We start from the raw sequence: 56,774 nt of genomic DNA on the forward strand, positions 1-56,774 counted from the left end.
GGTGTCGTCTTCGATGAATGAGTCCAGTGGACGTCTGGATCGCACGTACACGCGGTCTTCATCTACCGCCCGGTGGTCTGGGGCGGTATCGACCCTTCCCATCCGCGCTCGCACGGGATGGTGCATCAATTTGTTCGGATTCATTCGTCCGGGCCTATCCCACTTAAGGGAAACGATCCGAGACAATGAACCCGCGAACAGAGACCCACCTGGGATCCGAACCCAGGGCACCCTCCATCTAAAGGAGGTGCTCTACCACTGAGCTATGGGTCTACCCTCCGTCACAGGAGGAGTGTAGCCTTGATAGTTCAAAGGTGCCCAACCGAACGAGAGCGAGCGATAGCCGATCACGGACCATGCATAGCTGCCTGCTATGAAAGCAGGACTTAGGTGCCCGCTCGAAGAACGGGACTTGGGATTCTCGTCCAGTGACGGACGAGTCCTACGAGTGGGCCAGGCGCGTCGGCCTGGTCCCGGTCTGTAGGAGGTGATCCAGCCGCAGATTCCCCTACGGCTACCTTGTTACGACTTAAGCCCCCTTGCGGAGCCCAGATTCGACTCGGGAACCGAGCCTCATCCGGACCCCACTCGGGTGCTTTGACGGGCGGTGTGTGCAAGGAGCAGGGACGTATTCACCGCCACCTTCTGAGTGGCGATTACTACCGAATCCAGCTTCATGAGGGCGAGTTTCAGCCCTCAATCCGAACTACGACCGAGTTTCGGAGATTAGCGTCCCCTCTCGGGGTTGCGTCCCACTGTCTCGGCCATTGTAGCCCGCGTGTCGCCCAGCACATTCGGGGCATACTGACCTACCGTTGCCCGTTCCTTCCTCCGTGTTGGCCACGGCAGTCTCCCTAATGTACCCACCTGGCTCGCGCCAGTGCTGGCAATTAAGGATGCGGGTCTCGCTCGTTGCCTGACTTAACAGGATGCCTCACGGTACGAGCTGACGGCGGCCATGCACCTCCTCTCAATGGCTCTAGTAAGCTCATCACACTGACTGTCACTGCACATTGTCGATGCTGGTGAGATGTCCGGCGTTGAGTCCAATTAAACCGCAGGCTCCTCCGGTTGTAGTGCTCCCCCGCCAATTCCTTTAAGTTTCATCCTTGCGGACGTACTTCCCAGGCGGTCCGTTTAGCGTCTTCACTGCGGCACAGCGCAGGCTCGTAGCCTACGCCGCACCTAACGGACATCGTTTACGGCCAAGACTACCCGGGTATCTAATCCGGTTCGTGACCTTGGCTTTCGTCCCTCACCGTCGGATCCATCCTCCCAGAGCGCTTTCGCCACCGGTGGTCCGGCCGGGATTACAGGATTTCACTCCTACCCCGGCCGTACCCTCTGGGTCGTCTGGTCCCAAGCCACGCAGGTTTCGCCGGACGCCCACGCGTTGAGCGCGTGGATTTCCCGACGAACTTGCGTGGCCGGCTACGGACGCTTTAGGCCCAATAAGAACGGCCATCACTCGAGCTGCCGGTATTACCGCGGCGGCTGGCACCGGTCTTGCCCAGCTCTTGTTCCACCACCATCGTACGGTGGTGAAAAGCGAGGACTGTATGCCCTCGCACTGGGGATCCCCTTATCGCACTGTCGTGCAGTGTAAAGGTTTCGCGCCTGCTGCGCCCCGTAGGGCCCGGTATCTTGTCTCAGATACCGTCTCCGGGCTCTTGCTCTCACAACCCGTACCGATTACTGGCACGGTGGGCCGTTACCCCACCGTCTACCTAATCGGCCGCAGCCACAGCCTCTGGCGCCGGAGCGTTTGACTCTCCATCCATTCCAGGAGTGAAGTGATATCAGGTATTGGCCTCAGTTTCCCGAGGATATTCCCGTCCAGAGGGTAGTTTGGCCACGTGTTACTGAGCTATCTGCCACGAGTCTAAACTCGTGCGACTAGCATGGCTAAATCGGATCCCCATAGCAATGGCCTCCGGCAGGATCAACCGGAATGTGCCTCCCTGGTGGGAGGCGGTGGGCGGGATGCTCCCCAAAGGGGAGCAACACCATAATGTGTGGTCCCCGTCAGGGACCACGATTGTCTATTGCATGGGTCCGTAGATCGGTGATCACCAAACCATCAGTCGGTTGGGTATCACCGAACTACCAAGGCTAACATCAGATCCCATCTGTACGGCGGACCACAGGGGTGGAATCCTCATCTCTTGTCTCCGCCCTCGTGTGGGCGGCGACGCGTTCACATCAACATCGGAAGCACCACCCATATAAAAGGCCATTGAATTAGATGCTGTTCGGGAGTGCTACTCAAGAGTACTAATCACACATGTATGATAAGTGCCATTATATTTCTCCTCAGCAGTTCTTGTCGTAGTTCCCCCATCCCGTCGTGGATGATCTTATAGAGCCGATCCTCACCGAAACCCAACTCATTCGCTACTGCGACTCGCTCGTTCAGCGATAAGTTCTCGCAGGTGCTTGATCTGATCGCCCAGTTATCTCCTATTTTCACCGTCGAACATCTCCGGGAAAAGGTGCCGGCGATCTCTCCCCGCTTGACGATCTGCGCGAGTTCGTCGTCGTAATCGTGCAGCAGCATCCCCTCGCCGTGTGAGCGCCGCCGATCACGTCCCTCTCGTCGTCAGAGAGATGCGCAAAGTTCAGGATGTGCTTGCAGATCACGTCGTGGCTATGGAGTTCCTCCAGTAGTTCGCGGTTGCGCGTGTCTTGGTCAATGCGCTCGCGAAGGTCAGACGGGACGGCCGCAAGGATGTCAAATGGGAAGTGTTAGCGGGCGTAGTCACCAGACGACGCTGTCAAAGACAGTCTTAGTATCAGTACATAATATCTGACAATATCACCACCAATTAGTTCGGTTCTATTCCCACGAAAAGGAAGGTACGCATCAATTCTATCCTCGGAGATTGTGCGATATAGAATCGGAGCTGTCGGATCGCGCTACGCTCGATCGGCCGTGGTCGCACGACAGCCATCTCTCACTGCTTTGCGGGCGATGGGCGGCGGAGCAGCCGTCGCGAGGATCCCCGACGATCCCAACTGCTGATCAGAGCCACTCCCATCGCCCACCGATTCAGAAGCATGGACGACCCGAACGCGAACCGATGGTCGCTCACCGCGCGGGCGTATATTGTACACTCGGATAGCACAGCACGTCGACCACATCATCCGAGGGAACACAGCAGGCTGATCGACCCGGGTGAACTCATTCACGTTCAGCCTCGTCACCGACCCGCTCGTCGCGCTCGGTGTCGTGCCATCGCGGACCGGTCGAGCGGGCGTTCGATACTGGACAGCAGTACGGTCGATCGTGAGTGCGATGCTGGTCTCGTCTACACGAGGCGTGGGCTACCGAGCCGTCCATAGACGTGATCTGCACGTACGCCGATCCGATAGGGGGACGCCGCGTTCGCGCTCCTGATCGGGCTCATCTCCGCTGCACTGCTCGGGACGGGCTACTCGACGAGACGGCGGTACCGCGGAGTACAGTAATCAGTCCCCACGGTTTCCGGAGTAGTGCCCAGTCGGTCGAAGCGAACCTGCGGGCACCGCTCCGGCGTCGCGCTCAGGCGGCACGTGGTTGTGGCCGTAGGAAGATTTCGTATAGCACTATACGATAGATAATTAGTCGGCACCGGTTCGCGTCGATTCGATGGACGCAGCCGAAACCGTTCGAAAAAGGAGCCGAGACGCCGCTACTCGCCGAGATAGCGTTCGAGCAATGATCGAGAACGAGTTGTAGCAGCCGAAACGCGCACTACGGACGGACCGCGCGGGAATCAGGCTTCGTCGTCGTCCGCCTCGCCGCGGCGTCGCGCCGCGAGCGCACCGCCGGCTGCACCGAGAAGGCCGACGCCGATGCCGAATCCGGGGAGGCCGCTGTCCTCGTCGGAACTGCTCCCGTCGTCGGAACCGCTGTCGTCCGAACTCCCGCCGTCGGAGCTATCACCGTCGGAGCCGCCATCGTCGGAACTCCCATCATCGGAGCTTCCGTCGTCCGAGCTCCCATCGTCTGAGCTGCCATCGTCGGAACTCCCGTCATCGGAGCTCCCATCGTCGGAACTTCCGTCATCGGAGCTTCCGTCGTCCGAACTACCTCCGTCAGAACTACCGCCGCCCGAACTATCGCCGCTGACCGAGAGGTACGGAATCGTCGCCACGGAGTCGCTGGAGTACGCGAGCGCGTCGCTCTGGCTCGTCCCGTCGGGCGTGATCAGATCGATCACGTTTGACGCGTTCTCGTTCTCCTCGCCGCCGAACTTGTGCTGGGAGGCTTCCGATTCGACCGTCCGAACCTGGCCGGGGCCGAAGCCGTCGAAACCGAGCATGAGCGGTGCGACGTGCATCGACTCGATGTCGCCGATCGTGTCTTGAGACACCGAGAACACGATCGTCGAATCACCCTCGACGCTGGGTGTGCCGGTCGCGAGTTCGCTGCCCTCGGCGTCCTGCACGCGGACGCCGTTCTGGCCGTCGACGAGAATCCGGATCTGGTAGTTCGCCGCGAGGTTCGCGTTCACGCCCTCGCGCGCCGCGCTGGCGCCGCTGCTCGCGCTGGGATCCCGCAGGTACACCTGAATGTGCTGGTGCGAAAAGCCGTTCTCCAGGGGGAAGTTGTTCGAAATCGTCCCGTCGACCGTCAGCTTGAACTGGTAGTTGCCGTCCGCAGAGTGGATGCTGAACGACGAGATGTCCCAGGTCGCGTCCGAGTAGTTGTCGCCGGTCGGGCGCGTGTAGCTTCCGGGACCGTTCGCGTCGCCCGTGGCGTCGTCCCACGAAGCGATCGCGTCCGACTGCGCGGACGCGGTCGAGACGCCGGTGACCGCGAGTGCGCTCGCCGCTGCCAGGCCGCTGAGGTACTGTCTTCGATCCATGATACCACACTTCGAATATGTCCATAAAAACATTATGAATTATTTCGACATACTTGTCAGTATTTTGTCTTATGGTAGCGAGTGTGAAAAAATCCGGGCGCCTTACTCCGAGTCGCTCGCGTCGGCGTCGTCACCGGTGACCGCAGCGAGCCCGTCTTCGGCGTCGAAGTCCCGTGCAGTACGGTCCGCGGGCGTCGGGCCGGCGCCGGGGGTCGGCTCGTCGGCCTCGACGACGACCACGCGATCGACCTCGAACTCCAGCGAACCGTCGTGGGTCGTCGGTGAGAGCGACTCGCCGGTGCGCAGGTCGGTCGTCTCGACGTAGTCGCCGACGCGAACCGAGCGGGGACCGTCCGCGAAGTTGAGCAGGACGACCGCGCGCTGGTCGTCGGCGACCCGCGAGAACGCGAGCACGTGATCGGAGTCGGAGTGGTAGGGGATGCGTTCGATTCCGGCGTCGCTGCCCAGCGCGGGGATCGACTTGCGGGCGTCGACGAGCGAGCGGTAGAACTCGTTGAGCTCCTCGTCGAACTCGCCCCAGTTCATCGCGTCGCGGTACCCCTCGAGGCCGGTCTCCTGTCCGTAGTACAGCATCGGATTTCCGGGGAGCGTGAACGTCGCGGCGCCGGCGGCCATCTGGGCTTCGCGGCCGTACTCGGCGAGGAAGCGATCGAGGTCGTGGTTCTCGACGTACTGGAGGAACGGCCGGTAGGCGGGGACGCCGACGTTCGCCCGGCGCTCGACGGCGTCGAGGACGGCCTCGGCGTCGCCGTCGGCGGCCATCCCGAGCGCCTCGTGGAGCCGGTCGTCGTGGTGGATGTGGAACTCGCCCTCCGAGAAGTCGGCGAAGTACGGCACCGACTCGTCGAGCAGGAGGAATTCGTCGTCATCGGCCGTGGTGCGGTCGTACACCTCCTTCCAGAAGGAGTGCTGGACGCCCCAAGCGACGTCACAGCGGAACCCGTCGATCTTGTCCGCCCAGAAGTCGACGATCGAGAGCACGAACTCCCGGACCTCGGGGTTCTCGTAGTTCAGGTTCGGGATCGTGCTCCAGTTGAAGTACGTGTCCGGTTCGAGGTCGTCCTCGTCCTCCCAGCGGTACCAGTCCCTGTAGCGCTCGTGGTCCTCGTGGTCGGGATCCGAGGCGGCCTGGAAGTGCGGGTGGAGGATCGACGTGTGGTTGACCACCAGGTCGAACACGACCTTGATGCCGTGGTCGTGACAGACGTCGACGAACGCCTCGAACTCCTCCATCGTCCCGAGCGCGGGGTCGACCGAGAAGTAATCCAGCGCGTCGTAGCCGTGGGGGCCGCCGCGTTCGGCGTCGGTGCCGAAGCTGCTCTCGGCCTCGACGAAGGGGGTCATCCAGAGCGCGTCGACGCCGAGCTCGGCGAGGTAGGGGACGCGCTCTGCCATCGTCTCGAACGTCGGGTCGTCCTGGTCGGGGAACCGGCGGGTGAAGATCTCGTAGAAGACGGCGTCGTCGAGCCACTCCGGCGGGTCGTGGGGGCGTTCGATCGACACCGAGTCCCCCTCGGGGACGAGCCGGATCGCGTCGGCGACGCTGTACCGGCGTCCGGCGGCGACGGCGTAGATCCGCACCGGTTCGTCGATCTCCGAGGCGACGATCGGACCGCCGGCGTCGACCAGCGCGTCTTTGTCACGGTCGTCGACGTACAGCTCCACGTCGACGTCGGGGTCGATCGAGTCGTCGGCCGGCGGCGTCGTCGCGGCGGCGGTCAGCACCACGCGATCGCCGATCGTCTCGGCGTCGATCTCCACGCGGGGGCGCGGGTCGTCCGGGTTCTCCGGGTCGTCCGGGTTCTCCTCGGGGAACGCGCGGACGGTCAGCTCGTGGCGGCCGTCGGGAGCCACCAGTTCGAGCGTGTACTCGCCCGGGACGTCGGGGTCGAACGAGACGACGGGGTCGGCCCCGACGGTGGCGTCGCTGCCCTCGGGTGACTCGGCGACCGACCACGAGTACTCGGCGTCCGGATCGGGGTTGCGCGGCGCCAGCGCGTCCCGGTCCGTCTGGTCGTTGCCGTTGGGATCCTCGATCGTCTCGCTGACCGCCACGAACCGCGGCGGCCCCGGGTGCGAGGAGCCGTCGCCGCTCTCGGAGTCGTCGGTCGCCGACCGTTTCGCGCCGCCGTCGGCGAGCGGCGCGTCGACCAGCGATCCGAGAGTGGCGATATGCGTGCTACGTCTCATGTCCTCATACCACCTGTCATAGCATAAAACATTCACGAAGTATTATTTCATCACTCGTTTTCGTGACCGAACTGTGCCCTGTAGGGGGACGCACCGCGAGAGTAAAAATGCGGTGGCCGGGCCGAACGGGCCCGAGGAGAGGGCGAGCGGCGTCGAACGGCTTCGCCGCGGGGGCTCCGTATGGAGCCGTCGGACGACCGGGACGACTACGGGGCCGCGGCGCGAACGCGAACGTATGACCGACGATGCGGCGGGCGACGGCGGCGAGGACGAAGCGGCGAGCGGCGACGGAACGGTACAGTGCTGGCTCGTCGAGCGATCGTTCGACCAGCGCAACCTCGTCACGCTCGTGTACGCGACGCCCGGCGGCGAGCGCTACCAGCAGCGCGAGCTATCGGGCAACGCCCTCTCCCAGATCGACGTGACCGCGGCGCGGGAGATCCCCGCCGACGAACTGGAGGACGTGCGCGACGCCGACACCCGGGCGCGCTACGCTGACGAGGTCGCGTCCGTGCGCGAGCAGTACGACCCGGACGAGGAGCTCTGAGCCGGCGAGCTGCGGACAATTGGGGGTTCGGAACGTCGACTCATCACAGCACATAAGCGGCGGTGCGCTGAACCGTCCGACATGGCAGCCATCGAACTGGACGGCGTGACGAAGCGCTACGGCGGCGTCACGGCGCTGTCGGATCTCGACCTCGCCGTCGAGGCGGGCGAGATCTACGGCTTCCTCGGCCCGAACGGCGCCGGGAAGTCGACGACGATCAACGTGTTGCTCGACTTCGCGCGGCCGACCGCGGGCGCCGCTCGGGTGTTCGGGCTCGACTGCCAGGCCGAGTCGGTGGCCGTCCGCGAGCGCGTCGGCGTGCTGCCCGACGGCTTCAGCCCGTGGGATCGGCTCACGGGACGCCAGCACGTCGAGTTCGCCTGCGAGTCCCGCGAGGTCGACGCCGATCCCGAGGCGATTTTAGAACGGGTCGGCATCGCGGACGCCGCCGACCGGAAGGCCGGCGACTACTCGAAAGGGATGACCCAGCGCCTCGCGCTCGGGATGGCGCTGGTCGGCGATCCCGATCTTCTCATTCTGGACGAGCCGACGACCGGGCTCGACCCCAACGGCGCCCGGGCGATGCGCGAACTGATCCTCGAAGAGCGCGACCGCGGCGCGACGGTGTTTTTCTCCAGTCACATCCTCGATCAGGTCGAGGGGGTCTGCGACCGCGTCGGCATTTTGCGCGGCGGCGAGCTCGTCGCCGAGGACAGCGTCGAGGGGCTGCGCGAGGCCGCCGGATCGGGCGCTCGCCTGCGGGTGTCGGTCGACCGCGCGGACCCGGCGGCGGTCGACGCCGTCCGCGAGTTGGACGGCGTGACGGGCGCCGAGATCCGCGGCGACGAGATCGTCGTCCGCTGCGCCGACGGAACGAAGTCGGCGGTGGTGTCGACGCTCGAAGACGAGGGCGTCGCAGTATCGGACTTCTCGACCGAGGAAGCGTCGCTGGAGGAGCTATTCAGAGCGTACACGGAGGGATCGGCGTGAGCTGGAACGTCGTCGCCCGGAAAGAGGTCAAGGACGCGGCGCGCTCGCGCGTGCTGCACGCGCTGACCGGCGCGATGGTGCTGATCGCGCTGGCGCTGATGGGCGTCTACGTCGCTGCACCGCGGCTGTTCGGCACCCCGGCGGCCAACCTGACGTTCCAGAACTTCGTCGCCTCACTCGGCCCGGCGTCGGCGTTCGTGCCGATCCTCGGCGCGATGCTGGGCTACAAGGCGATCGTCGGCGAGCGCCAGAGCGGGAGCCTCGCGCTGTTGCTCTCCCAGCCCCACAGCCGGGACGACGTCGTGATCGGGAAGTTCGTCGGGCGCGCGGTCGTGCTGGCGATCCCGATCGGGCTGGCGTTCGCGGCGGGCTTCGGCGTCGTCGCGGTCGCGTTCGACGCCTACTCGATCGTCGGCTACGTCGGCTTCCTCGGGGCGCTGCTACTGGTCGGTGTCGCCTACGTTGCCGTCGCGATCGCGATCTCGGCGTCGACCGGGTCGACGACGAAAGCCGCCGCCGGGGTGCTGGCGTACTACATGGTGTTCAAGTGGCTCTGGGGCGCGGTCGTGCTCGCGACCAACGCCGTCAGGGCGCGCCTCGCGACCGGCGAGTGGGTCGTCCAGATCGGCGGGTTCCCCGAGTGGGTGTCGGTCATGTTCATGCTCAGCCCGCACAACGCCTACCAGATCGTGCTCCGGGACGTCGTGCTGACGGAGTACCCGCCGGTCTGGTACGCCGAACCGTACATGACCGCCTGGACCGGCGCGGTCGTGCTGGCGCTGTGGACCGTCGCGCCACTGACGTTCGGGCTCTGGCGATTCGACGCCGTCGACCTGTGAGCGTCGGCGTCGCCGCCGCGTGATGCCGACGCCGAGCCGAGGGAGATGTCGACACCGGAGCCAAAGCGAACGCCGACGCCGGGCCCGAGCCGAAGCCGCTTTTCGTTCAGAACGCTTAGAGTTCCTATGGTCGTCCCGCTGGAGATGGGGTGGCGCCACCTTCTGTTCGAGAACTGGCCGGTCGATCCGGACGTGATGGACGCACACCTCCCCGAAGGGCTCGCGCCTGACACCCACGACGGGTCGGCGTGGCTCTCGGTCGTGCCGTTCACCAACGTCGCCGTGCGACCGAAAGGCGTACCCGAGTCGCTCGGGATCCGACTGCCCGAACTCAACCTCAGAACGTACGTGACCCGCGACGGCGTCCCCAGCGTCTACTTCTTCAGCCTCGACGCGCAGGGCGTCGCGAGCGTCCTCGGCGCCCGGATCTTCCACCATCTGCCGTACTTCTACGCCCGGATCTCGCTAGAAGTGACCGACGGCCGGGTTCGCTTTCGCAGCCGTCGTCGCCATCCGGGCGCCCGTCCCGTCCACTACGAGGGGACGTACTGGCCGACCGGCGAGCCGTTCGCGGCGCCCGACGACGACTTCGGGGAGTTTCTCGTCGAGCGCTACCGGTTCTACACCGAAGCTCAGGACGGGTCGATCCGCTACACGGACGTCGCGCACGACCCCTGGACGCTGTACCCCGCCGACGCCGACATCGAGACGAACACGCTGCTGTCGGCCCACGGGTTCGCCGAGCCCGACGCCGAGCCGGTGTACTACTACAGTCCCGGCCTCGACGTGGTCGCGTCGGGGAGCAAGCGGCTGTAGCCGCCCCCGAAACTCGCTACAGGACGCCGCGCTCTTCGAGCAGGTCCTCGAATTCTTCCTCGCCGTCGAGCTGCGGGACGCCCTCCGCGTCGGCGTCCGATCGCTTGGTCTGGCCGGGGTTCTCGCCGACGACGAGGTAGTCCGTGTTGCCCGAGACGCTGCCGGTCGCCGAACCGCCGTGATCCTCGATCAGCTCCTGGGCCTCGCTCCGAGTGTAGTTCGGCAGGCTGCCAGTGAACACGAACGTCAGCCCGTCGAGTTCGTCGCCGCCCTCGATATCGGCGTCCTGCGGGTCGACGCCGTGCTCGCGCAGGTCTGCGACGACCGCGCGGTTCGCCTCGGAGCCGAAGAAGTCGCGGATCTGCTCGGCGACGATCGGGCCGACATCCGGTACGTCCTCCAGCGCGTCGGCGTCAGCTTCCATCACGGCGTCGAGCGAGCCGAACTCGCGGGCGAGCTGGCGGGCCGTCGCGGCGCCGACGTGCGGGATACCCAGCGCGGCGAGGAAGCCGGAAAGGGGCGGCTCCTTCGTCGCGTCGAGTTCCGCGAGCAGCTTCTCGGCGCTACGCTCGCCCCAGCCCTCCAGGGCGACCAGCTCGTCGGCGTCGATCTCGTAGAGGTCCGCGACGCTGTCGGTGAGCAGCCCCTCGTCGAGGAACTGGCGCACCGTGCGCTCGCCCAGCCCCTCGATATCGAGCCCGTCGTCGCCGCCGTAGTAGACCACCGACTCGCGCAGCTGGGCGTCGCAGGCCAGCCCGCCGGTGCAGTACGCCATCGGCCCGTCGCGCTCGACCGGACTCGAACAGACCGGGCAGGTGTCGGGGAACTCGAAGTGCGCCTCGTCGCCCTCGCCGTCGCTCCCATCTTCGACCACTTCCGCGACTTGCGGGATCACGTCGCCCGCCCGTTCGATGCGCACTTTGTCGCCGATATCGACGCCGAGCGCGGCGATCTCGTCGGGGTTGTGGAGGCTCGCTCGCGAGACGGTGACGCCGCCGACGTCGACCGGATCGAGCAGCGCGACCGGCGTGAGTCGGCCGGTGCGGCCGACCTGTACCGCGATCTCGCGGATCGTCGTCTCCTCGGTTCGCGCGGGGAACTTGTAGGCAAAGGCCCACCGGTAGTGGCGCGCTGTCGACCCCAGTTCCTCGCGTTGCTCGGCGCCGTCGACCTTGACGACGACGCCGTCGATCTCGTAGTTCAGGTCGTCCCGACGGTCGAGCATGGCGTCGCGGTACTCGATCGCCTCGTCGATCGCATCGACGCGCTCGGTGTACTCGTTGACCTTGAGGCCGAACTCGGGGAGGGCCTGATCCTCTTCCCACCGGGTCGCCCAGCCGTCGCTGGAATCGAGCACCTCGAAGAAGAAACAGTCGAGGGGCCGATCGGCGACGACCGAGGGGTCGTGCTGGCGGATCGTCCCCGCGGTGGCGTTCCGGGGGTTCGCGAAGGGATCGTCCCCGCGTTCGACGCGCTCGCGGTTGTACGCCTGGAACGCGTCGCGGGGCATGAACACTTCGCCCCGGACCGCGAGGAAGTCTGGCGGGTCGCCCGCGAGGCGCTGGGGGATCGACCGGATCGTCCGGACGTTCTCGGTGACGACGTCGCCCTCGCGGCCGTCACCGCGGGTGGCCGCGCGCACCATGCGGCCCTCCTCGTAGACGACCTCGATCGAGACGCCGTCGAACTTCGGCTCGCAGACGTAGTCGACCGCCCCCACCTCACCGCGGACGCGCTCGTCGAACTCGTAGACGTCCTCGGCGTCGCCGCTCTGGTCGATCGAGAGCATCGGCGCGACGTGCTCGACGGTGTCGAACGACTCGACGGGCTCGCCGCCGACTCTGCGGGTGGGGCTGTCCGCGAGGTCGAGGTCGAATTCGGCTTCGAGCGCCTCCAGTCGGGCGAACAGCGCGTCGTAGGTGCGATCGGCGATCGCGGGGTCGCCCTCGACGTAGTAGCGGCGGTCGTGCTCGCGGATCGCCTCCCTGAGCTGTTCGGCTTGCTCACGAGCCGCGTCCTCCGAAAGCTCCTCGACCGGTTCGAAGTCGGTCGGCGGATCCCGGAGGTACGGGTTGTCGTCGAGATCGGTCGCCATTTCGCCGACGTAGCGCGCCATCGTACAAAAATCCGAGCACACCGGCGTCCGGCGCTCACTCCGCCTCGCAGCCCCGCGCCTCGGAAACGGCGGCGACGCGACGCCGCCTTTCGAGTGGTGCTCGATCGTCTGCACGCTACCGTGCAAAACCGACAGAGAAGTTGCCTCTATTCCACGTAAATACATCGAACGAACCCTTATTCGGGATTTCGTGGATGTTTGTCGCGGGGATACCCATGTTCTTCCACGAACCCGAACTCCAGTACGAAGTGACAGTCGAAGAGCCCGACCCGCAGTTCGCCAAGGAGCTCCAGCAGGCGATCGGCGGCGTCGAGGGAGAGATGCGCGTCGCCCTGCAGTACCTGTTCCAGGCCTGGGCGACGCCGGCCGAGCACGAGGAGTACCGCAAGCTGCTGATGGAGACCGCGACCGAGGAGCTGGGCCACATCGAGATGCTCGCGACGGCGGTGACGAAGAACCTCCGAAACGCCTCCGAGAGCGAACGCGAGGACGCCGCCCAAGACGACGCGATGCGCATGATGATGGCCGGCCAGAGCCCGCGCCAGATCCTCTCGGCGGGCGAGTCGGCGATGCCGGTCGACAGCAACGGGTTCCCGTTCAACGGCAACTACGTCGCCGCCTCCGGAAATCTCGCGGCGGACATGTACGCCAACGTGATGGCCGAGTCCACCGGGCGCCTGCTCGCGACGCGACTGTGGGAACGCACCGACGACCCCGGGATGAAAGACATGCTGGAGTACCTGATCGCGCGGGACACGATGCACCAGAACCAGTGGCTCGCCGCCCTGGAGACGCTGGAGGATCCGGTGCCGGTGCCGGCGAGCTTCCAGCAGGAGCAGGAAAATCAGGAGTTCAACTACGCGTTCATGTCGACGCGCCGGGATCCGCCCGAGGACCCCGACCTGCCCTGGACGCAGGGCGATGCGCCCGACGGCAGCGGCGAGTTTAGCTTCCTCGACGAGCAGCCCGGCGGCGGGACGGCGTCGGCGCCGAGTCCCGATCCGTCGGTGTACGACGAGCCGAACCGCGAATAAATCAAAGAGCGCTATATTAAACTAGTGGTAGTCGGGCACCGAGGTCCAGTCGCGCTTCGGCGTCGCTCTCGGGGCGGTCGGCATGGTGCCGCCGTTCGACGGCGGCGTCGCTATCGGATCGAGAAACGAGAAAACGGCAGGCAGTTACCGACAGGAGGGAAGCGACGGCGCGTCCTCTACCGCCATCGCGAGCCAGGCGTCGTCCGCCGTGATGTCGGCGATGACGTACTGCTCGTCGTCCCCGTCACCGTCGACGGAGCCGACGATCTCTCTCGCGCCGCACGACGTGTCGCTGTAACCTGACGACGACATATACATAATTATCTTTCACACATGGATAAACCCGTCGGATCGGAGTGACGTTTCGGTGTCGGAGAACATCTCGGACGCGAGCGGTAGCGGCACCTCGACGCCGAAGTTCGTCGCAAGCCCCGGCGCCAGCGGCGTCGAGCCGACGCTCGAGAGGATCTTCCAGATCACCGTGCTCTCACGGGAGCTGCTCCCGAAATGGTCGGTCCGACGGTCGCGAGCGAAGCGGTTTCGCGACCGCGCTCCGTCAGGGTGACGACCGCCTCCGGAGAGCGACCGCCGAAGCACGGCCTTTATGACGGTTTTGGACGTACCGCGTGGTATGAATGTGTCCGACGCGATGACGCCGCGAGGAGAGCTCGTGACGGTCGAGCTCCCCGGCAGCCGCGACGACGCCCTGGAGTACCTGCAGGACCGCGAATTTTCCTCCGTGCCGGTCGTCAAGCAGAACGACGACGGCGAGGAGTACCGCGGTCTGGTCTCGCGCGAGAGCCTGATCGAGCAGCCCGACGAGGACCAGCTCGCGCTGCTGATGGAAGAGGCCCCGACCGTGACTCGCGACGCCGGCATCGAGGAGCTGGCCGAGCTGATGGTCACCGAGGGCGCGCGTCGCGTCCCCGTCGTCGACGGCGAACTGGAGGGCATCGTCACGATCACCGACGTGATCCGTGCGCTGGCCACCGGCGACATCGACGCCGACGTGGAGGTCGGCGGGATCGCAACGCGAGACGTCAACACGACGTTCGCCGGGGCGCCCTTGACCGTCGCGATGCGCGAGCTGAACTACGCTAACGTCCCCTACGCCGTCGCACTCGACGAGGCCGGCGAGCCGGCCGGCATGCTCACCGAAGTCGACGTGTTGAACGTCGCCGAGATCGTCGAGGACGAAGAGGAGACGGGCAACAGCTTCGCAGACCAGGACGACGACTGGATGTGGGAAGGGATCAAGGGCGTCGGCAGCCGCTCGATGACCGTCCGGAACGTCGAGCTGCCGGCCGGGACGGTCGCCGAGTTCATGACCGAGGACCTGATCACCGTCTCGGAGGGCAAGACCGCTCAGAAGGCCGCCCAGCTGATGATCACCAACGACATCGAGCAGATCCCGCTGGTCTCGGGCGGCAACCTCGTGGGCATCGTGCTCGACATCGACCTGCTGGAGGCGCTGTATGAGTGAGAGCACGGCCGAGAAGCTCGTCGAACTCGCCAAGCGCCGCGGGTACTTCTTCCCGTCGGCGGGCGCGTACGGCGGCGTCGCCGGCTTCTACACGTTCGGCCCGCAGGGCGCCGCACTCAAGCAGAACGTCGAGGACGCCTGGCGCGAGCGCTTCGCGGTCCGGGAGGGCCACCAGGAGATCGACGCGCCGACGGTGATGCCCGAGCCCGTCTTCGAGGCGTCGGGTCACCTCGACGGCTTCGACGACATGCTCGTCGAGTGCGCGGACTGTGGCGAGAGCCACCGCGCCGACCACCTGATCGAGGACAACACCGCCATCGAGGAGGCCGAGTCGATCGCCATCGAGGAGGTCGAGGACCTGATCGACGAGCACCAGCTCGTCTGTCCCTCCTGCGGCGCGGACCTCTCGGGCGAGCCGGTCGACGACTTCAACCTCATGTTCGGTACGAACATCGGCCCCGGCGACTCCTCGCCGGGCTACCTGCGCCCCGAGACCGCCCAGGGCATCTTCGTCGAGTTCCCGCTGCTCAAAGAGTACGCCCGCAACCAGCTCCCCTTCGGCGTCACGCAGATCGGCAAGGCGTACCGGAACGAGATCAGCCCGCGCAAGTCCGTCATCCGTACGCGGGAGTTCACGCAGGCCGAGCTCGAACTGTTCGTCGACCCCGAGGAGAACGACCCCGACCTCTCGCGCGTCGAAGACGTCGAGGTGCGCCTCTACCCGATCGGCGAGCAGGAAGACGAGGACGGCGAGCTGATCGAGACGACGATCGGCGAAGCCGTCGACGACGGCACGCTCGCGAGCCCCTGGATCGCCTACTACCTCGGTGTCGCCCAGGAGTGGTACGAGCGCGTCGGCGTCGACGCCGATCGGTTCCGGTTCCGCCAGCACCTCGCGGGCGAGCGCGCCCACTACGCCAGCGACTGCTGGGACGCCGAAGCCGAGTTAGATGAGGACTGGATCGAGCTGGCCGGCTTCGCGTACCGCGGCGACTACGACCTCTCGAAGCACGCCGAGCACTCCGACGAGGACTTCACGATCTTCAAGCAGTACGACGAGCCGGTCACCGTCGAGCGCGCGACGGTCGACCCCGACATGAGCTACCTCGGCCCCGAGTTCGGCGGGCAGGCCCAGGCGGTCGCGGACGCGCTGGCCGACCTCGCGGAGGAAGATCGCTCTGCGTTCGAGGGCGAGGACGTGACGGTCGACGTCGATGGCGAGGAGTACACCGTTCCGGTCGAGAAAACGGACTTCTCGGTCGACGAAGTGACCGAGTCCGGCGAGCACATCACGCCCCACGTCGTCGAGCCGTCGTTCGGCGTCGACCGGCTGCTCTACACGATCCTCGATCACGCCTACGCCGAGGACGAGGTCGGCGGCGAGGAGCGCACCTACCTCTCGCTCGACGCCGAAGTCGCGCCGACGACCGTCGGCGTGTTCCCGCTGATGGACAAGGAGGGGCTGGGCGAGCGCGCCCGCGACCTCGCCGCGGAGCTGCGGGCGGCCGGCCTCTCGGTCAACTACGACGACTCGGGCGCCATCGGCCGGCGCTACCGCCGACAGGACGAGATCGGCACGCCGTTCTGCGTCACCGTCGACTACGAGACGCTCGAAGACGGCACCGTGACGGTCCGCGAGCGCGATTCGACCGAGCAGCTCCGCGTTCCCGTCGACGATCTCGACGAGACGCTGACGGCGCTCAGCGAGGGCGACCTCGCGTTCGCGGACGTCGACGGCGAGCCGGTCGAGGAGGAGTAGCGAGCGATGGCCGACGAGATCAAGCGCCGCCTCGTACACATCAGCGGGACGGGGATGCCCGCGTTCTACCTCCTCGATATCTTCAGCTGGCAGGACCTCCAGTGGTTCTTGCTGATCGGCAGCAGCGTCGCGGCGATTCTGGAGGTGATCCGCCTCTCGTTCGGGCTCGACTGGTGGATCTACGACAAGCTCACCCGCGAGTACGAGCAGGACAACCCCGCGGGCTACGCGCTGTACATGTTCAGCCTGACGATCGTCGTCCTGCTGTTGGAGCCCGACATCGCCATCCCCGCGATGCTGATGTTGACGCTGGGCGACCCGATCAGCGGCGTCCTCGGTAGCGACGAGCTGCGGGCGATCAAGCGCCCGCGCGTGCTCGCGACGATGTTCGGCATCTGCCTGCTGGTCGCGTTGCCGTTCCTGACGCTGTCGGCGTCGCTGCTCGCGGCCGCGGCCGCGACGGTCGCCGACGGCGTCAAGCCCCGCGTTCTCGGGTTCGTCATCGACGACAACCTCTCGATCCCGCTGGCGGCCGGTCTCGTGGGCTGGTTCGGCGTGACGTACCTGCCCGCGGTCGCCTGACGGTCGCCGGGCGCGTCGTTGAGCGGCTGAACTGCGTTCAGCCGCTGGCTGCGACTGATTCTGGAGTCGAGGATGAAAATATTGCCGGTAATCGCACGTTTAGTGCGTTCGGCAGTCGAATCTATCATGAATGAAGAAACAATTGCTCGTGACAGACTTCCTCGACCGGGCCAGAACGTACTACGGCGACTACGAGGCAGTCGTGGGGACGGACGGCGAGCGGTTCACGTACGACGAGTTCGGCGAGCGCGTCGACCGGTTCTCGGCGGCGCTGCAGGCCCGCGGCGTCGAGAAGGGCGACCGCGTCGCGGTGCTCGACCCGAACACGCACTACCACCTCGAAGCGGCGTTCGGGGCGATGCAGTGTGGCGCGATCCACGTGCCGCTGAACTACCGCCTCGAACCCTCGGACTACGAGTACCTTCTCTCGGACTCGGGGGCGAGCGTCGTCTACGCCGACTACGAGTACGCCGGCAAGATCGAGGCGATCCGCGACGAGATTCCCGCCGAGGTGTTCGTGACGAACGATCCGGCGCCGGTCGAGGGCGACTGGCTCGACTTCGAGTCGTTCCTGGCGGACGACCCCGACGGCTACGACCGCCCGGCGATGACCGAGGACGAGATTATCACCATCAACTACACCTCGGGGACGACCGGTGATCCGAAGGGCGTCTGTCGGACCCACCGGACGGAGTCGCTGCACGCCCAGCTCGTGACGATCCACCACCACCTCACCGACGACGACGTCTACCTGTGGACGCTCCCGATGTTCCACGTCAACGGCTGGGGCCACATCTACGCCGTCACCGGCCGCGGCGCGAAACACGTCTGCACGCGCGGCGTCGACGCCGGAAACGTCTTCGACGCGATCCACGATGAGGACGTCTCATTCCTCTGTTGCGCGCCGACCGTGCTGACCATCCTCGGCGAGTACGCCGACGAGCACGACCCGGCGTTCAGCGGCGACAACCCGGTCCGCGTGACCGCCGCCGGCAGCGCCCCGCCGAGCGCGACGATCCGCGAAGTCGAAAACGAGTTCGGCTGGGAGTTCACGCAGCTGTACGGCGCCACCGAGACCGGGCCGCTGATCGCCACCTCGGACGCCGCCCGGCTGATCCCCGACGAGGGCGGACTCCGCTTCTCGCTGAAGCAGCGCCAGGGCGTCGCTCCGCTCGGGACCGATCTCCGCGTCGTCGACGACGACGGAGAGCAGGTCCCCCGCGACGACAGCACCATCGGCGAGGTCGTCGTCCGCGGCAATCAGGTCATGGAGGAGTACTGGGAGAAGCCCGACGAGACGCACGCGGCGTTCAACGACCGCCTCGAAGGCTGGTACCACACCGGCGACCTGGCGGTCGTCAACGAGGACGGCATGATCGCCATCAAGGACCGCAAGAAAGACATCATCATCTCCGGCGGCGAGAACATCTCGTCGGTCGAACTGGAGGACACGCTGTTCGACCACGAGGCCGTCGGCGACGTGGCGGTCATCCCCGCACCGTCGGAGAAGTGGGGCGAGACGCCGAAGGCGTTCGTCGTCCCCGATAACGGCGACCCCGAGAATCCCGGCGTCACCGCCGACGAGCTGACCGCGTTCACCCGCGAGCAACTGGCCGACTACAAGATCGTCCACGAGATCGAGTTCGTGGACGCGATCCCGAAGACCGCGACCGGGAAGATCCAGAAGTACGAACTGCGAAAACGCGAGTGGGACGACGAGGATCAGATGGTCGGGAAGGGGTAGCCAGCCTGCACGTGCCAGTCGGTAGAGAAAATGCCGGTGCGACTGGGTAGCCGGCTCGGGGACTTACTCCTGAACGTCTAAGGTTCCCTCCTCAGCAGTGGCAGCCTCCCGCCACCACACCAGCTCGAACTCGATACTCTGTTTCGCCTCCGTATCCCCCTGGGACCAGTCCGATTCGCCCTCGAGTTTGAACGTCACGGGCTCGGTCGGAGACATCTGCACGCCCGTTCCGCCGAGGTCGAGCGTCAGGTCGCCGCCGCCGTCGAGCTGGTCGGCCAGATCTCGAAGGTACGTCGCAATTTCCGCTCGTGATTTTTGTTCTTCGGTTTCGAGCTCCCCCATATTCGGGAGTACGATTGGACCCGGAATAACCGACGGGGGCTCCCAAGGATCGAACCGCGACTCAACCGGGGCGGAGTCGTCGATCCGCCGGGAGAGAAACAGGACAGTTCTCACTCCGCGGCGTCGACCAGATACGGCCCCGCGACAGCCCACAGCCGGTCGGCGTACTGCATCAGCACGGTGCCGAGAATGCTCATCACGAGCACGTATCCAACTGTGAGGTCCGGGATCGTCTCGGTCATCACCGGGCCGGTACCGGCGGCGGCGACCGTCGCCGCGATGATCAAGGAGAACTCCCCGCGCGTGACCATCCCGGTCGCGACCCGAAGCGACCGGCGCTCGTCGAGGTCGTAGATCCGGCCGCCGAGGTAGCCGCTGACGAGCTTCGTGGGCGTCGTCACGGCGACCGCGAGGACGAGCACCGCCACGAGCGCGGGGTCGGCGAACACCGCCGGGTCGGTGCCGAGTCCGACCCAGAAGAAAAACACCGCCGCGAACAGATCCCGGACCGGGATCAACAGCTCCTCGATCTCGTGGACGTGGTCGGTCGATGAAAATCCCATCCCGACGAAAAAGGCCGCGACGGCCTCGCTGACGTCGAGCAGTAGCGCGAGTCCGGCGACGAACACGACGAGCGCCACCGTTCGCAGCACCGTCAGCTCCCGCGAGTCGGTGTCGAGGTAGCGCTGGAACAGGTCGGAGCCGTAGAACACGCCCCCCAGCAGAACGAGGATGAAGCCGACGGCGATCCCGATGTCGAGCGCCGCGGCGCCGACGTCGCCGCCGCCGATGACGAGCGCCGAGACGACCGCGAGGTACAGCGCGATAAAGAGGTCCTCGAACACGAGCGTCCCCAGCATCGGATCGCTCTCGTCGTTGGCGATCCACCCCAGATCAATCAGCGATTTGGTGATCACGGCGCTCGACGAGATGTAGACGATGCCGCCGAGCAACACGGCCTCGATCGCCGACCAGCCCAGCGCGAGGCCGAGCAAGACGCCGGCGGGGAAGTTGATCGCCAGATCGACGACCCCCGCTTTGCCGATCCGGTCGCGGCTCTCCAGCAGGCGGGTGATGCTGAACTCCAGCCCGAGGAAAAAGAGCAGAAAGACGATCCCGAGTTCGGCGCCGAGTTCGACGAACTCGCTCTCGGAGACGTAGGGCTGCTGGAGGGTCACCGCGAGGTCGCCGATTCCGAGCTCCAGGGGCGCGAGCCGCCCGAGGACGTGCTCGCCGGCGAGCATCCCGCCGACGATGTAGAAGGGGATGACCGACTGGCCGGCGCGGTGCGCGATGGCGCCGGCGAGCGCGATGCCGACGAACAGCGCGCCGATCTCGATCAGCGGCGTCGCCGCCATCTAGGGCTCGTCGGTCGCGGAGTCGTCGTCGACGAACTCGTCGTCCGTCGGCGGCGTCCCGGCGTCGCCCGGCGCACCGTCGAGCGTCGCCTCGCCGGCGGCGAGCCGTTCGAGTTCCGAGTGGCTCTCGCGGTCGCCGATCGAGACGAGCGTGTCGTCGGCCTCGAACTCGACGTCCGGCGGCGGGTTCTGGATCGTCTCGTTGCCGCGCTGGACGGCGATGATCGAGGCGCCGGTGCGCTGGCGGACTCCCGACTCGGCGAGCGTCGTCCCCACGAGTTCGGACTCGTCGGTCACTTTCGCCCACTCGATGATCGTGTCGTCGTCGAGCACGGTGCTGATCTCGTCGTCGCGGATCGGCTGGAAGTACGCGCCCTCCATGATCGTGCCGACCTGACGGGCCAGCTTGTCCGAGAGCTCGAACAGCTTCTCGGAGTCGGCGTCGGGCGAGTCGCGGACGAACAGCTCGCGCTTGCCGGTGTTGTGAATCACGACCACCAGCTGGGCCTCCCCGTCGAGGTCGATCTCGAACTTCTTGCCGACCCCCGGGAGGTCGCTCTCGTAGACTGCCATACCGATCCAAGGGAGCAAATCGACAAAAAGGACCGTGGTCGCGGCGGCGTCTTGCTGCCGCGGCGATTTCGTGCGTCGCGACCGTCACTCGGCGTCGCCCGCGGTCCGTTCGTTCTCACGATCCGCCGGGGCGCCGTCGGGCGGCGCCAGATCCGGATCGAGCGCCGACCGGGTCTCGTCCTCGAACGAGAGCGTCCGCTGGGGGTAGGGGATCTCGATGTCGGCCTCGCGGAGTCGGTGATGAAGCCGCTCGTTGAGCGCGTTGCGGGCCTGGGCCTCGCGGGCAGGATGGTGGATGAACCCGCGGCACTCGAAGAGCAGAGCCGAGTCGCCGAACTCCCGGAAGTGCGTGCGGGGCTCGGGATGGTCGATGATCTCGTCTTCCTCGTGCATGGCGTCGAGCAGCACTTCCTCGACGCGCTCGGGGTCGCTGCCGTAGGCGACGCCGACGGGCACCCGGATGCGCTTGTGGCGCTTGGGCGCCGACTCGTTGGTGACGTGCGTCGAATTGAGCACGGCGTTGGGGACGGTGACCTCGACGCGATCCAGCGTCACGATCGTGGTCGCCCGAAGCCCGATGTCGACCACCGTTCCTTTCTCGCCGGAGTCGAGCACGACGAAGTCGCCCGGCTTGTACGTGTCGTCGGCGAACAGCGCGATGCCGCCGACGAAGTTCGCGATGGCGTCCTGAGCGGCCAGCCCGATCACGATCCCGATGACGCTCGCCGACGCCAACAGCGGCGTCACGTCGACGCGCCAGACGTTGAGCAGGGAAAACAGCGCCGCGAGGACGACCACCGCCGTCCAGACGTTTCCCAGCACCGGCGCGACGTCGGAGACGGCCGCGTCCTCGCTCATCCGCCGCAGCGTCCGCCGGCCCAACCGCACCGCCGCGATCGACCAGATCAGCACGAGCAGCGTCAGCGTCGCGCCGCGCAGGTAGAACCCCAGCGTCGGCAGATCGGTCAGCAGGACGGCGACGTAGACGCCGGTCAACGGGAGCGTGCGGTAGATCGGCGTCGCCAGCACGTCGAACAGCATCGCGGGAAGCGACTCGCCGCCCTCGTCGAACCGGCGCGCGACGAGCCGCGGCGCGACCAACTTGAGCGCGACGGCGGCGGCGGTCGCGATCGCGATCACCAGCAGGATCCGCTCCAGCGAGTTCATTTCGGCCAGCGCCCCGGGGAGCGCCGGGAGCACGTCGGCGAGCGCGGGGGCGACGGCGTCGGTCGGTTGCACGTGTGGGGGTTCCACGGTCGGGTACAAATCCACCGGTTGCGACGCGATGACATGCCGGGACGGCGAGGCGTCGAGACGCCGCGAGCCTCGGCGTCGAGGTGACCGCGTCCGGGGGCGAAGCGGCGTTCGCGGTGTCGGGAGCGACGCTCTGAGCGAGGCGGTCGCGCGCCGGGACCACTTTCACCGCGCTGGGCGAATCCTTAACCGCCCCCGCCCCGAACGAGCCTGCAATGGCCGCCACGGACGGAGAAACGCAGTACGTGGACCACCCGCTGCTCGCGCCGAACTTTCTCGAACGGCGCCTCTACCAGCTCCAGCTGGCCGGCACGGCGACCGACCACCACACCCTGGTCTGCCTGCCGACCGGACTGGGCAAGACGACGGTGAGCCTGCTGGTGACCGCCAACAGGTTACAGGACGTCGGCGGGAAGGCGCTCTTTCTGGCGCCGACGAAGCCGCTGGTCCAGCAACACGCCGACTTCTACCGCGAAGCCCTCGAAATTCCCGCCGAGGATATCGTCGTGTTCACCGGCGAGGTCAGTCCCGACGACCGGGCCGAGCTGTGGGAGTCAGCGCAGATCGTCATCGCGACGCCCCAGGTCGTCGAGAACGATCTGGTCGGCGGGCGCGTGAGCCTCCGGGACGTCACCCACCTCACCTTCGACGAGTGCCACCGCGCGACCGGCGACTACGCGTACAACTACATCGCCGAGCGCTACCACGCCGACGCCGCCGACCCCCTCGTCACTGGGATGTCGGCGTCGCCCGGCGGCGACGAGGAGGAGATTCTGGAGGTCTGCGAGAATCTCGGCATCGACGAGGTCGAGGTGATGACCGAGGCCGACGCCGACGTCGACGAGTACACCCACGACACCGACGTCGAGTGGGAGCGCGTCGAGCTGCCCGAGACGATCACCGACATCCGGGACGCGCTGAACGACGTGATCGAGGATCGGCTGGAGAAACTCAACGAGCTGGGCGTGACCAACAAGCGCAGCGCCGACCTCTCGGAGAACGACCTCCAGTCGATGCGCGCCGAGCTCCAGAAGCTGATGAACAACGACCAGTCCGAGGGGTACCAGGGAATGTCGGTCCACGCCGAGATTCGCAAGCTCCGGACCGCCGTCACCTACGTCGAAACCCAGAGCGTCGAAGCCTTAGAGCGGTACTTCGAGCGCCTGCGCAACGCCGCGCGCTCCTCGGGCGCGTCGAAGGCCGACCAGCGCCTGGTCTCCGATCCGCGAGTGCGCACCGCGATGCAGGATTGTGCGTCCTACGACGACCTCCACCCGAAGTTCTCCCGGGCGCGCGTGTTGCTCGCCCAGACGCTCGGCATCGAGGACGGCGAGCGCGTGATCGTGTTCACTGAATCGCGTGACACCGCGGAGATCCTCACCGAGTTCCTCTCGGAGAGCTTCGACGCCCGCCGGTTCGTCGGCCAGGGCGACCGCGAGGGCAGCGACGGGATGACCCAGAACGAACAGCAAGAAACCCTCGACGACTTCCGGAGCGGAGAGTTCGAGGTGCTGGTCTCCACGTCGGTCGCCGAGGAGGGGCTGGACGTCCCGGAGGTCGACCTCGTGCTGTTCTACGAGCCCGTCCCGACGGCGATCCGGTCGATCCAGCGCAAAGGGCGAACGGGCCGACAGGCCGAGGGGCGCGTCGTCGTCCTGCTCGCCGAGGACACCCGCGACGAGGCGTACTTCTGGATCTCGCGCCGGCGCGAGCAGCAGATGGAAGACGAGCTCCGCGAGCTCAAGGGCCTCACCGACGAGATCGAGGAGGAACTCGACGACAGCCAGCAGCAGCTCGGCGACTTCGATAGTGGGTCGGGCAGCGGCTCGTCGAGCAGCGGCGAGTCGGCCGCAGACGGCGGCGAGAGCGACGTCCAGCCCGGACTGGCGGACTTCACCGGCGCGGACGACGAATCGGACCCGGACGACGCCGCGGCGTCCGACGGCGACGACGCTTCGACAGCGGCGTCCGGCGACCAAGAGGACGACGCCGACGACGGGGACGCCGATGCCACAGCGGCATCCAGCAGCGACGACGACGCCACCGTCGCGACCGCCGAGCCGGACGACGACGGCACGATCGAGATCGTCGCCGACCAGCGCGAGCTCGACGCCAACATCGCCCGCGAGCTCTCGAAGCGCGAGGACGTCCAGACCAGACTGGAGACGCTGGAAGTCGGCGACTACGTGCTATCCGATCGCGTCGCGGTCGAGCGCAAGGCCGTCGACGACTTCCTCGACACGCTGACCGGCGGGGACCGGTCGCTGTTCGAGCAGGTCGGCGACATGAGCCGGCACTACTCCCGGCCGGTCGTCGTGCTGGAGGGCGAGGGCCTCTACGAGAAGCGCGACGTCCACCCGAACGCGATCCGGGGCGCGCTGTCGAGTCTCGTCGTCGACTTCGGCGTCAGCGTGCTGCGGACCGAAGACGAGGACGACACCCGCGAACTGCTCGCGGTGATCGCCGGGCGCGAACAGGAGAACGAGGACCGTGAGGTGTCGATCCACGGCGAGAAGCAGTCCAAGACCCTCTCGGAACAGCAGGAGTACGTGGTGGCGTCGATCGCGGACGTCGGCCCCGTCACGGCGCGCTCGCTGCTCTCGGAGTTCGGCACCGTCGAGGCGGTGATGACCGCCCGAAAGGAGGACCTGCTGGAAGCCGAAGGCGTCGGTGAGGTGACGGCCGACCGGATCCGGGACGTGATCGGCAGCGAGTACGTCCCGGATGGGCGGTAAGCGAACCTTCGGTTCGCGATCCTCGGAAGAGGAGCGGAGCAAGTCTTCCGGCGGTGAGCCGAGCGAAGCGAGGCGAACATCGTCGGATCTCCGATCCGACGGCAGTGAGCGAACCTTCGGTTCGCGATCCTCGGAAGCCGAGCGAAGCGGGTCGTCCGGCGATGAGGGGAACGAACTTGCCTTCGCAGCACGTAGTGTGAACAGAATATGACCAGCTCCCGGTCCGCTACCGCCGCCCCACCCGGCCCCGACGGGATGCCGATCCTGGGCAACACCCGCGAGTACGTGCAGGACCCGCTGGGCTTCTTCGAGACCCTGGCCCGCGAGTACGGCCCCGTCGCCGGGTACGAACTCGGCGGCGAGAAGTTCGTTCAGGTGAGCGATCCCGCGCTCGTCCGGCGCGTGCTCGTCGACGACAACGAGTCGTTCATCAAGGGCGAGCGCTTCATGGACACGCTCAAACCCGTGCTCGGCGATGGGCTGCTGACCAGCGAGGGCGAGTTCTGGCGCTCGCAGCGCCACACGATCGAGCCGTCGTTCTACCCCGAGATGCTGGAATCGTACGCGACGGAGATGACCGACGCAACCGAGCGCGCGCTGGCCGACTGGACGCCCGGCGAGCGCCGGAACGTCCACGAGGACATGATGGGCCTCACCGTCGAAATCGCCGCGCAGGCGCTGTTCGACGTCGACATCCGAGCCCAGGAAGAGGAGATCGGCGACGCCCTAGAGGCGGTGATGGACCGGGCGGTATCGTCGATCCGCCGGCCGATCGACGTGCCGCTGTGGGTTCCGACGCCGGGGAACCGGCGGTTCAACGCGGCGCTGGACGATCTCGACGCCGTCGCGGAGCGGATCATCGAGCAGCACGAACAGGGAGGAGGCGACGCCGGCGACGTGGTCTCGCTCCTGCTCGCGAACGACGAGGAGCTCCCGCGCGAGCGGATCCGCGACGAGGTGGTGACGATCCTGCTGGCGGGCCACGAGACGACCGCACTCGCGCTGACCTACGCCCTGCACCTGCTCTCGAAGCACCCCGAGAAGCGCAAGATGCTGCAGACCGAACTCGACGACGTGCTCGACGGCCGGACGCCGACGGTCGGCGATCTCGACGATCTGACCTACACCGAGCAGGTCGTCGAGGAGACGATGCGGGTCTACCCACCGGTGTACGATCTCCTCCGCGAGGCCGACGAGGACATAGAGATGGCGGGCTACCGGATCCCCGAAGGCCGGACCGTCACGTTCCAGCAGTGGGTGCTCCACCGGGACGAGCGCTTCTACGACGAGCCCGAGCAGTTCCGGCCGGAGCGCTGGACCGACGAACTGCGCGAAGAGCTACCCCACTTCGCGTACTTCCCGTTCGGCGGCGGGCCGCGGCGCTGCATCGGCGACCGGTTCGCGATGCTGGAAGCGCGGCTGGTGCTGGCGACGATCTGTCAGAACTGGACCGTGGAGTCGACCGTCGAGAATCTCGGCTTCAGGCCGTCGATCACGCTGCGGCCGGACGGACCGGTCGAGATGGTTCCAGAGCGGCGGTAGCGGCCCGAGAGGCTCGCCGTCGGCTACCCTCGAAGGCGCTGGAGTCGTTCGACCCGATCCGCGGTGGATGGGTGCGTGTCGGGGAGGAACCGCTCACGGATCCACGTCGTCGCAGGCTCGGTCTCTCGTTGCTGCCGTTCGAGACGCTGCAACGGCTGGTCCTCGTTTCGCGACTCGATCTCGTCGACGCGATCCCACCGCATCCCGGACGAATCATCCTCATCGGGCCCCGAAAAGCCCGAGTCGTCGTCGCTCCACTGCAGGGAGACGTCGTAGCCGAGCCCGGCGTCCTCGGTCCGCTCGCCGAGCCCGTGAGGGAGGAAACAGGCCTGTTGCAGTTCGGCTGCGCGCTCCCGGGCGTCGGCGTCGGGCGGTCCGTGCCCCTCGTCGAGCGTCGCGAGGGCGGCCGCGACCTGTTCGGGCGCCCCGACGAGTTCGGCCGCGGTCGCGTCCGCGGCGTACTCTCGGGACCGGGAGAACAGCCGGAAGACGAGCAGGCTGGCGGCTCGGAACGAAAGCGAGAGGGCGCTGAGCGCCAGAGCGACGAGGAGGACGAACAGCGAACCACCGTTGCCACCGTCACCGCGCGTGATTGTGCCGCGGAGCCAGGACGCCCACCCGCGAAGCTTCTTCGCCAGGACCGGCAGCGCGTTCAGGGTCGTCATCAGCCACAGATCGCCGTTCTTGAGGTGGCCGAGTTCGTGGGCGAGGACGGCGTCGAGCGTCGCCTCGTCGGCGGATTCGACCAGCCCGCGCGTGAGAACGATCGTCGCCGACCGCCTGGAGCCGTAGATCATGCTGTTCGGACGCTCGTACTCGGCGACGTAGACCGAGGGCGCCGGAACGTCGAGTTGCTGGGCGCGCCGGGTCGCGAACGCCGTCAGATCGGCGTCGAACGAGTGGTCGACGAGGGCACCGTCCATTCGGTGACGACTGTAGCCGTACTGGCCGGCGACGAAGAGCGCAGCGAAGACGAACACCGACCACAGCGGCGGATTCACGCCCGAAAAGTCGGGGACGGTCCCCGCGATCAGCAGCGCGACGCCGAAGACGAACCCGGTGACGAACCAGATCGCCGTCCACACGAACAGGACGTTGAGGGCCGCGAACGCCAGAAAGATCGCCCCCATACGGATCCAGAGCCAACCGGTTCGCCGTTTCATCGTCGTATCGGCGTTGTCGAACCGGCGGTAAAAGTGTTGCCGTAGTAACACCACGAGCCGGTCGATACCGGCGCGACCCCACAGTTCAAACCCGTTCGGCACCTACACGTCGGTATGACGCAAGACCTCGAACGCGCGACGTTCGGCGGAGGCTGCTTCTGGTGCGTCGAAGCCGCGCTGAAACCGCTCGACGGCGTCGAGAGCGTGGTGTCGGGCTACGCCGGCGGGCACGCCGAGAACCCGAGCTACGAGGCGGTCTGCCGGGGAACGACCGGCCACGCCGAAGTCGTGCAGGTCGCGTACGATCCCGACGAGATCAGCTATCCGGACCTGCTGGAGGTTTTCTTCACGATCCACGACCCGACCACCGAGGATCGCGAGGGCCCCGACGTCGGCTCGCAGTACCGCTCGATCGTCCTCTACCACGACGACCAGCAGCGCGAGATCGTCGAAGCGTTCGTCGTCGAACTGGAGGAATCCGGCGCGTACGACGGGTCGATCGTCACCGAGATCGAGCCGCTGGAGACGTTCTATGAGGCCGAGGAGAAACATCAGGACTACTTCGAGAAGAACCCGCAGGACGCCTACTGCCGGATGCACGCCGCGCCGAAGGTCGAGAAAGTCCGCGAGCAGTTCACCGATGCTGCCGTCGAGAGTCGGTGAGCTGATTGGCGGCGTCTGGTAGCCAGTCGCACCGCTGTAATCGGAAATTTCAATTGTCGGCTTGACCGTCTCACGATTAATGGGACTCTCTCAGTGGCGGGCGAACACGCGGTACTATTTCGAACACCTGCCGGTCGGCCAAGCGATGAAAGCAACCACTGCGGAACTGGCCCTCGGCGCGTACCGCCGCGTCACCCCGTATCTCCCTCAACAGGGGACGAACGTCTACGACCGCGACTGGGACGTACTGGTCGTGATGGACACCTGCCGAGCCGACGCGCTCCAAGAAGTCGCCGACGAGTACGAGTTCCTGCCGGAAGAGGTAGACACCATCACCTCCGTCGGATCGAAGACCCGCGAGTGGATGGCCCACACATTCACCGAGGAACGATCGGACGCGGTGGCCGACACGCTGTACGTCACCTACAACCCGAACAGCGAGGATGCCCTCAGCGCGGAGCCGTTTTGCTCACTGTACGAGGTCTGGCGGACTTCGTGGTACGCCGACGCTGGCGGCGTCCCGGCCAGTGCCGTCACCGATCACGCCATCACCGCCGCCCGCGAACACGCCGGAGAATACGACCGCCTCATCGTTCACTACAAGGAACCCCACCAACCGTACCCGGAACTGGAAGGGTTCGACGCCCACAGTCCCAAGGACGACGACGCCAACGACCGCAGCGGCGTGTTCGGATCGCTCATCGAGGGAGACCATACCCACGAGGAGGTGTGGAACGGCTACCTCGATCACCTGCGGTCGGGGCTGGACGAGGTCGAACGACTCCTCGACAACGTCGACGGCCAGCGGGTCGCGATCACCGCCGACCACGGCGACTGCTTCGGGGAGTGGGGGCTGTACGGCCATCCGGGCTCCGCACCGGTGCCGGAGCTCGTACACGTGCCGTGGGTCGAGACGACGGCGAGCGACTCCGGGGAATCCCAGCCGAAGATCGACCTCGCGGCGGCGTCCCGGCACGGCGAGGGCGGCGACGTTCCGTCCGTCGACGACCAGTTGGAGGCGCTCGGCTACCAGTAACCGCTTACCGCCGCAGCGCGTCGAGCGCCTCGGCGGCCTCGCGAGCGGCTTCGAGATTCTCTTTCGCTCGGCGCGGATCGTCCACTTGCGCGGCCGCACTGGCGAACTGGTTCAACGCCCGGACGAGCGCCGCGTCCGCATCCGCGAGGTCGCCGGCCGACGCCGACGATCGATCGTCGGCGATCCCGGTGCCGCGCGACGCCGAGGTCGAACCGGCCGACGGCGAGGCGTCGTCGGTCGGCGGAGTTGGGTTGGCGCCGAGTTCGGGGCGGCCCGACGCAGCGGCGGGGCCGGGCTGGGCGTCGGCGTCGGTCTGCCGGGTCTGGGCCGGTGTACGCTGTGTGTCGGCAGTCTGCGCGGCGGCGTCCACGGGCGGAGCACTGGCGTCCACAGACTCGGCGTCGGCGTCCACGGGCGGAGCACCGGCGTCGACAGACTGAGCGTCGGCGTCCGCACGCTGGGCGTCAACATCAGCGGACTGCGCGTCGGGGTCAGCACGCCGATCGTCGGCGTCGCCCGCGTTTCCGTTATCCTTCGCAGGCTGGGTTTCGACGTTGCACGTCGGGCAGAACTCCTGACCGTTCTGCCGGAAGATCGGGTCGCCGCAGCGGTCGCAGTGGCGGTTCGTCATCGTCGCGCCCTGCAGGAGCAGCTGGCTCATGCGCTGGGTCGCCTCGCGGTCGGCGTCGTCCTCGCCGTACTTTTCGCGGAGCTTCTCCCGCTCGGCTTCCTTGTCGAACTCGCTCATACCCGAGGGGAGGAGCCGCGCGGACTAAAAAACCAGCAAGTTTGCGGGTCAGTCACGGGCGAGCGCGTACGCCAGCGCGACGGGCAGTGCGTAGACGACGTGGCCGACGAGCGTCACCAGCGTCCCCGGAATCGCGAGGTTCGGGAACGGCGGCGCCATCGGGAACCCGACCGCGCTCAGCCACAGCGGCATCACGATCACCGGAAGCAGCGTCGTGAGGACGCCGTAGCCGACGCCCAGTGACACCGCGCCGCCGAGCGTGCGCGCGTAGTCGTCGAGTCCGGCGGCGCCGACGAGCACGACGAACGCCACGCCGAGGACGACGCCGTGGAACTGGTGGAGCGCCCAACCGACCACCGGGGCCGGCCCAGCGAACCCGTACATCGCCGGGATCGCCATCTCCAGGATCGGGGCGGGCATCACGTACTGCATGATCAGCCCGAACAGGACGCTGCCGACGAACCCGCCGAGGGCACCGGCCGCCAGGCCGGCGGTCGTCACGTTCGGAAGCGGTGCTAGCGTTTGTTTGGTATCGGTTGCCATACCCACTTGGAGAGTTGCCGCTGACCCACAAGAAGCCGTCTCGGTCGTGTGACTGTCTCACACGAGTGGAGGAGAGTTATACCGTCGCGAGGCGGATTTCGAGAGATAGAATGCGGCAAGATAGCACGGCTCGTCCGAAGCTTTAACCGGCATCGCGCGGCCAGTTTAGGGTGTATGACCAAAGTTAGCGTGGTCGGTGCGGCCGGGACGGTCGGCGCCGCGGCGGGGTACAACATCGCGCTCCGGGACGTCGCCGACGAGATCGTGTTCGTCGACATCCCCGACAAGGAGGCCGATACCGTCGGTCAGGCGGCTGACGCGAACCACGGCGTCGCCTACGACTCGAACACGACGATCCGGCAGGGCGGCTACGAGGACACCGCCGGCTCGGACGTCGTCGTCATCACCGCGGGCATCCCGCGCCAGCCCGGCCAGACCCGGATCGACCTGGCTGGCGACAACGCGCCGATCATGGAGGACATCGGCTCGTCGCTGGCCGAGCACAACGACGACGAGTTCGTGACGATCACTACCTCGAACCCGGTCGACCTGCTCAACCGCCACCTCTACGAGACGGGCGAGCGCGCCCGCGAGAAGGTGATCGGCTTCGGCGGCCGGCTGGACTCGGCGCGATTCCGCTACGTCCTCGCCGAGCGCTTCGACGCCCCCGTCCAGAACGTCGAGGCGACGATCCTCGGGGAGCACGGCGACGCCCAGGTGCCGGTGTTCTCGAAGGTCCGTGTCGACGGGTCGGACCCCGACTTTTCGGACGATGAGAAAGACGAGATCCTCGACGAACTCAAGCAGAGCGCGATGAACGTCATCGAGAAGAAAGGCGCCACCGAGTGGGGCCCGGCGACCGGCGTCGGTCACATGGTCGAGGCCGTGCTCCGGGACACGGGCGAGGTGCTGCCCGGCTCGATCAAACTCGACGGCGAGTTCGGCCACGACGACGTCGCGATGGGCGTGCCGGTCAAGCTCGGCAGTAACGGCGTCGAGGAGGTCGTCGAGTGGGATCTGGACAGCTTCGAGCGCGAGCAGCTCGGCGAAGCCGCCGACAAGCTCTCCGAACAGTACGAGAAGATCGAGTAAGGCGTCGATCGGTCGGCCTACGGCGCCGACGCTCGTCGCCCGCGAACCGCGTTCTCAGTGCTCACGCGCTAGCGGACGATCGCGTTCGCCCGATAGCTCCGACTCGGGCACCTCGGCGTCGACGAACTCCGCCCACTCGGTGACGTGCGACCGATCTCCGATCATTATCGTTCCCCATGCGGGGTTCCCACACGGTCCGTTATAACGTTTTTGTCGGCGAAAATATACGTCCGCGATCGTCGTCCTACCAGCAACATTCGCCGACGCCAGCGCCACCCAAGGGTGACGCCCCAAAACGTCCGGCCGTGACCGACGACCCGACGATCCGCCGGTACCAGCCCGGCGACGAGGCGGCGCTCCGCGAACTCCAGCGCGTCGCGCTGACCGACGCCGGCGCCTACTTCGGCGAGGGTGCGGTCGACGAGGACCTCGGGCGCGTCGAATCGGTGTATCTCGACGCGGGCGGCGAGTTCCTCGTCGCCGAAGTCGACGGGAACATCGTCGGATCGGGCGCCCTGCGTCGGCCGAGCGAGATCGTTGACGGACTGTCGGACAACGTCGACGCCGTCGCCGAGCTCAAGCGATTCTACGTCCACCCCGAGTACCACCGTCGCGGCATCGGACGGGCGCTGTACGACGAACTGGAGCGGCACGCACGCGACCGCGGTCGTGAGGTGCTGGTGCTGGAGACGACAGCCCGCCAGACGCCCGCCCGGCGGTTCTACGAGTCCCGTGGGTTCGAGGAACGTCGCCGCGAGTCGGGCGAGGCCGAGGGCGAACGCTACGAGGTGCTGACCTACCGGAAAGTGCTGTGAGAAAGAACGGATCGCGAGCGTGCGGCGCGACGCCTATCGATCGGTCAGCCGTCGCGCGGCGAGGAGTCCGACCAGCGCCGGAACGATGCCGAATCCGGGGAGCATGTCGTCGGACGACTCCTCGTCGTCCTGATCGGCGTCGTCATCGGACGTGTCGCTCTCGTTCGTCGAGTCGCTACCGTTCCCTTCGTCGACGATCTCGGTCTGGAACTCGATCACGACGTCGCCGTCGACGGCCACCTTCCCATCGAGCGTCGTTCCCGGTTCGAGGTCTGAGAGGTTGTACGTCGCGGTAAACCGGCCGTCCTCTACGGACGCCACCTCTCGGGATACGAAGTTGGATTGATCGACCAGTGCTGCAGTTACGGTCGCATTTGATGCGGCGTCAACCGTCCCGGAGATCGTCTGATTGGCATCGCTGTGTAGTTCGAGCGACTCGTCGTCGACCGTCACGTTCGGCGTCTCGGCGACCGGTGCGTCGGTTGCAGACGGTGCGCCGCCCGCACTCGCAGCGCCGGCGGCTCCGGCGACGAGGAGACAGAGGAGGATCCCGACGACGGCGCGTTTCATCGTACCACCGGCGTCGAAAGTGCTTCGATGGACTGTACTGGCGGTGTACGGAGGGTTTCGGAGGGGCTGGTCGCAGCGGTAACCGGCATCACGATGGTAGCAACTATGGTGAAATTATAAAATTCTAACGTTAATGCAATCGACAGCAGCTCGAACGCTCCCCGATCAGGGAATCAACTGCTCGCCGTCGTCGTCGTAGATCACGATCGCGTCGACCGGACACGAGCGGGCGGCGAACTTCGCGTCGAGTTCGGCGTCGGCGGGCACCTCGCGGACGAACACGTCGTCGTCGGTCTCCTCGCTGTCGGCGAGGTCTGCCTTCCCGGCGTCCTCGTTCTTCTCGAAGGCGTCCCACTCGGCGACGCACTGGAACATCCCGATGCAGGTGTCGCGGTCGAACTCGACTTTCATACCGCGTGGTTGGCGCGAGGGAACCAAATGGGTGACGGAGCGCGGGACGGTGTCGAGCGGTCGGAGGACGCCGACGCTCGGCGTGGTGACCGGCGACGACGCCGCGGCGTCGAAGCGGCCAGCCGACGACGGAAGTTTAAACCACAGGAGGGGCCAACGGGGACCTAATGGAGACTGCGGAGCTGGAGAACGTCCCTCCCGAGTTCGTCGACTACCTGCAGGCGGAGGGGATCGAGGAGCTGTACCCGCCCCAGGCCGAGGCGGTCGAGGCGGGCGTCACGGCGGGCAAGAACGTGGTCGCGAGCGTGCCGACCGCCAGCGGGAAGACGCTGATCGCCCAGCTCGGGATGCTCTCGACGATCGAGCGCGGCGGGAGGGCCCTCTATATCGTCCCGCTGCGAGCGCTGGCGAGCGAGAAGAAGGCCGAGTTCGAGGCGTTCGAAGAGTTCGGCGTCTCGGTGGGCGTCTCGACGGGCAACTACGAGGCGTCCGGCGAGTGGCTCGCCGAGAAGGACATCGTTGTCGCGACCAGCGAGAAGGTCGACTCGCTGGTCCGCAACGGCGCCCCCTGGATAGAGGACGTCGACTGCGTCGTCAGCGACGAGGTCCACCTGATCGACGATGCCTCGCGCGGGCCGACCTTGGAGGTGACGCTGGCGAAGCTGCGCCAGCTCAACCCCTCCTTGCAGACGGTCGCGCTGTCAGCCACGGTCGGCAACGCCGACGAGATCGCCGACTGGCTCGACGCCGAGCTGGTCGACTCGACGTGGCGCCCGATCGACCTGAAGAAGGGCGTCCACTACGGCGACGCCCTGCACCTGGACGACGGGACCCAGCGCGAGCTGCCTACCCGCAAGAACGAGAAGCAGACCGCCGCTATCGTGCGAGATACCTTGGAAGATGGCGGCTCCTCGCTGGTGTTCGTCAACTCCCGGCGGAACGCCGAGGCGGCGGCCGGGCGGCTGGCCGACGTGGTCGAGCCGAGCCTCTCGCCAGAGGAGCGAGAGGAGCTCGAAGACGTCGCCGCCGAGATCCGCGACGTCTCGGACACCGAGACGAGCGACGACCTCGCCGCGGCCGTCGAGCGCGGCGGGGCGTTCCACCACGCCGGCCTCGCGGCCGAGCACCGCTCGCTCGTCGAGGACGCGTTCCGCGATCGCTTGCTGAAAGTCGTCAGCGCGACGCCGACGCTCGCCGCGGGCGTCAACACGCCGAGCCGGCGGGTGATCGTCCGCGACTGGCGGCGCTACGACGGCACCGCGGGCGGGATGCAGCCCCTGGACGTGCTGGAGGTCCACCAGATGATGGGCCGAGCGGGGCGCCCCGGAAGGGACCCCTACGGCGAGGCGGTGTTGCTCGCCAAGAGCCACGAGGAACTGGACGAGCTGTTCGATCGGTACGTGTACGCCGACCCCGAGCCGGTGCGCTCGAAGCTTGCGGCCGAGCCGGCGCTGCGAACCCACGTGCTGGCGACGATCGCCAGCGGGTTCGCACGCTCCCGGGAGGAGCTGCTGGGCTTTCTCTCGGAGACGCTCCACGCCAGTCAGGCCGACGATCCCGAACGGCTGGAGCAGGTGGCCGACAACGTGATCGAGTACCTCGAACGGAACGAGTTCATCGAACGTGAGGGGGATGGCGAACTCTCCGCCACCGGCCTCGGCCACACCGTCTCGCGGCTCTACCTCGATCCGATGAGCGCCGCCGAGATCGTCGACGGACTGCGCGACATAGAGGATGGCGAGAAACCCACCGCGATGGGCCTGTACCACCTCGTCGCGCGGACGCCGGACATGTACGAGCTGTACCTGAAATCCGGCGACCGCGAGGAGTACACCGAGGTCGCCTACGAGCGCGAGGCGGAGTTCCTCGGCGCGATGCCCAGCGAGTTCGAGGACGTGCGCTTCGAGGACTGGCTCTCGGCGCTCAAGACCGCCGAGATGCTCGAAGACTGGGCCGAGGAAGTCGACGAGGACCGCATCACCGCCAAGTACGGCGTCGGGCCGGGCGACGTGCGCGGGAAAACCGACACCGCCGAGTGGCTGCTCAACGCCGCCGAACAGCTCGCGGCGGAGCTCGACCTCGGCGTCTCGCCGTCGATCCGCGAGGCGCGCAAGCGCGTCGAGGACGGCATCAAGGAGGAGCTGCTCGAACTCGCGGGCGTCCGGAACGTCGGCCGCAAGCGCGCCCGACGCCTGTTCGACGCCGGCATCGAGAATCGCGCCGACCTCCGGGAGGCCGACAAGTCGGTCGTGCTCGGCGCGCTGCGCGGGCGCCGGAAGACCGCCGAGACGGTTCTGGAGAACGCCGGCCGGCAGGATCCCTCGCTGGAGGGTGTGAGCGCCGACCAGAGCGCCAAAGCCGCAGCGACCAGTCCCAGCGGAAACGAGGGCGACTCGGCGTCGGACGGTAAGGAAAGCGACGACGCGAGGGCGGACGCCGACCAGGCGAGCCTGGGTGATTTCTAATGGAGGTGGATAACTGATGCGCATCCTCGAAGGGCGAGCGACGGTCGAAGATGTCGACGCCGTCGTCGCCGAGCTGGCGGCGATCGGCGACGAGAACGGCTGTACGGTGCAGGCGTTCGACGCCCGCTATCTGGTCGGGCGCGAGCAGCTCGACCGCGCCGTCGAACTGGCCGACCGGGCGATCGATCGCGGCGAGAACGTCGCGCGGGACCGCGGCGTCGAGATCCTGCTGTACGCCGCGGGGCGCCGACAGATCGACGACGCGCTGGCGATGGGCGTCGAGGCGGGTGAACAGGACGTCGCGGTGCTGGTCGACGACGTCGACGCCGAGGACGGGGCGGCAGCGGACGCCGACGCTGAAGCGAGCGACGCCGAGATCGAAGCGCGCGAAGCCGACGCCGCCGCGGCGGTCCGCGAAGTACTGGAACTGGACGAGCGCCCGACCGTCGGCGTCGAGCGCGCCGACGAGGCGCTCGTTCGGGAGTTTTTCGACGTGACGGAGGCCGAGCTGGCGGCGACCGACGCCGAGCTGGCCGACATCGTTTTAGAGCGGGTCGCGCTGCTGAACGTCGAAAAGTAGGCCGGACGCCGAAACCGAGCGGTGCCAGCACCGCCGGGCAACGCCGTCCGGCGACCGATACACCTCGGCACCACCGTTTTCCGCGTCCGCGGCGGACCACCGAACGGGGGAGACGATGTCCGGCAACGATCCGTCGGGGGAACCCGACCCGGAGAAGGTCCAGGAGGCATCGAAGCGCCGAAAACACGAGCAGGCCGAGCACAGCGAGCACATCATCGAGCAGGTCCAGCAGGACTTCACGGAACACAAATACCCCGTCAGGGGCGAGGAACTCGCGGCGACGTACGCCGACGAGGAGATCGACCTCGCGAACGAGACCGAGTCGCTCGGAAGCGTGTTCGACCGGCTGTCCGACGAGACGTTCGAGTCGGCCGAAGACGTCCGCGAAGCGGTGTACGGCGAACTCACCGGCAAAGCGGGCGGTAGAAGCGAGTCGAACCCGGAGCGTGATCTCGGGGAGATCGGCGGCGACGGCACCGCCGACAGCAACCGGGACCTCTAGGCGTCCGTCTGACTTTTTGCGTCGTCGAGCCAGTCCGGCTCCTCGACGGTCACGGATCGGTAGTCGAACGCGAAGTCGGCCCGCACGTCGCCCTCTTCGATCGACAGCGAGTGGATCCGACCCTCGGCGTCGACGACCAGTTCGATCCCGGCGTCGCCCGAGTACGTGAGCAGCGTCGTCGATCCCTCCTGCGAAACAGACGTGGCGCTCAGGTTAGCGTCCGCGAGGGAGCTCTCGAACTGCGACATCGTGAGGCGGGCGTAGCTCTCGGGCTGGCTCGTCTCGTACTGGACGTTCGAGCCGTCGTCGATGCGCGTGTAGGTCGAGCCGTCCGCGGCGCGGTACACAGCGACCGAGCCCGAGAGTTCGAGCGTCGAGAGCTCGGTGCCGGCCTCGTTGTCGACCGTCGAGGTCATGACGAGCTCCTGAGTCTCGTCGCCCGAGCCGACGCGCATCGTCGCGGTGAGCTCGTAGCCCGCCGCCTCGCCGATCGCGGCGTCGTGAGTCGAGAGCGCACGACTGGCGTTGCTAAGTCCGTCCTGATCGTACCCGCCGGGGTACGCGACCGACTCGAGCGTCGGTGCCTGCTCCGGTTCCGATTCGTTCGCCGGGCCGTCGTCGGGAGTCGCGCCGTCGTCGGTCAGGACGCCGCCACAGCCCGCCAGGGCGACGAGAGCGACGACCGCAACGAGGGCGATCTGTCTGCGCATGGAGGAACGAGGGTGTCGGCGCGACAAACGCTTTTGGGCCGATAGGTCCCATCACGAAACGATGGCACGCCTGGAGGCGCCGGTCGACCTCGGCGGCGAGACAGTGCGAAATCGGCTGTACCGGGCGCCGCTGCTGGAGTGTGCCGGTAACGGGCCCGACGCCGTCGACGCGCTGATCGAGGACCTCGAACCGGCGGCCGACGCCGGCGCGGGGCTGCTCTGCCAGGGCGCGACGATCGTCCGCGGCGATGGGGGGTGTGCGGCGCCGGGGATGACCCGCGTCCACGATCCGGCGTTCGTCGAGCGCCTGGAGCGACTCACCGATCGGATCCACGATCACGGCGGGAAGATCGCGATCCAGCTCGAACACGGCGGGCTGCGAAGCATGGAGACGTGGCACGCCGGCTACCGGGCCGAGCATCCGAAGCTCGAACAGCTCGCGGTCTCCGACCCGTCGTGGCAGCTGCGGGCGGTCGACCGGCTCGGACTCGTCTCCTACGACCCCCGCGTCCTCGACACTGCCGAGGTGTACGGACTGGCAGCCGATTTCGGCAAAGCCGCCGCCCGTGCGGTCGATGCGGGGTACGACGCGATCCACATCGCCGGCGCGAACATGGGGATCGTCCAGCAGTTCCTCTCGCCCTTTTACAATCGCCGGGACGACGAGTTCGGCGGCTCCCGGCCCGAGCGCGTGCGCTTTCTCGAACTCGTCCACGACGAGATCCGGATGCGGGCGGGCGACGTACCGCTCCTGACGAAGGTGCCCGCCGAGACGGCGGCGCCCCGCGTCGTTCGACGCCACCTCGATCTCGACGACGGCGTCGCGATCGCCGAGCACCTCGCGGAGTACGGCTTCGACGCCGTCGCGCCGGTCGAGACCAACGTGATCTGGGACATGAGCATCGTCCGCGGCGCCTACCCCGACCGGGCCTGGGAGAGCGACGAGTTCGCGGAGGGGTACGCCGAGGCGTTCGGCAGCCGCTACCGGGCGCGGGCGGTGGCGGCGCTCAACCGGCTGCAGGAGCGCCGGTTCGACTTCGAGCCGGCGTGGAACGAGCGGTTCTGTCGGCGGGTGCGCCGGCGCGTCGACGTGCCGGTCATGCTGGAGGGCGGCGTCCGCGAGCGCGGGCAGATCGATCGGCTGCTCGGCGAGATGGGCGAAGAACCGGCCGCCGACATGGTCGGGATGGCCCGCCCGTTCTACGCCGAGCCGCGGCTTCCGGCGCGGCTGCTAAACGGCTCTCCCGACGGCGTCGACGCCGAAACGCGGGTCGCCTGCGAGAGCTGCAACAACTGCACCGTCCCGCAGGTGACCGGCGCACCCGGTGTCTGCCGGACGCCGTCGGTGCTCGAACGTCGGGGCGAGCTGGAGAAGCGAGGAGCGTACGAAAAATAGGCCCTATCTGGATCACGCAGTAGATTTTTGTAAACCGAGAAGAAGATACAAACACTACACGATGACGAGTGCTGCGCCCGGGTCGGACAGCAAGAACGGAGCTAGTCTCGGTTCGAGGATCAAGCTAGCTCTCAAGCAGGATTACGGATCGGACCGAACTCCGAGCAGTGGCTTGCCAGTCTTGCTTGAAGTAATGGGGTACTCTGCGATCGGATTCCTCGCATTCGGACTGGTCGCAGGAATGGTCGCAGAAGTCGGGAGTCCCGGACTGTGGGTCGCCAGTTTGCTCTTGGACCTGCTGCTGTTGCTCTTTTTTATGTCCGTCTTCCTCCACGCGGTCCTTTGGACCGTCGGGACGGGCTGGAAGTTCTGTACCACGCGCCTACTGGCTCGCTGATCTCGATCTGGTTCCCGAAACGCTTGTGCCGCCGGCCCGAATCCCGGCGAGTATGCGCGTCAGCGTCGTGGGCGGCGGGCGAGTCGACGAATCGGAGTACGAGCAGGCACGCGACGTGGGCAGGCTACTCGCGGAACGGGGCCACACCGTGGTCTGTGGCGGCCGGACCGGCGTGATGGAGGCGGCGTGTCGGGGCGCCCGCGAGGCAGACGGCGAGACGATCGGCATCCTGCCGGGCGAGGACCGGACGGCGGCCAACGAGTACGTCACGACGCCGATCGCCACCGGGCTGGGCAACGCCCGGAACGTGCTGGTCGTGCTCAACGGCGACGCCGCGATCGCGATCGACGGCTCGACGGGCACGCTCTCGGAGATCGCCCACGCGCTCGATACGGGGCGGCCGGTCGCCGGCATCGGCACTCACGAGGTCGCGGGCGTCGAGGCCGTCGAGACGCCAGAACGAGCGATCGAGTACGTCGAAGCCGAAGTCTGACGCGATCGCGGGAACCAGCGCGGCGGCGGTCGAGAATCGGCAGCCTGCGCCGCGAGCCGGCACATTCTAGACCCCTCGGACTGAACGGGACGACGATGGAGACCCGTCACCGGATCGTCGTGGGGGACGCGCGGGAGCTGAGCGACCTCGACGACGACTCGGTCGAACTCGTCGTCACGTCGCCGCCGTACCCGATGATCGAGATGTGGGACGAGCTGTTCGCCGAGCTGGCGCCCGGGGCTGGGGAGGCGCTCGACGACGGCGAGGGGCGGCGGGCCTACGAACTGATGCACGAGGCGCTCGACGCCGTCTGGGCCGAGGTCGAGCGCGTGCTGGTCGAGGGAGGCATCGCCTGCGTCAACGTCGGCGACGCGACCAGAACGGTGGACGGCAGCTTCCGCGTCTACCAGAACCACGCCCGGGTAATCGACGCGTTCGAGCAGCTGGGATTCGAGCCGCTGCCGGACGTGCTCTGGCGCAAGCCGGCCAACAGCGCCGCGAAGTTCATGGGCTCGGGGATGGTGCCGCCCAACGCCTACGTCACGCTCGAACACGAGTACGTGCTGGTGTTCCGGAACGGGACCGAGAGCCGGAGCTTCGAGCCCGGCGCCGACCGGCGCTACGAGGCGGCGTACTTCTGGGAGGAGCGCAACCAGTGGTTCTCGGACGTCTGGGAGGACGTGCGCGGCGAGCACCAGGCGCTTCCCGGCGACGACCGCAGGGATCGTTCGGCGGCCTACCCCTTCGAGATCCCCTACCGACTGGTGAACATGTACTCGGCGTACGGCGACACCGTGCTCGACCCGTTCTGGGGCACCGGCACGACGACGCTAGCTGCGATGGTCGCCGGCCGAAACTCGGTCGGCGTCGAGATCGAACCCGAGTTCGCTCGCGCCTTCGAGGAGCGGGTCGCCGAAGCGCCCGCGATATCCGAGCGCGTCGCCGCCGATCGGCTCGCCGACCACCGCGAGTTCGTCGAGCGCGAGCGCGCCGACGGGGGCTCGCTGGGGTACGAGGCGGTCCACTACGACGTGCCGGTGCGAACGAAACAGGAACGGAACATCCGCCTGCGCGTCGTCGAGAACGTGGCGTCGACCGACGAGGGGTACCGGGCGACCCACGCGCCGTTCGAGGACGGGTAGCACGAGCGGGGTGGTGGCAACTACGCAGCAACCGACTGTGACCAACGCACTTGGCCGCCCGCGGTCTACCCGACGGTATGGAGAGGGAGGGCGACGCGACGGGCGAGGGCGCGACGCGACGGCGGGTACTTGGACTGGTCGGCGCCGGCGCAGCTGTCGGGATCGCTGGCTGTCTCGGCGGTGGGGGAGACGGCGCGTACGGCCCCCAGACCGACGTCGCGGTGTCCGGTAACGGGAGCCTCGAGAACGCGACGAGCGCGAGCACGCAGCGAGCGTTCGCCTCGACGACGCCGGACCCCGACGCGACCAGCATCGAGGCGCTGACGCTCGTCGAGCACGAGCCGGTCGTCGCGGGCGGGTACAAGGGGCTCACCGTTCGCGGGCGCGTCCACAACGACGCCCAGCAACTGGTCGAGTACGCGGAGGTCCGGACGCGGTTCTACGATGCGAGCGGAACGCACCTGGGCACCTACCTCGCCTCGACGAGCGACCTGGCCGCGGACACCGAGTGGGCGTTCGAGGTCGTCGTGCTGGAGTCGCCAGGAGACGTCGATGCCTACGACGCGGGCGTGTTCGGCTGGCCGCCGTAACTCGAAGCGGTCGGCCGCTGTGATTCGGAGCGGTCGGCCGCTGTGACTCGAAGCTATTTCCCCCTCCCGACGCTAGGAGAGAGCAGATTGATGGGCGAGACAGCCAACCAGCCGACGGACCGGGACGACGCCGCGATCGACGCCGACGATCTGCGGGTGACCTACGCCGACGGCACCGAAGCCGTCCGGAGCGTCTCGCTGACGATCCCTCGCGGGGAGTTCTTCGGCTTCCTCGGGCCGAACGGCGCCGGCAAGACGACGACGATCAAGGTGCTGGCGACGCTGCTCGACGCGACCGGCGGCGGGGTTCGCGTCAACGGGTTCGACGCCGCCGAGAGCCCGCGGGCGATCCGCGAGTCGATCGGCTACATGGCCCAGGAGACCAGCGTCGACGAGGAGCTCACCGCCCGCGAGAACCTCAAATTCGCCTGCGAGGCCTACGGCGTCCCCCGGGGCGAGCGGGCCGAACGGATCGACGAACTGCTGGATCTGGTGGACCTCGCCGAGGTCGCCGACAAGCGATCGGAGGACTTCTCTGGCGGCATGAAGAAACGCCTCGACGTCGCGACGGCGCTGGTCCACCAGCCGCCGCTGGTCTTCCTCGACGAGCCGACGACGGGGCTCGACCCGAAGGCCCGCAACAAGCTCTGGGAGTACTTCCGGGCGATCAACGACCGGGGGACGACGATCTTCCTGACGACCCAGTACTTGGAGGAAGCCGACCAGCTCTGCGACCGACTGGCCGTGATCGCCGACGGCGAGATCGTCGCGACGGGCGAGCCGGCCGAGCTCAAGCACCGCGTCGGCGGCGAGATCCTCGACATCGAGCTGGCCGGGGACGGGGAAGGCGACGCCGCCGCCGCCGAGGCGGCCGCGGCGGTCGTCCGGGAGGCCGACTTGCTCGAAGCCGACGCGACGATCGAACCGACCGAGGACGGACTGCAGATCACGTCACAGCGGGCCCGCTCGCGCGGGACGGACGTGCTGGTCGCGCTGCGGGACGCCGGGGTCGCCGTCACCGGCTTCAACGTCCGTGCGCCGACGCTCGACGACGTGTTCCTCGCGATCACCGGCGAAGCGACCGGCGAGGGTGCAGATGCAGCGGCCGCAACCGCCCCCGACGACCCGGTCGCCGGGGAGGTGAGCGACGAATGAGCGGGTCGGACGAAAGAACGGACGGGGGCACACAGCCCGAACGCAGCGTCGAGGCGACGACGCCCGCGCCGATCGCGCGCTCGGGCAACTCGTTTTTCGGCGACGCGTGGACGAACTTCAAGCGCTGGAACCTGAAGGCGGTCCGCAACCCGTTCGTGCTGGTCGTCTCGCTCGTCCAGCCGATCATCTTCCTCGTCCTCTTTACGCAGGTGTTCGGCGGCGTCGCGACGCAGGCCATCGGCGGCGGCAACGGCGGATCGATCAGCTACGAGACCTACCTCGTGCCCGCGATCGCGATCCAGGTCGCGCTCGCCGCGGCAGCGACGTCGGGCGTCGGCCTGGTCAACGACATCGAGAGCGGGATGTTCGAGAAGGTGCTGGCGACGCCGATGAACCGCACGGCGGTGTTCCTCGGCAAGACCGCCGCGGAGGTGGCCCGGATCGCCGTCCAGATCGGGATCATCCTCGGGCTGGGGACGCTGCTGGGCGCCGAGATAGCGACCGGTCTCGTCGGCGCGCTCGGCATCATGGCCGTCGGCGTCCTCTTTTCGCTGTGGTTCGTCTCGCTGTCGAACGCGCTGGCGGTCGTCACGAAGGACCAAGAGTCGACGATCATCGGCGCGAACCTGCTGCAGTTTCCGCTTTTGTTCGTCTCCAGCGCCTTCCTCCCGCTCGACTCGCTGCCCGACTGGATCCAGCTCGTCGCGACGTACAACCCCGTGACCTACGGCGTCGACGCCGCGCGAGCGATCATGCTCGATCGGGACGTGATGACCGTGATCGAGGTGAGCCAGTTCGGCGGGATCTGGGACACGCTGGTGCCGGCGCTGGCGGTGCTGCTGGCGCTCGATCTGCTGCTTGGCGGCCTCGCGGTGTACCTGCTCGGCCGGGCGTCGAGTTCGTCCGTGCGCTGAGCGCCGTTCATCGCCCGTTTCGTTCTCGGTCAGCCCACCCCCGACGTTCATAATCGAATGTGATGCGACATCACATGACGCATGAAATTCACACGAGAAGAGTCACTGACACGGCTCGAGGAATCGGTCGAGAACGGCGACCCGATCGTGGGCGCGGGCGCCGGGACGGGGATCTCGGCGAAGTTCGCCGAGCGAGGCGGCGTCGACCTGCTGATCATCTACAACTCCGGTCGCTACCGGATGAACGGGCGGGGATCGCTGGCGGGCCTGCTGCCCTACGGCGACGCCAACGAGATCGTCGTCGAGATGGGCCACGAGGTACTCCCGGTGGTCGAGGACACGCCGGTGCTCGCGGGGGTCAACGGCACCGATCCGTTCCGGGACATGGAGGTGTTCATCGAGGACCTCCGGAGGCGCGGGTTCTCGGGGGTCCAGAACTTCCCAACAGTGGGGTTGATAGACGAGGACAGCCAGTATCGGCAGAACCTCGAAGAGACCGGGATGGGGTACGACGAGGAGATCGAGATGATCCGCGAGGCCAGCGACCAGGGGATGCTCACCTGCCCGTACGTATTCAGCGAGGACGACGCCAGAGCGATGGCCGAGGCCGGCGCCGACGTGATCGTCTCGCACATGGGGCTGACGACCTCGGGCGACATCGGCGCCGAGACCGCCCTCGACCTCGATGAAGCCGCCGAACGGGTGCAGGCTCACCACGACGCCGCGAAAGACGTGAACGAGGATGTCATGGTGATCTGCCACGGCGGGCCGATCGCGTGGCCCGACGACGCCCAGCACGTCCTCGACAACACCGAGGGCGTGGTCGGCTTCTTCGGCGCGTCGAGCATCGAGCGACTGCCGACCGAGGAAGCGATCGAGAACCAGGCCCGGGAGTTCAAGGAGATCGATCTCGGATGAGCGAAACCGACTCCGGAGGGTTCGTCGCGCCGGAGGACGTCGAGAGCCAGGTGTTCGACTGGGGCGTCCTGAAGTGGCTGAGCACGCCCGAGGTGACCGGCGGCGAGCGCTTCAGCGCCGGCGTCGTCCGGCTCGAACCGGGCAAGGGCCACGAGCGCCACGAACACCCCGACAGCGACGAGATCCTCTACGTTCTCAGCGGGAGCGGCGAACAGGAACTCGGCGACGAGACCCGAGAGATCGAGGCCGGCGAGCTGGTGTTCGTCCCCGAGGGCGTCGAGCACGGAACGATAAATACGGGCTGGGAGACGCTCGTCCTGCTGGCGGTGTACGCGCCGCCGGGCCCCGAGGACGTGCTGCGTGAGATGCCGGACTGCGAAATCGTCCCGCCCGGCGAGCTGGCGGCGAGAAATCGCGATGAATCGGCGGGTGGCGAAACGGCTGGCGGCGAAACGGAGAGCGGGGGAGCGGACGGCGGCGAAACGGAAGGTGGAGGTGACCGACCGTGAGCGTCGTGATCGTCGGAACGCTCGACACCAAGAGCGAGGAGATCGGCTTCGCCCGCGACGTGATCGAGGACCAGGGCCTCGACGTCCACGTCGTCGACGCCGGAGTCGTGGGCGAGCCCGAGTTCGAGCCGGACACGAGCGCCGCCGAGGTCGCCGCGGCGGCCGGCACCGACCTCGAAACGCTGCGCGAGGAGGCGGAGCGCGGCGATGCCGTCACCGCGATGGGCGAAGGAGCGGCGGCCGTGGTGCGGGAATTACACGACGAGGGCGACCTCGACGGCGTGCTCGGACTGGGCGGGTCGGGCAACACCTCGATCGCGACCGCGGCGATGCGCGCGCTGCCTTACGGCGTCCCCAAGCTGATGGTGTCGACGGTGGCGTCGGGCGACGTCGAGCCGTACGTGGAGACGCGCGACATCGCGATGCTGTACTCGGTCGCCGACGTCGAGGGGCTGAACCAGCTCACGCGGCGGATCATCTCGAACGCCGCGCTCGCGATGGTCGGGATGGTCGAAAACGAGCCCGACGTCGAGACCGAGGAGAAGCCCACCGTCGGCATCACGATGTTCGGCGTCACGACGCCGGGCGTCCAGGCGGCCCGCGAGCACCTCGAAGCGATGGGCTACGAGACGATCGTGTTCCACGCGACCGGCACCGGCGGGCGCGCGATGGAAAACCTGATCGAGCAGGGCGTCATCGACGCCGTCCTCGACGTGACGACGACGGAGTGGGCCGACGAACTGGTCGGCGGCGTCCTCAACGCCGGGCCGGAGCGACTCGACGCCGCCGCCGAGACCGGGACGCCCCAGGTCGTCTCGGTCGGGGCGCTCGACATGGTGAACTTCGGCCCCGAGGACTCCGTTCCCGAGGAGTTCCGCGATCGGAATCTCCACGTCCACAACCCGCAGGTGACGCTGATGCGCACGACGCCCGAGGAGTGCGCCGAACTCGGCGAGATCATCGCCGAGAAGCTCAACGCCGCAACCGGCCCGACGGCGCTCGCGCTCCCGCTGGACGGCGTCTCGATGCTCAGCGTCGAGGGCGAGGACTTTTACGCGCCCGAGGCCGACGATGCACTGTTCGAGGCCCTCCGCGAACACCTCGACGACGACGTCGAACTGGTCGAAGTTGAAGCCGACATCAACGACGACCGGTTCGCCCGGACGATCGCCGAGACGCTCGACGAGTACGTCGGCGGCGGCGACTCGGCGCCCTGATCCGACCGCGACGGGCGCCGGACCGATGCCCGGTTTCGAGGACAGAAGGCCTAAGTTTAGCCACGTCTAATTCACCGACGAGATAACTATGGAGCCGCTGCTTCGCTCTCGTGCCGCTTTCGCGAACGAGCCGTGGGGACCGGCGTCCGAACCGCCGGTGGTGATCGTCTAGTGAGCGATGTGACCTGGCTGCAGGTGCTCATGATCGCGTTCGGCGCGCAACTCGCCGTGCTGCCAGGCGAGAAGGTGCAGTTCATCATCGCCGGTCTCTCGACCCGGTACAACCCGCTACTGGTCGTCGCGGCGGCCGGGTCGGCGTTCGCCGGCTGGACCGCGCTCGAGGTCCTGGTGGGCAGCGCGCTGACCGACGCCGTCCCGGGAATCTACCTCGACGCGCTGGCGGCGGCGATGTTCCTCGCGTTCGCGGTGATGCTGGTCCGGACGGCGCCGGACGGCGCCGACGTGGAGGACGAACCGGCAGCGGGCGTCCTCGGCGACGGCGGTGAACTCGACGTCCGCGTCCCGATCGTCGGCTGGCGAGTCCCGAACGCGCTCGGGGGCTTTCTCCCCATCTTCGCCATGATGGCGTTCGGCGAGTTCGGCGACAAGACCCAGACGATCACGATCATTCTCGCCAGCCAGTACCCCGGCGCGCCGACCGCGATCTGGGCCGGCGAGATGCTCGCGATCGTCCCGGTCAGCCTGCTCAACGCCGTCGTGTTCCACCGGTTCGCCCACCGCTTCGACCTCCGCAAGGCCCACTTCGTCGGCGCGGCGCTGTTCGCGTTCTTCGCGGCGGACTTCCTGGTGTCGGTGCTGTTCGGGGTCTCGGTCTGGGAGACCGTCGTCGGGACGATCGTCGCACTCGTCGGCGGGTGAGGAACAGCGTCGCTGAAAGACGGGACGGTCATCGACAGAATCGACGCAGCCGGCGGTGTGCGACGGTAGTTTCCGAAGGAAATAGTCCATCCTGGATTCGACCGAAGCGAGACGGTCGCTCACTCCGTTCGCGCTGCGACTCGCAGGGTTCGAATCCACTCGTCGACGTAGTTGCGACTCACGGTGTGATTCGTCGCAAAAGTAGTCCATCCTGGATTCGAACCAGGGTCGAAGCCCCCAGAAGGCTTCAGGATTGGCCACTACCCTAATGGACTTGACACGTTCGGCGGTGTCCGCTTCGCCGACGCTTCACCCAACTGTACTTGGTTTCCGTATTTGAGCGTTTCGAACTCGACTGCTGGAGGGCATCGGGTGATCCGACACCAGAAGAGAAATACGCTACCGAACCTCACGCACCGGGTCGATCTAGCGTTCGCCGGTTGGGAGCTGGTAGTGTTCTTTGCGATGGCAGTTCGCGCAGAGCACGATACACTTCTCAATTTCCTCCCGGAGTCGGTCCTTGCCGTAGCCGTACGTGATCATCTTCCCGACGGCCATCTCCTTGTCGTCCTCGTCGACGTGATGAAAGTCGAGACAGGCGGGATCGGTTTCGTCACAGCGATCACACCCGCCTCGTTCTCGTTGCAGACGGTTCGCCCACATTCGATGCGCGTCGCGTCGCCGCAGAGAACGCTCGGTGTTCCAGTCCGCGTGCCGGTAGTGCCACCGCTGGTCGGCCGACAACTCGGACCACTCGACGCCGTCGGGAATATCGACATCCTCCGGCTTCGGATCGAGACGCGAACCGCGCGAACTCGCCGTCTCCAGGCCCGCCCGCTCTTTGGCCGCGTTCCAGCCGCCGAGATGGCGGACGATCGTCGAGGAAGAGGGCGTCAGGTCGAGCCGCTCGTACTGGGCCTTGGTCGGCGACTCGCCGAGTCGGTCGGCCGCCGCCCGGAGCGCGTCGAGACATTCTCGTTCGGTCGTCACGACGGTCGTCGCCGCCCGATCGTACTTGAACGTCCGCTCGCCGGGGTGCCGGACCCGCCGCACTGGGCCGGCGAACCGGGCGCCGTATCTTCGACGCCCGTGTACATTTCGACACCTACTTTACCGAGAACTATGCACTGTCGTGTATGTACGTCGGACGCTTCGTGATCGTGGGACCGTCGGTGGCCGCTTACCGAGTATCGTCCCGATCGTTCCCGAACCGGAAAATAATCGAGCGCGACGGTTCGCTGACGGTCGTCCCAACCGAGGAGGCCGAGGAGACCGACAACCCCTACGTCTCCTACAACTGCGTGCGCACGGCCGGCGATCAGGTCGTCGTCGGCAACGGCTCGCACGTCGATCCGATCACCGAGAAGCTCGAACTCGGCTACCCGGCCCGCGACGCGCTGGCCGAGAGTCTCCTCGCGATGGACTACGAGAAGGACGACTACGACACGCCCCGGATCGCCGGCGTCGTCGGCGACGATAGTTACATCGGCACCGTCCGGAACGACGCGCTGCTCGTCGAGCAGGTCGACGAGCCGACGCTGGTGGCAACCTACGAGAAGGACAGTCCGGAGTCGTTCGAGTTCGACGCCGACGACGCGCCGAGTGCGGCGAGTGAAGCGCTCGGATTGGAGTTCGAGCACGCGGTCTGTGCGGCCGGCGTCGAGCGGACCGACGAGGACGTCAGGCTGGCGATCGAGAACGGCGAGTAGGCGAGCTCGTTTTCCGATCCGGCGCGGCGTCGAGACGCCGTTTCGAGGCTGCGTCGGGACCCCCCGTACTACGCCGGGGAAATGAAGGGCGACGAGCGCGTCGTACCGCGTATGAAAGTGGGTCTGCTCTCCGATATCCACGGCAACCGCGTCGCGCTCGAAGCGGTCCTCTCGGACATGCCGGCGGTCGACGCGCTGGCTTGCGCGGGCGACGTCGTCGGCTACAACCCCTGGCCCGGCGACTGCGTCGACGCCATGGTCGATCCGGCGCCGCTGCTGGACGCCGTCGGTCGGGACGACCTCCCGGCCGACGAGGTGCCGACCGTGATGGGCAACCACGACCGGGCGGTCGCCAGCGGGTCGGCGTTCCGGTTCAACAGCATGGCCGCGGCGGGCGTCGAGCACGCCCGCGAGGAACTCGACGACGAGCAACTCGCGTGGCTGGACGACCTGCCCGACGAGCGCACCGAGTTCGACGAGAAGGTAAAGCTCGTCCACGGCCACCCCGACGACCCGGACCGCTACACCTACCCCGACGATTTCAGCCCGCGGATGCTCGACGACGAGGACGTGCTGGTGCTGGGCCACACCCACGTCCAGCACGCCGAGCAGTACGGCGAGGGGATCGTAGTGAATCCGGGGAGCGTCGGCCAGCCCCGCGACCGCGACCCGAACGCGGCCTACGCGGTCGTCGATCTGGACGCACTGACGGTCGACCTCCACCGCGTGGAGTACGATATCGAGGCGGTGCAGGACGCCGTGAGCGAGGCGGGGCTGCCCGAGAAGATCGGAAGTCGGCTCGAAGCCGGACGCTGACTGCGGAGACAGCGAGAAGAGAGCGGCGTTGTCAGCTCAGAAACGGCTCTGCATGATCTCGAGGGCCTCCTCGCGATCGTCCCACTCGACGAAGACGGCGACGCTGGTCGCGCTGGTGATCACGTCCAGCAGGTTGATCTCGGCCTCGGTGAGCGGGTTGACGATCTCGGAGAGGACGCCGGGCTGGTTCGGCAGCTCGCCGCCAGTGATCCGGATCACGGCGACGCCGTCCTCGACGGTGACGCTGGAGAGTGGTTCCTGATCGATGACCTCGCGGTGGAGCACGGCTTCGGCGTCCTCGGCGAGCGTCTCGTCGACGTAGAAGGTGACCGAGTCCATCCCCGAGGCGATGGCGTCGACGTTGACGTCGGCCTCGCCCAACGCGGTCGTGAGTTCCTGGAGCACGCCGGAGCTGTTGCGGATCGCGCGGCCGGCGACGGTCATGCAGGCCAGGGGCTGATCGCGCATGTCGACGAGGCTGGAGAACTCGCCTTCGATGCGGGTGCCGCCGGTCAGCAGGTCGCCGTGCTGGTAGTGGACGACGCGGACGCCCATGTTCCCCTCCTTGTACGCCAGCGCGGAGGGCGCGACGACCTCGGCGCCGCGGAACGAGAGGTTTCGAAGCTCGTCGACGGTGATCTCGCCGACGTTGCGTGCGCCCTCGACGACGCGGGGGTCGCCGGTCATGACGCCCTCGACGTCGGTGACGATCACGACTTCGTCGGCCTGCATGTACTTGCCCAGCATCACGGCGGTGGTGTCGCTCCCGCCGCGGCCGAGCGTCGTGACGCTCCCGTCGTGAGCCTCCGCCAGAAAGCCGGTGATGACGGGGACGACGCCGTCCATCTGGTCGGCGATCTCCAGTGCGCGCTCGCGGCTGGCCTCGACGTCGACCTCGCCGGCGGCGTCGGTCAGCACCGGCCAGAGGTCGCTGCCCGGTTCGAGGAACATCGCCTCGACGCCGCGGGCCGCCAGCGCGGCCTTGAGCATCCGGACGCTCGTGCGCTCGCCCATGCTGACGATCTCGGCGCGGTCGGCGGGCTCGGTCTCGAAGGAGATCTCGTCCAGCAACTCGTCGGTCGTCGACCCCATCGCGCTGGCGACGACGGCGATCTCGTGGCCCTCCTCGACGGCCTTGGCGATCGAGTCGGCGGCGCGATCGATCCGGTCCCCGCTCCCCAGGCTGGTCCCCCCGAACTTCGCGACTACGCGCATCGTACCACCCGATCGTTCGTGCGACTGTGGCTCATGGGGACCGATAACCAAGGGGAGCAAATAACTGTGTCCATCCGAACCCGTCCCAACCAGTCGTTCGTGAAGAATTCCGCCGCCAGAACGGACGGTTCCGAACGTACGTCAAGCGTCCGAGGGGCTGCGGTCGGCGTCGCGGTGATGCAGTAGTGCGACGCAAACGGTTTATCCGTGTGCGGCGTTACCACACGAATGATGGAGATCCGGGACGCTGTCGAGGCAGACGCGAGCGCGCTCGCGGCGATCGCCGACTCGCCGACGGACGTGATGCGTAACCTCGTCCACGACCGCACGGTCCGCGTCGCCGAGGCCGAGGCCGTGGCGTCGGATCCCGATGCCGACGCGGGCGACGCCGGTCGCGAGGAGCTGCTCGGGTTCGTCAGTTTCGACGCGAAAGAAGACACCGTCCACGTGACCCAGTTAGACGGTACCGGCGACGCCTGCGAGCAGTTGCTGGGCGAGCCGATTCGGTTCGCGCGCCAAGAATCCATGAACGTCGAGTTGCTGGCACCCGACTCCGAGCCGACTGTCGCCGACGCCGCCGAGTCGCTGGGCTTTACCGAGCGTGGCCAGGGGCCGCGGTTCAGCGGGACGCCGACGGTTCGCTATCGGCTCGAACCGTAGCTCCAGTCGAAACGTTGGGGATAGATCGCACGCCGTGGTCGATCGGGGCCGGCGAATTAGTCGACAGTGTCGCCCTCAGGCGAACTTCCGGATCGTCACGTCGAGCGTGTCCAGATCGACGACCGGCGCGTACGCGGTGTCGGGGTCGATGTTGACGCTCTTCTGGAACTCGGTCTGGGCCTGCCAGCAGCCCGAGTTGATCGCGAGCACGTTGTGGTACTTCCCGTAGCCGAGCTTGTGAACGTGGCCGGTGTGGAAGATGTCGGGCGCCTCGTCGATCACCAGATAGTCCTTCTCCTCGGGCGCCAGTCGCATGTGACCGCCGTACTGCGGGGCGACGTGGCGCTTCTTGAGGAGGTGGTACATCGCCTTCTGCGGGTCGTCGTAGGTCGCCTTCTCGTCGGGGAACTCGGCGATGATCTCGTCAAGCGAGACGCCGTGATACATCAGCACCGAGACGCCCTCGATGGTGACGGTGGATGGATTGCCGGAGATGCGTGCGTCGTGGGCCGACATGATCTCCCGGAGCTCCTCGTCGAACCCGGGCTGGGGTTCCGCGAGGCGGACGGCGTCGTGGTTGCCGGGGATCATCACGATCTCGATGTCGCCGGGCACCTGCTTGAGGTACTCCGAGAACGCCTCGTACTGCTCGTAGATGTCGACGATATCGAGCTCCTCGTCCTGATCGGGGTAGACGCCGACTCCCTCGACCATGTCGCCGGCGATCAGCAGGTACTCGATGTTCTCGGCCTCGGCGGTGTGGAGCCAGTCGGTAAAGCGCGTCCAGGCGTCGGCCATGAACTCCTGACTGCCGACGTGGATGTCGCTGATCAGCGCCGCCTGAACGTGGCGGTCGGCGGTCGAGGGCTCGAACGTTCGCGGAACGTCGGGGAAGTACATGCTGTCGACGAACAGGATCCCGCCGTCGTCGGCGAGCGTTCCCTCGACGGCGATCACCTCGTCGCAGAGCAGTTCGTCGACCTGATCTGCGAAACGGCGATCCTTCATCACGAGACACGGGAAGACCCCGGAGGTGTCTTCGAGTTCGATCAGCCAGTGGCCGCTCGCGGTCGAACGGATGTCGTTGACCATCCCGACGATGGCGGCGTCGCTCCCGCCGCCCATCGCGTCGAGCGCGTCGGTCGGCCGATGGTTGACGCGCCCGCGGAGCTTGCCGCTCAGGCGCTCGAACCGGTCGCGAAAGACGGTGACGAAGTCGTCGTACTCGCCGGTCCCCGTCGAGCGGCCGGTGATGTCGTTCCCGATGTCGAGCGATCGCTGCGAGTCGTCGCGCTGGGCGCGGTCGGGGCGAGCCGCTGCCGCCCCGCCGTCGTCAGACCGTGCAGCGGTCGCTTCGGCGTCGCCCTCCGTAACGGCGTCCGACGCGGTATCGTCCGTGGTAGCACCGGTTGCTGCGCCCGACTGAGATCCACTCGAAACGGTGCTCTCGTCGGCCGTCTTCCGCGAAGAACCGTTCGACCGCGGCGCCGAATTCGAGTCGCCAGTGTCAGCGTCAACCCCCTTCATTTCACCTGGAGGCACACCCGATTCGTCCGGCGATTCTGCCGGCGGTGCTCCACCCGAAACCGGGGGGTCGTCGGTATTCTCTAGCACGGCCCGGACGTGCTCGGGAGTGATCGTGAGGGCGTCCTCGGGGACAGCCTCGACGACGGCTTCGAGCGCGCGACCGGGGTGGTCGGCCGAGGCGATCAGCGTCACCGCCTCGCGATCGGCGTTGAACCCGCGGGTCGCCAGCGCGCGGACGATCCTGGCGGGCGTTTCCAGCGGCACGTCTGCTACGATCCGCGCAGTCGGTCAAAAGCGTGCCGGAACGTCAGGACTGCTTGGCGGATCGGGGGCTACGCGACGGACCGTCGACACTGGCGCCGCGGCTCACGGGCATCGGACGACGTGGAGCGATCCCGAACGCGGTGAGGAGAGCAGAAAGTTGATCACAGGCGGCGATTTACACGTCTTCAATGACGGACAGCAACGGCGGCGACGGGCCCGACCGCGATCCGCCGCCGTCCGGACGCTCCGGCGATGGCCGAGCTGCGGACGACGCCGCCGAAGACGACTCGAACGGAGCAGGGCCGAACTCCGGCGTCGACGAGCGGTCAGTCGACGATGAACCGTCGTCCGCCGACGGGAACGAAGTGTCCGACGGCGAAAACGAGGCGTCCGGCGACGAGACCGAGGTGTCCGCTGACGAGACCGAAGTGTCCACCGACGAGAACGAGGGGTCCGCGGCCGAGGATCGCAGCGACGGAACGGACGGGAGCGTCGAACCGAACGGCGGCGGGCCCGCGAGTCCGGACGGTGTCGGCGAAGCGGCTGCGGCCGACAAGCCAGCGCCGGAAGCCGACGCGAATGCTGGGACACCGGTTCCCGACCCATCCGAAAATCCGATCGGCTGGTTCCGCCGGACGGACAACGAGGCGGTGATCGTGTTCAAAGACGTCGCCAGCAGCGTCGGCATCGTCCTCGTGATTGGCCTCGTGCTGTTCGGCGTCAGCGGCGTCTGGCCGCCGCTGGTCGCCATCGAGAGCGGGAGCATGAACCCTCACATGCAGAAGGGTGACCTCGTCTTTATCATGGAAGAAGACCGTCTGGAGCCCGACGCCGCAGTCGCGGGGACCGGCGTCGTGACCTACCAGCAGGGCAAGGAAGCCGGCTACAGGACCTTCGGCTCCTACGGCGACGTGATCGTGTTCCAGCCCAACGGCCAGAGCACGACGCCGATCATACACCGGGCGATGTTCTACGTCGAGGAGGGCGAGAACTGGTACGAGAAGGCCAACAAGAGCAACATCCGGGCTGACAGCTGCGAGGAGATCGACGCCTGCAGCGCCGAGCACGCCGGGTTCGTAACGAAAGGGGACAATCCCCAGACCAACCAGCAGTACGATCAGGTCGACCGTTACCAGATCGTCAAGCCCGAGTGGATCCAGGGGACCGCCGAAGTGCGGCTCCCGTGGCTCGGTTGCATCCGCCTGGAGTTCTCCGGCACGGCGAGTTGCCGACCGCTGTTCGGCACGGCGCAGCCGGTTTCGCCGGGTGCTATCGGAGATCAACCCGCCCTTTCGTCTCGAACCGCGGTCGCCGCGTCGCGTCCCTGACCGTCGGTCCAGTTTTTTATCGACGCCCTCTATCGACGCTTGCACTCGTGGAGCGATGCCGCGATCCGATCGCACGAAGCCGTCGATTATGGGGGAGATAGCGGTGAAATCGGCGACCCGCGCGGCGACGACGCCGTCGCGCCGCCGCACTGACCGGCGCTCGGTGAGCGGCGTCGAGTAGAAACGAGGGGCTACGGATCGAAGTGCGGAGACGAGTGGTACGAATCGAGGCGGGCGAGTCGGGCCGAGTTAGTTGTCGAACCGCGCCTGCACGAACGGCTGAACGTCCTCGATGGCGCCGAGCCGGGAGTCCGACATCAGTACGGCCTCGGTCTCGTCGATCGGGACCGAGAGGCTGATCTCCTTGGTGCGGCCGTACCGCCCTTTCGAGACGACGACGGCGTTGACGATGCCGAGCATGTCGAGTTCGCTGATCAGGTCGGTGACCCGCCGCTGGGTGAGCACGTCGGCGTCGATCTCCTCGCAGAGCCGCTTGTAGATGTTGTACACCTCGCCGGTGTTGACGTTGTGGACGCCGTTTTTCTCCAGCAGGATGATCGAAAAGAGGACGAGCTTCGACTGGGTCGGAAGGGTGCGGACGACCTCGACGACGCGGTCGAGTTCGATCTTGTCCTGGGCCTGCCGGACGTGTTCCTCGAGAACCTCCTCGGACTGGTCGCGCTCGGCGAGCTCGCCGGCGGTTCTGAGAAGGTCGAGCGCGCGGCGCGCGTCGCCGTGTTCCTGTGCGGCGAACGCAGCACACAGCGGGATCACGTCGTCGGTCAGCGCGTCAACCTTGAATGCCACGTCCGAGCGGTGCTGGAGGATATCCCGCAACTGGTTGGCGTCGTACGGCGGGAACACGATTTCCTCCTCGCCGAGACTGGACTTGACGCGGGGATCGAGGAAGTCGGTGAACTTCAGGTCGTTGCTGATCCCCATGATCGACACCCGCGAGTTGTCGAGCTCGGAGTTCATCCGCGAGAGGTTGTAGAGCGTGTCGTCGCCGGACTTCTCGACGAGCTTGTCGATCTCGTCGAGCATGATCACGACCACGCGCTCGCGGTAGTCGACGGCGTCGAAGAAGACGCTGTAGACGCGGTCGGTCGGCCAGCCGGTCATCGGCACCTGCTCCATCTCCTCGCGGTCGTCGACCAGTTCGTCGATCCGGTCCTCGACGGCCTCGACCGTCGCGAACTCGGCGTCGTCGAGCGCCGATCGGTCGTCTTCGCCGGCGTCGCGCAGATCCCGCAACTCGCCGAGGCGCTCGTCGACGAACGCTTCGTTCTTCTCGATGAACTTGTTGGCCAACTGCGCGAGCACGCGGTACTGGGTGTCGGTCACCTCGCAGTTGATGTACTCGACGTTACAGGGAACCTGATACTTCTCCGAGGTGCTCTCGAGCTCCTGGCTGACGAATTTGGCGCTCGCGGTCTTGCCCGTCCCCGTCTTCCCGTAGATGAGAATGTTCGAGGGCGTCTCGCCCCGGAGCGCGGCGACGAGGATCGTCGCCATCTTGTTGATCTGCTCTTTGCGGTGCGGGAGCTCGTGGGGCGTGTACGACGGACGCAG

52 protein-coding genes, 2 tRNA genes, 1 rRNA gene and 1 pseudogene (1 of these 56 running past the window's edge) are annotated in these 56,774 nt (G+C 67.1%); 34 read left to right on the top strand and 22 right to left on the bottom strand.

The window, feature by feature from the left end:
• Positions 1-200: 200 nt before the first annotated feature.
• The 5 genes from NO931_RS04235 to NO931_RS04255 all read right to left on the bottom strand — a co-directional run bounded on the left by NO931_RS04235 (position 201) and on the right by NO931_RS04255 (position 7,061).
• Positions 201-273 (bottom strand) — tRNA-Leu (locus NO931_RS04235).
• Positions 274-482: 209 nt separating this feature from the next.
• Positions 483-1,953, bottom strand: a 16S ribosomal RNA gene (locus NO931_RS04240).
• 325 nt (positions 1,954-2,278) lie between these two features.
• Positions 2,279-2,557, bottom strand: coding sequence for a hypothetical protein (locus NO931_RS04245; RefSeq protein WP_256391396.1), 279 nt, complete (start codon positions 2,555-2,557; stop codon positions 2,279-2,281).
• A gap of 1,198 nt (positions 2,558-3,755) precedes the next feature.
• Positions 3,756-4,850: a glucodextranase DOMON-like domain-containing protein gene (locus tag NO931_RS04250; RefSeq protein ID WP_256391397.1), complete on the bottom strand. Its 1,095-nt coding sequence runs from the start codon at positions 4,848-4,850 to the stop codon at positions 3,756-3,758.
• Between the two features lie 102 nt (positions 4,851-4,952).
• Positions 4,953-7,061: an alpha-amylase family glycosyl hydrolase gene (locus tag NO931_RS04255; protein ID WP_256391398.1), complete on the bottom strand. Its 2,109-nt coding sequence runs from the start codon at positions 7,059-7,061 to the stop codon at positions 4,953-4,955.
• A 235-nt stretch (positions 7,062-7,296) separates the two neighbouring features.
• On the opposite strand from NO931_RS04255, the gene NO931_RS04260 reads away from it, so the two are divergent.
• The 4 genes from NO931_RS04260 (at position 7,297) to NO931_RS04275 (ending at position 10,253) form a co-directional block, all read left to right on the top strand.
• Entirely contained in the window at positions 7,297-7,608 is a 312-nt protein-coding gene (locus NO931_RS04260; RefSeq protein WP_256391399.1) for a DUF7967 family protein, read from the top strand.
• Positions 7,609-7,689: 81 nt separating this feature from the next.
• Positions 7,690-8,598, top strand: coding sequence for an ABC transporter ATP-binding protein (locus NO931_RS04265; RefSeq protein ID WP_256391400.1), 909 nt, complete (start codon positions 7,690-7,692; stop codon positions 8,596-8,598).
• Positions 8,595-9,437, top strand: a complete 843-nt coding sequence (locus NO931_RS04270; protein ID WP_256391401.1) for an ABC transporter permease subunit — start codon at positions 8,595-8,597, stop codon at positions 9,435-9,437. Before NO931_RS04265 ends, NO931_RS04270 begins: the two co-directional genes overlap by 4 nt.
• 126 nt (positions 9,438-9,563) lie before the next feature.
• On the top strand, positions 9,564-10,253 hold the full coding sequence (locus NO931_RS04275; protein ID WP_256391402.1) for a YqjF family protein: 690 nt from the start codon (positions 9,564-9,566) through the stop codon (positions 10,251-10,253).
• Between the two features lie 16 nt (positions 10,254-10,269).
• Here the strand turns inward: NO931_RS04275 and ligA are convergent, their stop codons facing one another.
• On the bottom strand, positions 10,270-12,348 hold the full coding sequence (gene ligA, locus NO931_RS04280) for an NAD-dependent DNA ligase LigA (protein WP_256391403.1): 2,079 nt from the start codon (positions 12,346-12,348) through the stop codon (positions 10,270-10,272).
• A gap of 236 nt (positions 12,349-12,584) precedes the next feature.
• Here ligA and NO931_RS04285 point away from each other — a divergent pair, with 236 nt between their 5' ends.
• Complete coding sequence (locus NO931_RS04285; protein WP_256391404.1) at positions 12,585-13,403, top strand: manganese catalase; 819 nt, start codon at positions 12,585-12,587, stop codon at positions 13,401-13,403.
• Between the two features lie 144 nt (positions 13,404-13,547).
• On the opposite strand, the gene NO931_RS04290 is transcribed toward NO931_RS04285, so the two are convergent.
• Positions 13,548-13,715 carry a DUF7556 family protein gene (locus NO931_RS04290; RefSeq protein ID WP_256391405.1) on the bottom strand — a complete coding sequence of 56 codons (168 nt, stop codon included), beginning with the start codon at positions 13,713-13,715 and terminating at the stop codon, positions 13,548-13,550.
• A 55-nt stretch (positions 13,716-13,770) separates the two neighbouring features.
• On the opposite strand from NO931_RS04290, the gene NO931_RS04295 reads away from it, so the two are divergent.
• From NO931_RS04295 to NO931_RS04315, 5 genes are all read left to right on the top strand, one after another.
• Complete coding sequence (locus NO931_RS04295) at positions 13,771-13,968, top strand: hypothetical protein (protein ID WP_256391406.1); 198 nt, start codon at positions 13,771-13,773, stop codon at positions 13,966-13,968.
• Positions 13,969-14,034: 66 nt separating this feature from the next.
• Positions 14,035-14,886, top strand: a complete 852-nt coding sequence (locus tag NO931_RS04300; protein WP_256391407.1) for a CBS domain-containing protein — start codon at positions 14,035-14,037, stop codon at positions 14,884-14,886.
• Complete coding sequence (gene glyS, locus NO931_RS04305; protein WP_256391408.1) at positions 14,879-16,645, top strand: glycine--tRNA ligase; 1,767 nt, start codon at positions 14,879-14,881, stop codon at positions 16,643-16,645. The genes NO931_RS04300 and glyS overlap by 8 nt, the downstream gene beginning before the upstream one ends.
• A 6-nt stretch (positions 16,646-16,651) precedes the next feature.
• Positions 16,652-17,227, top strand: coding sequence for a diacylglycerol/polyprenol kinase family protein (locus tag NO931_RS04310; protein ID WP_256391409.1), 576 nt, complete (start codon positions 16,652-16,654; stop codon positions 17,225-17,227).
• 130 nt (positions 17,228-17,357) lie between these two features.
• Entirely contained in the window at positions 17,358-18,971 is a 1,614-nt protein-coding gene (locus NO931_RS04315) for a long-chain-fatty-acid--CoA ligase (RefSeq protein WP_256391410.1), read from the top strand.
• A gap of 63 nt (positions 18,972-19,034) precedes the next feature.
• On the opposite strand, the gene NO931_RS04320 is transcribed toward NO931_RS04315, so the two are convergent.
• From NO931_RS04320 to NO931_RS04335, 4 genes are all read right to left on the bottom strand, one after another.
• A complete protein-coding gene (locus NO931_RS04320) occupies positions 19,035-19,313 on the bottom strand; it encodes an amphi-Trp domain-containing protein (protein WP_256391411.1) in 279 nt (92 codons plus the stop codon).
• Between the two features lie 110 nt (positions 19,314-19,423).
• Positions 19,424-20,671 carry a cation:proton antiporter gene (locus tag NO931_RS04325; protein WP_256391412.1) on the bottom strand — a complete coding sequence of 416 codons (1,248 nt, stop codon included), beginning with the start codon at positions 20,669-20,671 and terminating at the stop codon, positions 19,424-19,426.
• Positions 20,672-21,244 carry a cation:proton antiporter regulatory subunit gene (locus NO931_RS04330; RefSeq protein WP_256391413.1) on the bottom strand — a complete coding sequence of 191 codons (573 nt, stop codon included), beginning with the start codon at positions 21,242-21,244 and terminating at the stop codon, positions 20,672-20,674. It abuts the gene before it with no gap.
• A gap of 84 nt (positions 21,245-21,328) precedes the next feature.
• Positions 21,329-22,483 carry a mechanosensitive ion channel family protein gene (locus NO931_RS04335; RefSeq protein ID WP_256391414.1) on the bottom strand — a complete coding sequence of 385 codons (1,155 nt, stop codon included), beginning with the start codon at positions 22,481-22,483 and terminating at the stop codon, positions 21,329-21,331.
• Between the two features lie 230 nt (positions 22,484-22,713).
• Here NO931_RS04335 and NO931_RS04340 point away from each other — a divergent pair, with 230 nt between their 5' ends.
• Positions 22,714-25,233, top strand: a complete 2,520-nt coding sequence (locus NO931_RS04340; protein WP_256391415.1) for a DEAD/DEAH box helicase — start codon at positions 22,714-22,716, stop codon at positions 25,231-25,233.
• 207 nt (positions 25,234-25,440) lie between these two features.
• Positions 25,441-26,775: a cytochrome P450 gene (locus NO931_RS04345; RefSeq protein ID WP_256391416.1), complete on the top strand. Its 1,335-nt coding sequence runs from the start codon at positions 25,441-25,443 to the stop codon at positions 26,773-26,775.
• Positions 26,776-26,798: 23 nt separating this feature from the next.
• Here the strand turns inward: NO931_RS04345 and NO931_RS04350 are convergent, their stop codons facing one another.
• Positions 26,799-27,938, bottom strand: coding sequence for a M48 family metalloprotease (locus tag NO931_RS04350; protein WP_256391417.1), 1,140 nt, complete (start codon positions 27,936-27,938; stop codon positions 26,799-26,801).
• Positions 27,939-28,052: 114 nt separating this feature from the next.
• Here NO931_RS04350 and msrA point away from each other — a divergent pair, with 114 nt between their 5' ends.
• Both msrA and NO931_RS04360 read left to right on the top strand, forming a co-directional pair.
• Positions 28,053-28,601 (top strand): peptide-methionine (S)-S-oxide reductase MsrA, encoded by a 549-nt coding sequence (msrA, locus tag NO931_RS04355; protein ID WP_256391418.1) that lies wholly within the window; start codon positions 28,053-28,055, stop codon positions 28,599-28,601.
• A gap of 79 nt (positions 28,602-28,680) precedes the next feature.
• The gene (locus NO931_RS04360; RefSeq protein ID WP_256391419.1) at positions 28,681-29,637 is read left to right on the top strand and encodes an alkaline phosphatase family protein; all 957 of its coding nucleotides are present in this window, start codon (positions 28,681-28,683) and stop codon (positions 29,635-29,637) included.
• A 4-nt stretch (positions 29,638-29,641) separates the two neighbouring features.
• Here the strand turns inward: NO931_RS04360 and NO931_RS04365 are convergent, their stop codons facing one another.
• Both NO931_RS04365 and NO931_RS04370 read right to left on the bottom strand, forming a co-directional pair.
• On the bottom strand, positions 29,642-30,385 hold the full coding sequence (locus NO931_RS04365; protein ID WP_256391420.1) for an Sjogren's syndrome/scleroderma autoantigen 1 family protein: 744 nt from the start codon (positions 30,383-30,385) through the stop codon (positions 29,642-29,644).
• 48 nt (positions 30,386-30,433) lie between these two features.
• Positions 30,434-30,928, bottom strand: a complete 495-nt coding sequence (locus tag NO931_RS04370) for a histidine kinase (protein ID WP_256391421.1) — start codon at positions 30,926-30,928, stop codon at positions 30,434-30,436.
• 174 nt (positions 30,929-31,102) lie between these two features.
• Here NO931_RS04370 and mdh point away from each other — a divergent pair, with 174 nt between their 5' ends.
• On the top strand, positions 31,103-32,020 hold the full coding sequence (gene mdh / locus NO931_RS04375; RefSeq protein ID WP_256391422.1) for a malate dehydrogenase: 918 nt from the start codon (positions 31,103-31,105) through the stop codon (positions 32,018-32,020).
• Positions 32,021-32,325: 305 nt separating this feature from the next.
• A complete protein-coding gene (locus NO931_RS04380) occupies positions 32,326-32,835 on the top strand; it encodes a GNAT family N-acetyltransferase (RefSeq protein ID WP_256391423.1) in 510 nt (169 codons plus the stop codon).
• Between the two features lie 33 nt (positions 32,836-32,868).
• Here NO931_RS04380 and NO931_RS04385 read toward each other — a convergent pair whose 3' ends face one another.
• Both NO931_RS04385 and NO931_RS04390 read right to left on the bottom strand, forming a co-directional pair.
• Entirely contained in the window at positions 32,869-33,405 is a 537-nt protein-coding gene (locus NO931_RS04385) for a BGTF surface domain-containing protein (protein ID WP_256391424.1), read from the bottom strand.
• A gap of 165 nt (positions 33,406-33,570) precedes the next feature.
• A complete protein-coding gene (locus NO931_RS04390) occupies positions 33,571-33,816 on the bottom strand; it encodes a ferredoxin (protein WP_256391425.1) in 246 nt (81 codons plus the stop codon).
• A gap of 167 nt (positions 33,817-33,983) precedes the next feature.
• Here NO931_RS04390 and NO931_RS04395 point away from each other — a divergent pair, with 167 nt between their 5' ends.
• The 3 genes from NO931_RS04395 (at position 33,984) to NO931_RS04405 (ending at position 37,363) form a co-directional block, all read left to right on the top strand.
• The gene (locus tag NO931_RS04395; RefSeq protein WP_256391426.1) at positions 33,984-36,281 is read left to right on the top strand and encodes an ATP-dependent DNA helicase; all 2,298 of its coding nucleotides are present in this window, start codon (positions 33,984-33,986) and stop codon (positions 36,279-36,281) included.
• A 16-nt stretch (positions 36,282-36,297) separates the two neighbouring features.
• Positions 36,298-36,861 (top strand): KEOPS complex subunit Cgi121, encoded by a 564-nt coding sequence (gene cgi121 / locus NO931_RS04400; RefSeq protein ID WP_256391427.1) that lies wholly within the window; start codon positions 36,298-36,300, stop codon positions 36,859-36,861.
• Positions 36,862-36,976: 115 nt separating this feature from the next.
• Positions 36,977-37,363: a DUF5789 family protein gene (locus tag NO931_RS04405; protein WP_256391428.1), complete on the top strand. Its 387-nt coding sequence runs from the start codon at positions 36,977-36,979 to the stop codon at positions 37,361-37,363.
• On the opposite strand, the gene NO931_RS04410 is transcribed toward NO931_RS04405, so the two are convergent.
• On the bottom strand, positions 37,360-38,073 hold the full coding sequence (locus tag NO931_RS04410) for a hypothetical protein (RefSeq protein ID WP_256391429.1): 714 nt from the start codon (positions 38,071-38,073) through the stop codon (positions 37,360-37,362). The genes NO931_RS04405 and NO931_RS04410 overlap by 4 nt on opposite strands.
• Before the next feature lie 61 nt (positions 38,074-38,134).
• On the opposite strand from NO931_RS04410, the gene NO931_RS04415 reads away from it, so the two are divergent.
• The 11 genes and pseudogenes from NO931_RS04415 (at position 38,135) to NO931_RS04465 (ending at position 47,683) form a co-directional block, all read left to right on the top strand.
• Positions 38,135-39,469 carry an oxidoreductase gene (locus tag NO931_RS04415; RefSeq protein WP_256391430.1) on the top strand — a complete coding sequence of 445 codons (1,335 nt, stop codon included), beginning with the start codon at positions 38,135-38,137 and terminating at the stop codon, positions 39,467-39,469.
• A 193-nt stretch (positions 39,470-39,662) separates the two neighbouring features.
• On the top strand, positions 39,663-39,866 hold the full coding sequence (locus tag NO931_RS04420) for a hypothetical protein (protein WP_256391431.1): 204 nt from the start codon (positions 39,663-39,665) through the stop codon (positions 39,864-39,866).
• Positions 39,867-39,918: 52 nt separating this feature from the next.
• Entirely contained in the window at positions 39,919-40,359 is a 441-nt protein-coding gene (locus NO931_RS04425) for a TIGR00725 family protein (RefSeq protein WP_256391433.1), read from the top strand.
• A gap of 95 nt (positions 40,360-40,454) precedes the next feature.
• On the top strand, positions 40,455-41,501 hold the full coding sequence (locus tag NO931_RS04430; protein ID WP_256391434.1) for a DNA-methyltransferase: 1,047 nt from the start codon (positions 40,455-40,457) through the stop codon (positions 41,499-41,501).
• 77 nt (positions 41,502-41,578) lie between these two features.
• The gene (locus tag NO931_RS04435; RefSeq protein WP_256391435.1) at positions 41,579-42,091 is read left to right on the top strand and encodes an FxLYD domain-containing protein; all 513 of its coding nucleotides are present in this window, start codon (positions 41,579-41,581) and stop codon (positions 42,089-42,091) included.
• A gap of 90 nt (positions 42,092-42,181) precedes the next feature.
• Complete coding sequence (locus NO931_RS04440; protein WP_256391436.1) at positions 42,182-43,246, top strand: ABC transporter ATP-binding protein; 1,065 nt, start codon at positions 42,182-42,184, stop codon at positions 43,244-43,246.
• Entirely contained in the window at positions 43,243-44,160 is a 918-nt protein-coding gene (locus NO931_RS04445; RefSeq protein WP_256391437.1) for an ABC transporter permease, read from the top strand. The genes NO931_RS04440 and NO931_RS04445 overlap by 4 nt, the downstream gene beginning before the upstream one ends.
• Before the next feature lie 81 nt (positions 44,161-44,241).
• The gene (locus tag NO931_RS04450; RefSeq protein ID WP_256391438.1) at positions 44,242-45,078 is read left to right on the top strand and encodes a phosphoenolpyruvate hydrolase family protein; all 837 of its coding nucleotides are present in this window, start codon (positions 44,242-44,244) and stop codon (positions 45,076-45,078) included.
• Positions 45,075-45,479: pseudogene (locus NO931_RS04455) on the top strand (cupin domain-containing protein); the annotation flags it as partial. The gene NO931_RS04450 and the pseudogene NO931_RS04455, both read left to right, overlap by 4 nt.
• A 104-nt stretch (positions 45,480-45,583) precedes the next feature.
• The gene (locus tag NO931_RS04460) at positions 45,584-46,804 is read left to right on the top strand and encodes a Tm-1-like ATP-binding domain-containing protein (RefSeq protein ID WP_256391440.1); all 1,221 of its coding nucleotides are present in this window, start codon (positions 45,584-45,586) and stop codon (positions 46,802-46,804) included.
• Positions 46,805-46,975: 171 nt separating this feature from the next.
• The gene (locus NO931_RS04465; protein WP_256391441.1) at positions 46,976-47,683 is read left to right on the top strand and encodes a TMEM165/GDT1 family protein; all 708 of its coding nucleotides are present in this window, start codon (positions 46,976-46,978) and stop codon (positions 47,681-47,683) included.
• Positions 47,684-47,885: 202 nt separating this feature from the next.
• Here the strand turns inward: NO931_RS04465 and NO931_RS04470 are convergent.
• Positions 47,886-47,958, bottom strand: a tRNA-Gln gene (locus NO931_RS04470).
• A gap of 151 nt (positions 47,959-48,109) precedes the next feature.
• Entirely contained in the window at positions 48,110-48,736 is a 627-nt protein-coding gene (locus NO931_RS04475) for a homing endonuclease associated repeat-containing protein (RefSeq protein WP_256391442.1), read from the bottom strand.
• A gap of 83 nt (positions 48,737-48,819) precedes the next feature.
• Between NO931_RS04475 and NO931_RS04480 the strand changes: the two genes are divergently transcribed.
• Positions 48,820-49,392, top strand: coding sequence for an IMP cyclohydrolase (locus tag NO931_RS04480; RefSeq protein ID WP_256391443.1), 573 nt, complete (start codon positions 48,820-48,822; stop codon positions 49,390-49,392).
• A 111-nt stretch (positions 49,393-49,503) separates the two neighbouring features.
• Positions 49,504-50,208, top strand: coding sequence for a metallophosphoesterase family protein (locus tag NO931_RS04485; RefSeq protein WP_256391444.1), 705 nt, complete (start codon positions 49,504-49,506; stop codon positions 50,206-50,208).
• Positions 50,209-50,244: 36 nt separating this feature from the next.
• Here NO931_RS04485 and NO931_RS04490 read toward each other — a convergent pair whose 3' ends face one another.
• On the bottom strand, positions 50,245-51,423 hold the full coding sequence (locus tag NO931_RS04490; RefSeq protein ID WP_256391445.1) for an aspartate kinase: 1,179 nt from the start codon (positions 51,421-51,423) through the stop codon (positions 50,245-50,247).
• A 231-nt stretch (positions 51,424-51,654) separates the two neighbouring features.
• Here NO931_RS04490 and NO931_RS04495 point away from each other — a divergent pair, with 231 nt between their 5' ends.
• Positions 51,655-52,083 (top strand): hypothetical protein, encoded by a 429-nt coding sequence (locus tag NO931_RS04495; RefSeq protein WP_256392036.1) that lies wholly within the window; start codon positions 51,655-51,657, stop codon positions 52,081-52,083.
• Between the two features lie 75 nt (positions 52,084-52,158).
• Here NO931_RS04495 and NO931_RS04500 read toward each other — a convergent pair whose 3' ends face one another.
• Positions 52,159-53,874: a DNA-directed DNA polymerase II small subunit gene (locus tag NO931_RS04500; RefSeq protein ID WP_256391446.1), complete on the bottom strand. Its 1,716-nt coding sequence runs from the start codon at positions 53,872-53,874 to the stop codon at positions 52,159-52,161.
• Between the two features lie 188 nt (positions 53,875-54,062).
• Between NO931_RS04500 and NO931_RS04505 the strand changes: the two genes are divergently transcribed.
• Positions 54,063-55,202: a S26 family signal peptidase gene (locus tag NO931_RS04505; protein WP_256391447.1), complete on the top strand. Its 1,140-nt coding sequence runs from the start codon at positions 54,063-54,065 to the stop codon at positions 55,200-55,202.
• 249 nt (positions 55,203-55,451) lie between these two features.
• Here the strand turns inward: NO931_RS04505 and NO931_RS04510 are convergent, their stop codons facing one another.
• Positions 55,452-56,774: the 3' portion of a Cdc6/Cdc18 family protein gene (locus NO931_RS04510; RefSeq protein WP_256391448.1), read on the bottom strand. The gene runs 168 nt beyond the window's last position; 1,323 of the gene's 1,491 nt are visible here — the last part of the coding sequence; the start codon falls outside the window, past its right edge; its stop codon occupies positions 55,452-55,454.

It is taken from the genome of Natronoarchaeum rubrum, assembly GCF_024494695.1.

What these genes read in the sequence shown, in the direction of transcription:
- NO931_RS04490 (WP_256391445.1), bottom strand. Translation starts at nt 51,423, where the DNA reads ATGCGCGTAGTCGCGAAGTTCGGGGGGACCAGCCTGGGGAGCGGGGAC.
- NO931_RS04505 (WP_256391447.1), top strand. Translation starts at nt 54,063, where the DNA reads ATGACGGACAGCAACGGCGGCGACGGGCCCGACCGCGATCCGCCGCCG.
- NO931_RS04350 (WP_256391417.1), bottom strand. Translation starts at nt 27,938, where the DNA reads ATGAAACGGCGAACCGGTTGGCTCTGGATCCGTATGGGGGCGATCTTT.
- NO931_RS04390 (WP_256391425.1), bottom strand. Translation starts at nt 33,816, where the DNA reads ATGAAAGTCGAGTTCGACCGCGACACCTGCATCGGGATGTTCCAGTGC.
- NO931_RS04445 (WP_256391437.1), top strand. Translation starts at nt 43,243, where the DNA reads ATGAGCGGGTCGGACGAAAGAACGGACGGGGGCACACAGCCCGAACGC.
- NO931_RS04250 (WP_256391397.1), bottom strand. Translation starts at nt 4,850, where the DNA reads ATGGATCGAAGACAGTACCTCAGCGGCCTGGCAGCGGCGAGCGCACTC.
- NO931_RS04365 (WP_256391420.1), bottom strand. Translation starts at nt 30,385, where the DNA reads ATGAGCGAGTTCGACAAGGAAGCCGAGCGGGAGAAGCTCCGCGAAAAG.
- glyS (WP_256391408.1), top strand. Translation starts at nt 14,879, where the DNA reads ATGAGTGAGAGCACGGCCGAGAAGCTCGTCGAACTCGCCAAGCGCCGC.
- NO931_RS04425 (WP_256391433.1), top strand. Translation starts at nt 39,919, where the DNA reads ATGCGCGTCAGCGTCGTGGGCGGCGGGCGAGTCGACGAATCGGAGTAC.
- NO931_RS04430 (WP_256391434.1), top strand. Translation starts at nt 40,455, where the DNA reads ATGGAGACCCGTCACCGGATCGTCGTGGGGGACGCGCGGGAGCTGAGC.
- NO931_RS04360 (WP_256391419.1), top strand. Translation starts at nt 28,681, where the DNA reads ATGGGACTCTCTCAGTGGCGGGCGAACACGCGGTACTATTTCGAACAC.
- cgi121 (WP_256391427.1), top strand. Translation starts at nt 36,298, where the DNA reads ATGCGCATCCTCGAAGGGCGAGCGACGGTCGAAGATGTCGACGCCGTC.
- ligA (WP_256391403.1), bottom strand. Translation starts at nt 12,348, where the DNA reads ATGGCGACCGATCTCGACGACAACCCGTACCTCCGGGATCCGCCGACC.
- mdh (WP_256391422.1), top strand. Translation starts at nt 31,103, where the DNA reads ATGACCAAAGTTAGCGTGGTCGGTGCGGCCGGGACGGTCGGCGCCGCG.
- NO931_RS04440 (WP_256391436.1), top strand. Translation starts at nt 42,182, where the DNA reads ATGGGCGAGACAGCCAACCAGCCGACGGACCGGGACGACGCCGCGATC.
- NO931_RS04480 (WP_256391443.1), top strand. Translation starts at nt 48,820, where the DNA reads ATGTACGTCGGACGCTTCGTGATCGTGGGACCGTCGGTGGCCGCTTAC.
- NO931_RS04325 (WP_256391412.1), bottom strand. Translation starts at nt 20,671, where the DNA reads ATGGCGGCGACGCCGCTGATCGAGATCGGCGCGCTGTTCGTCGGCATC.
- NO931_RS04300 (WP_256391407.1), top strand. Translation starts at nt 14,035, where the DNA reads ATGAATGTGTCCGACGCGATGACGCCGCGAGGAGAGCTCGTGACGGTC.
- NO931_RS04385 (WP_256391424.1), bottom strand. Translation starts at nt 33,405, where the DNA reads ATGAAACGCGCCGTCGTCGGGATCCTCCTCTGTCTCCTCGTCGCCGGA.
- msrA (WP_256391418.1), top strand. Translation starts at nt 28,053, where the DNA reads ATGACGCAAGACCTCGAACGCGCGACGTTCGGCGGAGGCTGCTTCTGG.
- NO931_RS04275 (WP_256391402.1), top strand. Translation starts at nt 9,564, where the DNA reads ATGGTCGTCCCGCTGGAGATGGGGTGGCGCCACCTTCTGTTCGAGAAC.
- NO931_RS04435 (WP_256391435.1), top strand. Translation starts at nt 41,579, where the DNA reads ATGGAGAGGGAGGGCGACGCGACGGGCGAGGGCGCGACGCGACGGCGG.
- NO931_RS04395 (WP_256391426.1), top strand. Translation starts at nt 33,984, where the DNA reads ATGGAGACTGCGGAGCTGGAGAACGTCCCTCCCGAGTTCGTCGACTAC.
- NO931_RS04320 (WP_256391411.1), bottom strand. Translation starts at nt 19,313, where the DNA reads ATGGGGGAGCTCGAAACCGAAGAACAAAAATCACGAGCGGAAATTGCG.
- NO931_RS04450 (WP_256391438.1), top strand. Translation starts at nt 44,242, where the DNA reads ATGAAATTCACACGAGAAGAGTCACTGACACGGCTCGAGGAATCGGTC.
- NO931_RS04420 (WP_256391431.1), top strand. Translation starts at nt 39,663, where the DNA reads ATGGGGTACTCTGCGATCGGATTCCTCGCATTCGGACTGGTCGCAGGA.
- NO931_RS04345 (WP_256391416.1), top strand. Translation starts at nt 25,441, where the DNA reads ATGACCAGCTCCCGGTCCGCTACCGCCGCCCCACCCGGCCCCGACGGG.
- NO931_RS04370 (WP_256391421.1), bottom strand. Translation starts at nt 30,928, where the DNA reads ATGGCAACCGATACCAAACAAACGCTAGCACCGCTTCCGAACGTGACG.
- NO931_RS04495 (WP_256392036.1), top strand. Translation starts at nt 51,655, where the DNA reads ATGGAGATCCGGGACGCTGTCGAGGCAGACGCGAGCGCGCTCGCGGCG.
- NO931_RS04265 (WP_256391400.1), top strand. Translation starts at nt 7,690, where the DNA reads ATGGCAGCCATCGAACTGGACGGCGTGACGAAGCGCTACGGCGGCGTC.
- NO931_RS04260 (WP_256391399.1), top strand. Translation starts at nt 7,297, where the DNA reads ATGACCGACGATGCGGCGGGCGACGGCGGCGAGGACGAAGCGGCGAGC.
- NO931_RS04315 (WP_256391410.1), top strand. Translation starts at nt 17,358, where the DNA reads ATGAAGAAACAATTGCTCGTGACAGACTTCCTCGACCGGGCCAGAACG.
- NO931_RS04405 (WP_256391428.1), top strand. Translation starts at nt 36,977, where the DNA reads ATGTCCGGCAACGATCCGTCGGGGGAACCCGACCCGGAGAAGGTCCAG.
- NO931_RS04285 (WP_256391404.1), top strand. Translation starts at nt 12,585, where the DNA reads ATGTTCTTCCACGAACCCGAACTCCAGTACGAAGTGACAGTCGAAGAG.
- NO931_RS04255 (WP_256391398.1), bottom strand. Translation starts at nt 7,061, where the DNA reads ATGAGACGTAGCACGCATATCGCCACTCTCGGATCGCTGGTCGACGCG.
- NO931_RS04330 (WP_256391413.1), bottom strand. Translation starts at nt 21,244, where the DNA reads ATGGCAGTCTACGAGAGCGACCTCCCGGGGGTCGGCAAGAAGTTCGAG.
- NO931_RS04415 (WP_256391430.1), top strand. Translation starts at nt 38,135, where the DNA reads ATGGCACGCCTGGAGGCGCCGGTCGACCTCGGCGGCGAGACAGTGCGA.
- NO931_RS04290 (WP_256391405.1), bottom strand. Translation starts at nt 13,715, where the DNA reads ATGTCGTCGTCAGGTTACAGCGACACGTCGTGCGGCGCGAGAGAGATC.
- NO931_RS04485 (WP_256391444.1), top strand. Translation starts at nt 49,504, where the DNA reads ATGAAAGTGGGTCTGCTCTCCGATATCCACGGCAACCGCGTCGCGCTC.
- NO931_RS04410 (WP_256391429.1), bottom strand. Translation starts at nt 38,073, where the DNA reads ATGCGCAGACAGATCGCCCTCGTTGCGGTCGTCGCTCTCGTCGCCCTG.
- NO931_RS04245 (WP_256391396.1), bottom strand. Translation starts at nt 2,557, where the DNA reads ATGCTGCTGCACGATTACGACGACGAACTCGCGCAGATCGTCAAGCGG.
- NO931_RS04310 (WP_256391409.1), top strand. Translation starts at nt 16,652, where the DNA reads ATGGCCGACGAGATCAAGCGCCGCCTCGTACACATCAGCGGGACGGGG.
- NO931_RS04340 (WP_256391415.1), top strand. Translation starts at nt 22,714, where the DNA reads ATGGCCGCCACGGACGGAGAAACGCAGTACGTGGACCACCCGCTGCTC.